General features: G+C 45.3%; 46 protein-coding genes (1 of these 46 running past the window's edge). 15 read left to right on the plus strand and 31 right to left on the minus strand.

What is annotated here, in order from left to right; translation table 11 throughout:
* From pnpS to MH215_RS09380, 3 genes are all read right to left on the minus strand, one after another.
* Positions 1-1,477, minus strand: partial view of a two-component system histidine kinase PnpS gene (gene pnpS / locus MH215_RS09370; RefSeq protein WP_239289814.1) — the 5' portion only. 353 nt of this gene lie to the left of the window's left edge; only the first 1,477 of its 1,830 coding nucleotides appear in the window; it begins with the start codon at positions 1,475-1,477; its stop codon lies beyond the left edge, outside the window.
* 117 nt (positions 1,478-1,594) lie between these two features.
* On the minus strand, positions 1,595-1,936 hold the full coding sequence (locus MH215_RS09375) for a cupin domain-containing protein (protein WP_239289815.1): 342 nt from the start codon (positions 1,934-1,936) through the stop codon (positions 1,595-1,597).
* A 336-nt stretch (positions 1,937-2,272) separates the two neighbouring features.
* Positions 2,273-3,136, minus strand: coding sequence for an SDR family oxidoreductase (locus MH215_RS09380; RefSeq protein ID WP_239289816.1), 864 nt, complete (start codon positions 3,134-3,136; stop codon positions 2,273-2,275).
* A 371-nt stretch (positions 3,137-3,507) separates the two neighbouring features.
* Here MH215_RS09380 and MH215_RS09385 point away from each other — a divergent pair, with 371 nt between their 5' ends.
* Positions 3,508-5,067 carry a histidine kinase N-terminal 7TM domain-containing diguanylate cyclase gene (locus MH215_RS09385; protein ID WP_239289817.1) on the plus strand — a complete coding sequence of 520 codons (1,560 nt, stop codon included), beginning with the start codon at positions 3,508-3,510 and terminating at the stop codon, positions 5,065-5,067.
* 303 nt (positions 5,068-5,370) lie between these two features.
* Here MH215_RS09385 and MH215_RS09390 read toward each other — a convergent pair whose 3' ends face one another.
* From MH215_RS09390 to citZ, 4 genes are all read right to left on the minus strand, one after another.
* A complete protein-coding gene (locus tag MH215_RS09390) occupies positions 5,371-5,799 on the minus strand; it encodes a hypothetical protein (protein WP_156395425.1) in 429 nt (142 codons plus the stop codon).
* 135 nt (positions 5,800-5,934) lie between these two features.
* Positions 5,935-6,876, minus strand: a complete 942-nt coding sequence (gene mdh / locus MH215_RS09395; RefSeq protein WP_239289818.1) for a malate dehydrogenase — start codon at positions 6,874-6,876, stop codon at positions 5,935-5,937.
* A gap of 15 nt (positions 6,877-6,891) precedes the next feature.
* Entirely contained in the window at positions 6,892-8,184 is a 1,293-nt protein-coding gene (gene icd, locus MH215_RS09400) for an NADP-dependent isocitrate dehydrogenase (protein WP_056695462.1), read from the minus strand.
* Between the two features lie 151 nt (positions 8,185-8,335).
* Complete coding sequence (gene citZ / locus MH215_RS09405) at positions 8,336-9,448, minus strand: citrate synthase (RefSeq protein ID WP_145047805.1); 1,113 nt, start codon at positions 9,446-9,448, stop codon at positions 8,336-8,338.
* 607 nt (positions 9,449-10,055) lie between these two features.
* Between citZ and ytvI the strand changes: the two genes are divergently transcribed.
* The gene (gene ytvI / locus MH215_RS09410) at positions 10,056-11,174 is read left to right on the plus strand and encodes a sporulation integral membrane protein YtvI (RefSeq protein WP_056695466.1); all 1,119 of its coding nucleotides are present in this window, start codon (positions 10,056-10,058) and stop codon (positions 11,172-11,174) included.
* Positions 11,175-11,267: 93 nt separating this feature from the next.
* Here ytvI and MH215_RS09415 read toward each other — a convergent pair whose 3' ends face one another.
* The 9 genes from MH215_RS09415 to MH215_RS09455 form a co-directional block, all read right to left on the minus strand.
* Complete coding sequence (locus MH215_RS09415) at positions 11,268-11,663, minus strand: FxsA family protein (RefSeq protein ID WP_056695468.1); 396 nt, start codon at positions 11,661-11,663, stop codon at positions 11,268-11,270.
* A 5-nt stretch (positions 11,664-11,668) separates the two neighbouring features.
* Positions 11,669-12,172: an acyl-CoA thioesterase gene (locus MH215_RS09420; protein WP_239289819.1), complete on the minus strand. Its 504-nt coding sequence runs from the start codon at positions 12,170-12,172 to the stop codon at positions 11,669-11,671.
* Positions 12,173-12,308: 136 nt separating this feature from the next.
* A complete protein-coding gene (gene pyk / locus MH215_RS09425) occupies positions 12,309-13,736 on the minus strand; it encodes a pyruvate kinase (protein WP_056695472.1) in 1,428 nt (475 codons plus the stop codon).
* Positions 13,737-13,843: 107 nt separating this feature from the next.
* Entirely contained in the window at positions 13,844-14,875 is a 1,032-nt protein-coding gene (locus tag MH215_RS09430; protein ID WP_239289821.1) for an acetyl-CoA carboxylase carboxyltransferase subunit alpha, read from the minus strand.
* Entirely contained in the window at positions 14,876-15,769 is an 894-nt protein-coding gene (accD, locus tag MH215_RS09435) for an acetyl-CoA carboxylase, carboxyltransferase subunit beta (protein WP_239289823.1), read from the minus strand.
* Between the two features lie 2 nt (positions 15,770-15,771).
* A complete protein-coding gene (locus MH215_RS09440) occupies positions 15,772-15,948 on the minus strand; it encodes a hypothetical protein (RefSeq protein ID WP_162248944.1) in 177 nt (58 codons plus the stop codon).
* Between the two features lie 227 nt (positions 15,949-16,175).
* Entirely contained in the window at positions 16,176-16,364 is a 189-nt protein-coding gene (locus MH215_RS09445) for a hypothetical protein (RefSeq protein ID WP_017689496.1), read from the minus strand.
* Between the two features lie 288 nt (positions 16,365-16,652).
* Positions 16,653-17,144, minus strand: a complete 492-nt coding sequence (locus MH215_RS09450) for a phosphatidylglycerophosphatase A family protein (protein WP_056695479.1) — start codon at positions 17,142-17,144, stop codon at positions 16,653-16,655.
* Between the two features lie 210 nt (positions 17,145-17,354).
* A complete protein-coding gene (locus MH215_RS09455; protein ID WP_239289824.1) occupies positions 17,355-21,368 on the minus strand; it encodes a DNA polymerase III subunit alpha in 4,014 nt (1,337 codons plus the stop codon).
* Between the two features lie 238 nt (positions 21,369-21,606).
* Between MH215_RS09455 and MH215_RS09460 the strand changes: the two genes are divergently transcribed.
* The 3 genes from MH215_RS09460 (at position 21,607) to MH215_RS09470 (ending at position 22,912) form a co-directional block, all read left to right on the plus strand.
* Entirely contained in the window at positions 21,607-21,936 is a 330-nt protein-coding gene (locus MH215_RS09460; protein ID WP_056698247.1) for a YtrH family sporulation protein, read from the plus strand.
* A gap of 21 nt (positions 21,937-21,957) precedes the next feature.
* A complete protein-coding gene (locus MH215_RS09465; protein WP_239289825.1) occupies positions 21,958-22,446 on the plus strand; it encodes a cytochrome b-c1 complex subunit 9 in 489 nt (162 codons plus the stop codon).
* A 124-nt stretch (positions 22,447-22,570) separates the two neighbouring features.
* The gene (locus tag MH215_RS09470; RefSeq protein WP_239289826.1) at positions 22,571-22,912 is read left to right on the plus strand and encodes a YtpI family protein; all 342 of its coding nucleotides are present in this window, start codon (positions 22,571-22,573) and stop codon (positions 22,910-22,912) included.
* A gap of 159 nt (positions 22,913-23,071) precedes the next feature.
* Here MH215_RS09470 and MH215_RS09475 read toward each other — a convergent pair whose 3' ends face one another.
* The 3 genes from MH215_RS09475 to MH215_RS09485 form a co-directional block, all read right to left on the minus strand.
* On the minus strand, positions 23,072-24,406 hold the full coding sequence (locus MH215_RS09475) for a DRTGG domain-containing protein (protein WP_239289827.1): 1,335 nt from the start codon (positions 24,404-24,406) through the stop codon (positions 23,072-23,074).
* Between the two features lie 260 nt (positions 24,407-24,666).
* The gene (locus tag MH215_RS09480; RefSeq protein ID WP_239289828.1) at positions 24,667-24,951 is read right to left on the minus strand and encodes a hypothetical protein; all 285 of its coding nucleotides are present in this window, start codon (positions 24,949-24,951) and stop codon (positions 24,667-24,669) included.
* Between the two features lie 149 nt (positions 24,952-25,100).
* Entirely contained in the window at positions 25,101-25,448 is a 348-nt protein-coding gene (locus MH215_RS09485) for a YlbF/YmcA family competence regulator (RefSeq protein ID WP_145047816.1), read from the minus strand.
* A 273-nt stretch (positions 25,449-25,721) separates the two neighbouring features.
* Between MH215_RS09485 and MH215_RS09490 the strand changes: the two genes are divergently transcribed.
* The 5 genes from MH215_RS09490 (at position 25,722) to MH215_RS09510 (ending at position 32,117) form a co-directional block, all read left to right on the plus strand.
* On the plus strand, positions 25,722-27,089 hold the full coding sequence (locus MH215_RS09490) for a YheC/YheD family endospore coat-associated protein (RefSeq protein WP_239289829.1): 1,368 nt from the start codon (positions 25,722-25,724) through the stop codon (positions 27,087-27,089).
* A 30-nt stretch (positions 27,090-27,119) separates the two neighbouring features.
* Complete coding sequence (locus tag MH215_RS09495) at positions 27,120-28,310, plus strand: YheC/YheD family endospore coat-associated protein (RefSeq protein WP_239289830.1); 1,191 nt, start codon at positions 27,120-27,122, stop codon at positions 28,308-28,310.
* Positions 28,311-28,370: 60 nt separating this feature from the next.
* Positions 28,371-29,744 (plus strand): YheC/YheD family endospore coat-associated protein, encoded by a 1,374-nt coding sequence (locus MH215_RS09500; protein ID WP_056698268.1) that lies wholly within the window; start codon positions 28,371-28,373, stop codon positions 29,742-29,744.
* Complete coding sequence (locus MH215_RS09505) at positions 29,744-30,850, plus strand: YheC/YheD family endospore coat-associated protein (protein ID WP_239289831.1); 1,107 nt, start codon at positions 29,744-29,746, stop codon at positions 30,848-30,850. The genes MH215_RS09500 and MH215_RS09505 overlap by 1 nt, the downstream gene beginning before the upstream one ends.
* Before the next feature lie 88 nt (positions 30,851-30,938).
* Entirely contained in the window at positions 30,939-32,117 is a 1,179-nt protein-coding gene (locus tag MH215_RS09510) for a YheC/YheD family endospore coat-associated protein (protein WP_239289833.1), read from the plus strand.
* An 82-nt stretch (positions 32,118-32,199) separates the two neighbouring features.
* Here MH215_RS09510 and MH215_RS09515 read toward each other — a convergent pair whose 3' ends face one another.
* The 8 genes from MH215_RS09515 to MH215_RS09550 all read right to left on the minus strand — a co-directional run bounded on the left by MH215_RS09515 (position 32,200) and on the right by MH215_RS09550 (position 42,286).
* Complete coding sequence (locus MH215_RS09515) at positions 32,200-34,143, minus strand: alginate lyase family protein (RefSeq protein ID WP_239289835.1); 1,944 nt, start codon at positions 34,141-34,143, stop codon at positions 32,200-32,202.
* Positions 34,140-34,475, minus strand: coding sequence for a cupin domain-containing protein (locus tag MH215_RS09520; protein ID WP_239289837.1), 336 nt, complete (start codon positions 34,473-34,475; stop codon positions 34,140-34,142). The genes MH215_RS09515 and MH215_RS09520 overlap by 4 nt, the downstream gene beginning before the upstream one ends.
* A 77-nt stretch (positions 34,476-34,552) precedes the next feature.
* Positions 34,553-35,953 carry an ABC transporter substrate-binding protein gene (locus tag MH215_RS09525; protein ID WP_239289839.1) on the minus strand — a complete coding sequence of 467 codons (1,401 nt, stop codon included), beginning with the start codon at positions 35,951-35,953 and terminating at the stop codon, positions 34,553-34,555.
* 132 nt (positions 35,954-36,085) lie between these two features.
* The gene (locus MH215_RS09530) at positions 36,086-37,690 is read right to left on the minus strand and encodes a response regulator (protein WP_239289841.1); all 1,605 of its coding nucleotides are present in this window, start codon (positions 37,688-37,690) and stop codon (positions 36,086-36,088) included.
* An 11-nt stretch (positions 37,691-37,701) separates the two neighbouring features.
* Complete coding sequence (locus MH215_RS09535) at positions 37,702-39,447, minus strand: cache domain-containing sensor histidine kinase (RefSeq protein ID WP_239289899.1); 1,746 nt, start codon at positions 39,445-39,447, stop codon at positions 37,702-37,704.
* A gap of 114 nt (positions 39,448-39,561) precedes the next feature.
* Positions 39,562-40,431, minus strand: a complete 870-nt coding sequence (locus MH215_RS09540) for a carbohydrate ABC transporter permease (protein WP_056698285.1) — start codon at positions 40,429-40,431, stop codon at positions 39,562-39,564.
* A 22-nt stretch (positions 40,432-40,453) separates the two neighbouring features.
* The gene (locus MH215_RS09545) at positions 40,454-41,344 is read right to left on the minus strand and encodes a carbohydrate ABC transporter permease (RefSeq protein WP_056698288.1); all 891 of its coding nucleotides are present in this window, start codon (positions 41,342-41,344) and stop codon (positions 40,454-40,456) included.
* A 255-nt stretch (positions 41,345-41,599) separates the two neighbouring features.
* Entirely contained in the window at positions 41,600-42,286 is a 687-nt protein-coding gene (locus MH215_RS09550; protein WP_056698291.1) for an HAD hydrolase-like protein, read from the minus strand.
* Between the two features lie 285 nt (positions 42,287-42,571).
* Between MH215_RS09550 and MH215_RS09555 the strand changes: the two genes are divergently transcribed.
* The gene (locus tag MH215_RS09555) at positions 42,572-44,290 is read left to right on the plus strand and encodes a methyl-accepting chemotaxis protein (RefSeq protein ID WP_239289843.1); all 1,719 of its coding nucleotides are present in this window, start codon (positions 42,572-42,574) and stop codon (positions 44,288-44,290) included.
* Positions 44,291-44,484: 194 nt separating this feature from the next.
* Here MH215_RS09555 and MH215_RS09560 read toward each other — a convergent pair whose 3' ends face one another.
* A complete protein-coding gene (locus tag MH215_RS09560; protein ID WP_239289844.1) occupies positions 44,485-45,441 on the minus strand; it encodes a Gfo/Idh/MocA family protein in 957 nt (318 codons plus the stop codon).
* Between the two features lie 411 nt (positions 45,442-45,852).
* Here MH215_RS09560 and MH215_RS09565 point away from each other — a divergent pair, with 411 nt between their 5' ends.
* The 4 genes from MH215_RS09565 to MH215_RS09580 all read left to right on the plus strand — a co-directional run bounded on the left by MH215_RS09565 (position 45,853) and on the right by MH215_RS09580 (position 49,460).
* Entirely contained in the window at positions 45,853-47,496 is a 1,644-nt protein-coding gene (locus MH215_RS09565; RefSeq protein ID WP_239289845.1) for a thiamine pyrophosphate-binding protein, read from the plus strand.
* Between the two features lie 11 nt (positions 47,497-47,507).
* On the plus strand, positions 47,508-47,876 hold the full coding sequence (locus MH215_RS09570; RefSeq protein ID WP_239289846.1) for a carboxymuconolactone decarboxylase family protein: 369 nt from the start codon (positions 47,508-47,510) through the stop codon (positions 47,874-47,876).
* Positions 47,877-48,001: 125 nt separating this feature from the next.
* A complete protein-coding gene (locus MH215_RS09575; RefSeq protein ID WP_056698302.1) occupies positions 48,002-48,352 on the plus strand; it encodes a hypothetical protein in 351 nt (116 codons plus the stop codon).
* A 115-nt stretch (positions 48,353-48,467) separates the two neighbouring features.
* Entirely contained in the window at positions 48,468-49,460 is a 993-nt protein-coding gene (locus MH215_RS09580; protein ID WP_239289847.1) for a 3-oxoacyl-[acyl-carrier-protein] synthase III C-terminal domain-containing protein, read from the plus strand.
* A gap of 135 nt (positions 49,461-49,595) precedes the next feature.
* On the opposite strand, the gene MH215_RS09585 is transcribed toward MH215_RS09580, so the two are convergent.
* From MH215_RS09585 to MH215_RS09595, 3 genes are all read right to left on the minus strand, one after another.
* On the minus strand, positions 49,596-49,835 hold the full coding sequence (locus tag MH215_RS09585; RefSeq protein ID WP_239289848.1) for a hypothetical protein: 240 nt from the start codon (positions 49,833-49,835) through the stop codon (positions 49,596-49,598).
* Between the two features lie 217 nt (positions 49,836-50,052).
* Positions 50,053-50,418, minus strand: a complete 366-nt coding sequence (locus MH215_RS09590) for a YybH family protein (protein ID WP_239289849.1) — start codon at positions 50,416-50,418, stop codon at positions 50,053-50,055.
* 245 nt (positions 50,419-50,663) lie between these two features.
* Entirely contained in the window at positions 50,664-51,512 is an 849-nt protein-coding gene (locus tag MH215_RS09595; protein WP_239289850.1) for a hypothetical protein, read from the minus strand.
* Positions 51,513-51,697: the final 185 nt, after the last annotated feature.

The raw sequence follows: 51,697 nt of genomic DNA on the forward strand, positions 1-51,697 counted from the left end.
TATCCTCGTCTGCCTCAATATAGAGTTCCTCTGGCACAACCATCTGCATCCGGATCTGTTTCTTCTCGGCCACGGTGGACAGTGTTCCCAGAACCATTTCGAAGAAGGAATGAACGTGAACAGGTGAACATTGCAAAGGAGCACGCTTGGATTCAATTTTGGACAGTTCCAGGATATCTCCGATTAGTCGGTTCAGTCGATCCCCTTCATCATAAATGATTTTCAGGAATGAACGTTCTGTTTCCTTATCCTGCACACCACCACTTAACAACGTTTCAGCAAAACCTTTAACTGCTGCTACAGGAGTTTTCAGCTCATGGGATACATTGGCTACGAACTCACTTCGCATTGACTCCAGCCTACGAATTGCTGTCACATCCTGAAGAAGAAATAACATCCCGCGGTAACTACCATCGTCTTCCGTCATTGGCACGCCATCAATCCGAATCAATCGTTCCTCTGGATTAAATACGCTTACTTCCTCATGCATTCGTTCTTGTAGTGAGACACTCTCCTCAATGGAGCGTGTTAACTCATAGTGTTTTTTTAATTCTACATAAGGTCTACCTGTAACTCGTGCAGCCTGAATGCCTAGCATACGCTCTGCTTCTCGATTCACCAATGCAATCGACTGCCCTGCGTCAACCATGACAATGCCGCCTGTCATATTGGCAAGGACGCTCTGTAGCAACGCCTCATTATCACGGATCGTTTTGAGCTGGGTCTGAAGACTATCGGCCATCCCGTTAATTGCAAGCCCCAACTGACCAATCTCGTCCCGGCGTGTGACATCCACCCTGGCGTCATATTCTAATTTGGTTATTCGGTGAGCGACCTTGATGATATGCTCAATTGGTGAGGTTAAACTGCGTGCCACACGATAACTTACGAGTGCTACGATGAGAAATAACAATCCAAGTGCGGTGAATGTAATTACCCAGCCACGCTGAAGTCCTTGATCTACAGCCGCTAGGCTCATAGATAGACGTATATAACCGTCGAATTTACCTCCAGGTACTTCAACCATGTCACTCTGATCTGAATTGACAGGAAGTGCAACATAGAGCATGTCCTGTCCTAACGTCTCACTATATCGTATTGCCTGCCCATAGCCATCTCCAATGGCTCCCTTTATTTCTTCACGTTCCAGATGGTTATCCATATTGACAGGATCGCTTTCCGAGTCGCCGATGACTGTCCCGTCTCTATTGATAAAGGTCACTCGCGAATCTGTCAGCCGATCAAGTTCAAGCGCACGCGCAGAGTAATATTGTCTAGTCTCGGGAGATGTCGGATCGCTTGCATCGTGAAACGGAAATGTTGCTTTTAATAGATTAATTTCACGCACCATCGTTTGTTCCAAAGCTGTGGTATGTGTTGTCTTAAACACTCTGCCCATTGTATATCCCGCTACAATAACGGATACACCAATTAGAACCATCATGATGATGGAGAGGCGAACTCGAAATGGTCTCATCAATCTCTTCCTTTATTGTTAATTTATCAAATGCACATCTTCAGGTACGTGTACTCGATTATACTTCCGTTCGTTATCCGTTCAAATTGACCTCTGGGCTCTCAAACGGGTCGCCCTCTAAATTAACTCGATACGATCTCCGCGTGTACCAGGCAGAGAGATGACCAGGAATTCAACATCCGCTGCACTTCGATTCTGCATCTGATGAGGTTCGCCTGGAGGAATCTCTACTCCCTCATGCGTTTCAAGTTCGAATTCCTCCCCTTGGAGCTCCATATAGCCTATGCCACTTAAAATGAAAAAAAATTGTCGGCTAACCGAGTGATAATGTCTAATCTCAGCCGTTCCCGCTGGCATTCGCTCATGGATGATGCTCAATCCTTCGTTCTGTAGCAAGTGCCATCCATCACAATGATTTCCCCATATATAATGTGATGCATTTTGTTTACTAATCTTCACGGTTGGTTCCCCCTGTCGAATATCTGTTTGTCTATCTTATCACAGATTTCTTTCGACAATATGAGCATTAATATAGGTGAACACTCTATAGTTACCTTTATAATCGCCTTCACTCATAGTTATTGGTATCCTGCCATAAATCCAAGGAACAACCTACATGTAGAATTCATATCTAGATAAAATATCATGTGATTATTAGGTCTGATGTTGTTCTATGTAAATTCTCTATCGATTCTCAATCTTTTTGTAAGCCACACCTGATATTAAATAGACGTCCCGACCAGCTAGACTGGTAACGGGACGTCATATCTACATTCATCTTAGGTTGAGATTGCTTTAGCCGTTCACTACTTCGCCGCCATTCACATGCATAACCTGACCGCTTACGTAAGAGGAATCATCTGAAGCCAAATATACATAGGCAGGGGCTAATTCGTCAGGCTGTCCTGGGCGCTTCATCGGCTGAGTTGATCCAAATTCACTTACTTTCTTCTCATCAAATGTTGATGGAATAAGCGGTGTCCAGATCGGGCCAGGAGCTACGGCGTTAACTCGAATTCCCTTCTCCACAACGTTCATAGACAAGGAACGTGTAAACGACGTAATCGCACCTTTCGTCGATGAGTAATCGATCAAGGATGGATTGCCTCGGTAGGCTGTAATCGATGTCGTGTTGATAATGGTACTGCCTTGTTTAAGATGTGGCAATGCCGCCTGAGTGATATAGAACATTCCGAATATATTGGTGCGGAACGTGCGCTCCAATTGCTCCGGTGTAATATCCTCTAATTGTTGCTGTGGGTGCTGCTCAGCAGCGTTGTTCACAATAATATCAAGCTTACCTAGTTGCTCAATCGTCTGTTGCACGGATTTTTTGGCAAATTGATTATCACCGATATCACCCGCGATCAAAATGCATTTTCTTCCTTCTTGCTCAACTTGTCGTTTCGTCTCCTCGGCATCCTGATGTTCGTTCAGATAGACAATCGCGACATCTGCACCTTCTTTTGCATAAGTAACGGCTACAGCTCGTCCAATACCGCTATCTCCACCCGTGATTAATGCCACTTTATCTAACAATTTTCCGGCTGCCTTATACTCAGGTTTCTCAAACTCCGGTCTAGGATTCATCTCTGATTCGATTCCAGGTTGCTGATCCTGATGTTGGGCTGGCATTGTTTTTTGTGTTTGTGCTGACATGAAGCATTCTCCTCTCATTACTGAATTGGATATTGATTCTCGTCTCACTGTGTAGGATGGCATGAACAGGACAGATTATTCTGATCTTGAATCTTCTTCCTGACACCTCCAACAATGTTGTCTCTAAACTTACTTACCACGGCTCTTCTGAATTAAACAAGTAAATGGCATGGAATAAGAACAACTCGAATGTAATTTTATGTATTTCGATTATTTTCATCGTATACCAATCTATTCGGTCATAAAGTTCGATTTATTTTCAAAAAGCACTGTTTCAAATCGTAATATGTATTCCTATGCCGCTTTGGCTGATGTACAATGTACAGTATACAGATAAGTTTTAGATATCTTAACGATTTGGAGACCAGACCATGGGTTCGAATATTGATTCATATATAACGCTTGTAACGACTTCAGCCGTTTTGAATGTCTTTTTATGCATTTATGCCTATTACAGAAGATCTGAAATCCCCAGTTCCAAAATTTTTATATTATATACAGCAGCTCTTGCTGTATACACCTTCGGATACGCAATTCAGTTAGCCAGCAATACACTGGAGCAAATGAAATTCTGGACTGTCGTGCAATACATGGGGATGCCATTCTCCGCTTCGCTTGGCCTAATTCTCATGATGCAGTACACAGGGAAAACGTTATCACGCAAGGCTACTATAGCGATGTTTATCGTCCCTTCAATTACACTGTTCATGGTAGCCACTAATGATTACCATCATCTGTATTATAAAGAGGTTTGGCTAAGAACCGACTCTGCTGTTCCACTTATGGATATTTCCATAGGTCAGTGGTACGTTGTGCACGGAGCATTCACCTTCTCCTGTCTATTATGTGCTTGTCTTATCCTGATTGCACAATGGAGACATACGAAGAAAATGTATCGTAGGCAATTACTCACGCTAATCACTTCCCAACTCATTCCTATGGTTGCTGCCTTTGTTTATCTGCTGGGGTTGACTCCTGGTGGGATGGATCCTGTGCCCGTGTTAATGTGTATCACATCCGCTATGTATATCTGGGCAATTCTCTCATCTCGCCTGCTTAAGATCGTACCAATTGCCAAAGACAGTATTTTCGAAAGCATGCGTGAAGGGGTACTCGTTCTCGATAGTTCCAATCGACTTGTAGACTATAATCGAGCCATGCATCTCTTGTTGCCTGAGCTTGAAGTGAGTATGATCGGGAAAAAGTGGGACGATATCTGGCTTAGACTAGCGGGGGAAACCTTTCCTGTGGAGTACGGTAGAGAAGGACTTCAGACAGACTTGTATTGGCAATTAGAAGGACATACTGTATGTTATCAGGTTAGAACATCCTATGTTTTTAATAAGAATGCTCAGGTGGTTGGGATTTTGATTATGCTCATTGATATCACTGAACAACGTTTTCTCCAAGAGAAGCTTAAACAAATGGCTTATTTTGATGGACTAACCAAAATATATAATCGTACACAGTTTTTGAACAAGGGTAAGGAAATTTTAAATGAGGCCAAGCTTACTTTTCGGCCGGCAGCCTTTATCTTGTTTGATATCGATCATTTCAAACGCATCAATGATACCTACGGACATGATGTCGGTGATAAAGCAATTGTTCATGTTGTCACGGTATGTAACCGTTATCTGAGCTCCGAGATACTATTTGCTAGATATGGTGGGGAAGAATTCGTAATTGCTATGCCCGGCGCATCCCTTCAGGATGGCGAGCAGCTTGCTGAACAGCTACGACTTGCGTTGTTCAATGAGCCACTTGAGGTTGAAGGTGTTCTGATCCCGCTGACGTCAAGCTTTGGGGTCGCACAATACAGCGGGGAAGAAGATTCATTAGAATCGTTACTACGAGATGCAGACCATGCGTTGTATGAGTCGAAGCGTAATGGACGGAATGCAGTTTTTGCCTACAACGTCAGTCTCGTTTAATTCACTTAGCTAAGTTAAACTAACTAGTTTCCACATCAAATAGGCATTACTTACACAGCTCAAATCTGGCGTGCATTCTGTAATTTAGTACATCATAGATGGTAATACATCTGAATTTGTAAATTAGCATAAATAAAAAAAACAGACAGTCTGAGGGCTGTCTGTTTTGGTTGTATCTTGATTTGTATGTGCACCTAACACTATCCCAGCTCAGCTTGTCCCATCGTTATTACTGGCACAATCGATAAAGGCTTAGAATCAGGTTAAAACGCATTACGTATAATAACTCTTGTCGTTCTCAAATTACAAAAACAGACTACTATCTACCATGAGATAAACCATAATGAGTAGGAACACAGCCAGTAGCGTACTAAACATACGAATCTTGCCCTGTTCTGGACTTACATCACGGTTGCTCTTCACACCTTCTGCAGCCAGACGCAGCGGTTTACCCATAATTCCACCGATGGCAGCCATTGCAAGCAACAAGACAACCACTATACCCATCCACAGGTGAGAATACTCCCCTTTTGTCATCAGGTAACCCCCAGTGAGAAGCTGAATAATCAGTCCATACTGAGCGATACGATTCAAGGATCGAAGTGATGTGAATGCGCCCTCTTGCGCCGCTACATTCAGCTTACGGATCCTACCAACTACGAACGGCAGAATCAGATAGAAGCCTAACGACAGTGCTCCAACAATATGAAGCAGATACATAATCATTCCCAAAATTACCATCCTCCTCAATTCATTTCAGTGTGCTATACATCACATACCATTATACTGGGGAACTTATCCAAAAGAAAGAAAACCCCCAGTTTTTCGGGGGTTTTCTCCATGTTCTTGTTCAAAATCTTTTCAAACTTAAATATTCACAACAGAAATGACATTTCGAACGGACTCAGCAGATTTATCCAGCCCTGCTTTTTCCTCACCAGTCAGATCTAATTCAAATATTTTCTCGATCCCGTCGCCACCTAGAATCGTCGGAACGCCTAGGAACAGATCGTTATAGCCGTATTCACCTTCAAGATAAGCAATGACAGGAATGATACGTTTCTTGTCCTTCAAGATGGCTTCCGTCATTTGCACGAGGGAAGCTGCTGGGGCATAATACGCACTACCGTTACCAAGCAGGTTCACGATCTCACCACCGCCAACGCGTGTACGCTGTACGATCGCTTCAATCCGATCTGCTGGAATTAACGTATCTATCGGAATGCCGCCAACGCTCGAATATCGAACAAGAGGTACCATATCATCTCCGTGACCACCAAGAACGAATCCACGCACATCTTCAACAGATACGTTCAATTCTTGAGCGATGAATGTACAATAACGGGCAGTGTCGAGTACGCCCGACTGACCAATTACGCGATTTTTGGGAAAACCAAGAGTTTTATACGCTGCATAAGTCATTGCATCTACCGGGTTGCTCAGAATAATGACGATTGAATCAGGGCAATATTTTTTCACATTTTCACAGACGGACTTCACGATTCCCGCATTCGTATTGACCAGATCATCACGGCTCATTCCCGGTTTACGGGCAATTCCAGCCGTAATAATAACAATCTCCGAACCTGCAGCATCTTCATAGTTGGAAGTTCCGACGATATGACTGTCGAAGCCTTGAACGGGACTTGCCTCCAGCATATCGAGTGCTTTACCTTTTGTCGGGTTCTCCAGTTGAGGAATGTCTACTAGAACGACATCCCCGAGTTCCTTTTGGGCAAGCATCAGTGCAGTCGTAGCACCGGTAAAACCGGCACCGACTACTGTGATTTTTTTGCGCTGAATAGTCACGATTCACATCTCCCCTTACAGGTTTTTAATGATTTGATCAGCGAATTCAGAACATTTCACTTCAGTTGCACCGTCCATCAGACGAGCGAAGTCATACGTTACTGTTTTATTGTTAATGGATGTTTCCATACCTTTGTAGATCAGGTTAGCCGCTTCTTGCCAGCCCAGGTGCTCAAGCAACATTACGCCGGACAGGATTACGGAACCAGGGTTCACGACATCTTTGTCAGCATATTTAGGAGCAGTACCGTGTGTAGCTTCGAAGATAGCATGTCCTGTTACATAGTTAATGTTAGCTCCTGGAGCGATACCGATTCCGCCCACTTGCGCTGCAAGTGCATCGGACAGATAGTCACCGTTCAGGTTCAATGTTGCAATAACATCGAATTCGCCTGGACGAGTCAATACTTGTTGCAGAGCGATATCAGCAATCGCATCTTTTACGATGATTTTGCCAGCATCTTCAGCTGCTTTTTGTGCTGCATTGGCAGCATCTGTACCATCTTTATCTTTGATGATATCGTATTGAGCCCAAGTGAATACTTTGTCACCGAACTCATCTTCAGCCACTTCGTATCCCCAGTTTTTGAAGGCACCTTCAGTAAATTTCATGATATTACCTTTGTGTACCAACGTAACGCTCTTACGGTTGTGATCGATTGCATATTGTACTGCTGCACGAACCAAACGTTTGGAACCTTCGGAAGAAACTGGCTTGATACCAATACCGGAAGTTTCAGGGAAGCGGATTTTGTTAGCGCCCATTTCCTGTTGCAGGAATTGGATAACTTTTTTCACTTCATCGGAACCTTCTGCATACTCGATACCCGCATAAATATCTTCTGTATTTTCACGGAAAATAACCATATCAACCAATTCAGGACGTTTAACCGGGGAAGGTACGCCGTCAAAATAACGTACTGGACGCAGGCATGTGTACAAATCAAGCTCTTGACGAAGTGCTACGTTCAGGGAACGAATACCACCACCGATTGGTGTAGTCAGAGGTCCTTTGATTGCTACGATGTACTCACGAATCGCTTCGAGCGTATCGTTTGGCAACCACTCCCCGTATGTATTAAATGCTTTTTCACCAGCAAATACTTCGTACCAAGCGATTTTTTTGCTGCCATCATATGCTTTTTCAACTGCTGCATCCAATACACGTTTGGAAGCTTTCCAGATATCGCGACCTGTACCGTCACCTTCGATGAACGGAATGATCGGGTTGTTAGGAACCTGCAGTGCACCATTATCGATCTGGATTTTTTCTCCTTCAGTTGGATGAGCGAATTTTTCTAATTTCATAGTTACAATTCCTCCTTGATCGTTGTATGAGTTTGGGTATGATTCATACCGCTTGTCTAATCGAGGGAAGGGTCTTTCGTCTTCAACTGACTCTCGTCAATCGAATCCACCCTTCGCCCCATCCTTCATTATTATACTGGTTTTGACGTAATTAGCGAAGCTCGACTGAAATGTACTTCTGTTCTGTTGGTCCAGTGTACTCAGCACGAGGACGAATAATGCGGTTATCTGCGAGCTGCTCCAGAATGTGAGCAGTCCAACCGGATACCCGGCTAATTGCGAAGATTGGTGTGAACAACTCGTGCTCGATGCCTAGCTGTGTATAGACAGACGCAGAGTAGAAGTCTACGTTTGGCTTCAGACCTTTTTGACCTGTAACCAATTCTTCAATCTTCACAGACATATCATAGAGACGTGTATCATTATTCATGTCGCCCAGTTCTTTGGACATCTTCTGCAGATGTTTCGCACGTGGGTCGCCATTTTTGTACACACGGTGTCCAAAGCCCATGATTTTCTCACGGTTATTCAGTTTCTCCTGAATTGCTGCTTCAAGACGGTCCGGTGTGCCAATCTCATTCAACATCTTCATTACAGCTTCGTTAGCACCGCCATGTAGCGGCCCCTTCAACGCCCCGATAGCGGAAGTGACGCCGGAATAAATATCGGACAACGTTGCAACAGTTACACGCGCTGCAAAAGTAGAAGCATTCAACTCGTGATCCGCATGTAATACGAGCGCTTGATCCAAGGCTTTTACTGCTGTATCCGACGGTTCTTCACCAGTCAACATATATAAAAAGTTTTCGGCAATGGAAGCGCCTTCTTTTGGTGCTACAGGTTCTTTACCCTCACGAATACGAGCGATAGCTGCAACAATCGTTGGCAATTGAGCCTGCAATTTAACCGCTTTGTTCTCGTTCGCTTCAGCCGTCATTTCGTCAGCCTGCTCGTCATATAGTCCTAGGGCAGAAATGGCAGAACGCAGAGCTGCCATCGTGCTCATGTTTTTGGGATACAATTTGATTTGTGCAACCAGATCACTTGGGATCGGCGCGTAATCGCTCAAGCTTTTACGAAGGGATTTCAATTCATCTGCGTTCGGCAATTTACCAAACCACAGCAAATAAGCAACTTCTTCAAAGCTTGCATGCTCTGCCAAATCATCAATATTGTATCCACGGTATGTAAGAACACCGTCTACAATAGAGCTGATCGAGGAGGTTGTTGCAACGATGCCTTCCAGACCTTTGGTAGCTGTCATATTACTCTCTCCTTTATTAAACGAAATCAAAAAACACTAGCATACTGAAGCTTTCCATAAGCATTCCTGGTGTTGTAAACATTTACATTTCATAAAATAGTAAAGAAGTAAAAATTCGGGTTTATTATCTGTCAATCGATAATTACTTATATAATCATACTGGATTTTGTCGTTTATGTGAACATGACGGAAGCTGTTTTGCACATCAAACATATTTATCGACCTGATAAAGCATTTTTGAAAGCCTTTACACAAACAAGGTTGACATTTTATTCTACACGAATCAATTTCATAAATCACTGGAAATGGAGTTTTGTGACTAGATATAGACAAATTGAAACATTTTGATCTATTATCTACCCTTGATTGAAGCGACTAAAGGTATTATGAAATTGATTCACATATATAGTTGTAACGTAGTCCTATATTCAACTTCTTCTTTTTATTGCTATTATCCCCTGCCCTCTGGCATACTCTAGGCTAAAGAATACAAATCTCATGCATTTTCACGAAATCAGCGTTTCAAAATGTCCTATTTGCTCTATATTAATTAGATACCTTCATGGAACTGGAACTGAATGAACTATTAGATAAGGAGACGTGAGGTTTGGACAGAATTATATTGAAGCGCCTACTGCGCGGATTATGGGTAATTATTGCGACGATTCTCATCGCAGTGGCCATTTATCTGCTGTTTCCCCTATTGTACCCTTTTGCAATTGCCTGGATCATCGCTTATGCCATGAACCCTCTTGTGAAACTGCTTCAGCATAAAGCACGATTCCCACGCTGGCTCGCTGTCACTCTATCGTTGATCGTGTATTTCGGAGCTATCGCACTCGTGTTATCCGCTGCTGTAACTCGCATGGTGAAAGAGGTCATTTCATTAACGACAAGTTTCGATCTCCATGTTGATGAAATAAAGGCTGTCTTTATCCGCTGGACGGAGAATGATACGATCCAAAGTCTGATTACACAGATTAATGAATTTTACAAAGAAAATCCGAACTATCAGGAAACGATCAATAGCAACATCAGCAAAACAACGGAGACGGTCGGAACGGCGGTTACGGACCTTGTGACTGGATTCTTCAACGTGATTCTAAATCTACTCACTTCGCTGCCTAATATGGGTGCAGTGCTAATCGTTGTGCTTCTCTCCACATTCTTTATTAGCAAAAGTTGGACCCGTCATAGCATCACCGTATCTGGCTGGGTACCTTCCTCCATCCGCAAACCGATCACTGACATATGGAATGACCTAAAAAAGGCTCTGTTTGGTTATGCAAGAGCACAACTCATCATGATCTCCATTACCGCTGTGTTTGTGATGATTGGATTACTTATTTTGCAGGTTAAGTCTGCCTTCACGATTGCACTTCTTATCGGGCTTGTTGATCTGTTGCCTTATCTCGGTGTTGGATTAGTTATGGTTCCGTGGGCAGCTTATCTCATTATGAATGGGGATCTGTACCTGGGAATTGGGATATCGGTTATCTATCTGATCGTGCTGGTTGCACGGCAGATTATTGAACCCAAAGTATTAGCTAGTAGTGTAGGCCTAGACCCTCTTGCCACACTAGTGGGCATGTTTGTAGGGTTGAAGCTATTCGGCGTGCTTGGTTTGATCATCGGTCCAGTGAGCCTGGTGATTCTCGATGCATTCAATCGAGCCAATGTGCTACGGGATCTGCGAACATACATCATCAACGGAAGAGTCCGATGAAGCGTAAAGAGGGGTTGCTTAGAATAGGAGTAAAGGCTCCACTCGGCAGATGCATCTGCACGAGTGGAGCCTTCTTTGTTTGAATATTTTTTATTACGGACGGCGATAAAATTTGATACTGCCATTCTTCATCTTTTTCTCAAGCCATCCTAAGAAAAACAGACGATACACCGAACGTGTTAATGGAAACACCAATGTAAACCCGATGAGATCCGTAACAAAACCCGGAATCAATAGCAAAAATCCCCCAACGAAAACAAATAGTCCATCGACCATTTTTCGGCCAGGCACTTTACCTCGTTCCATCTCGGTTTTGGCATCCACAAGCACTTTCCGTCCTTCAAATTGCAGCATTGCTATACCGATCAAGGACGTGAGAATCATAAGAAGCAGCGTCTTTCCCGCTCCGATCCAGTCGCTCATAAGAATAAAACCAAACAGTTCAATAACCGGAACGATGAGCAGTACAGCCCACATCCATCTACGCATTCGTATTACTCCTTTCCTGAGAGCCACACTTTCTCAAGTGCACTGTAGAGCTCAGAGGCTACCTTATCCAGCCTTACTACCTTCCAGTCGCCGTTCACCCATACATGTTGGGTAGAGCCTGTGACTAATCGTTCTCCTGGTCTAGATTCATCAGATGACCACACTCGCTGCCCTATGCTGTTCACATCATTGTCTGCAGTTACTCGTCTTACATCATATTCATAATTCAGTCGTAGACCGCTAAAGGCAGCAATTCGGGTGAAAATCACAATTTCATCATCGTACCTTGCAGGTTTATGATATTTCACATCCAGCCCGGTTACGGGAAGCAGTAACCCCTGTTCCTCCATTTTACGATATGTATACCCCATTTGGCGAATCATCTCAGTTCGACCGATCTCAAACCAATTTAAGTAGTTAGCGTGATAAACTACACCCATCTGATCACTCTCTTGATAACGCACGCGGAGGTTCGCCGCGTACCAATTTCCTGCTCCATTTTGCTCCATGAGGTTACTCCCTTCGTTATACGAGTCTGAATGTGTTGTGGTTGCACATCGGTATATAGATGGAAAAAAGCAATGGGACATATCATGCCCCATTGCTTCATTCCTGTTCTTTACATCATTACATCCATTCCAACAATTAAGCTTGGTTTGGAATTTGGCTTACTTTGATCAGGTTCGTGGATCCGGAACGACCCAAAGGTACACCAGCTGTAATAACAACCAGGTCGCCTTCTTTAACAAGTCCGGATTTCACTCCGCCTTCAATTGCATTTTCAAACAATGCATCTGTAGAATCAACCAATCTACCTTTGACAGGTGTAACACCCCATGCCAGTGCGAGACGACGGGAAGTTCTGTCTTCTGTTGTTACAGCGATAATTGGTGATTCTGGACGATATTTCGAGATCATACGTGCTGTATGTCCTGATTCAGTCGAAGTAATGATCGCTTTTGCGTTCAGATCTTGAGCTGACAATGCAACCGATTGGCTGATTGCTTCAGTTACAGTTGTTTGTTGAGCAACACGTTGCTTCAGATACAGCTCTTGGTATGGCAGAGCAGATTCTGCTTTTTCAGCGATACGCGACATTGTCAGAACGGATTCAACTGGGTATTTACCCGCAGCCGTCTCACCAGACAACATGATTGCATCAGTACCGTCAAAGATCGCATTAGCCACGTCACTTGCTTCAGCACGAGTTGGACGTGGGTTACGTTGCATGGAATCCAACATTTGTGTAGCTGTGATAACTGGTTTACCTGCAACGTTACATTTTTCGATCATACGTTTTTGTACCAATGGTACTTCTTCAGCAGGAATTTCAACACCTAGGTCTCCACGAGCAACCATCAGACCGTCAGACACTTCAAGGATTTCGTCCAAGTTGTCCACACCTTGTTGGTTCTCGATTTTGGAGATGATTTGAATATGTCCAGCATTATGTTTTTCAAGCAATTCACGAATCTCAAGTACGTCACTAGCTTTACGCACAAAAGAAGCCGCGATGAAATCGACACCTTGCTCAATACCAAATACGATATCGTTAGCATCTTTTTCAGTGATACCCGGCAGAGAAATAGCAACGCCCGGAACGTTAACACCTTTTTTGCTCTTGATCGAACCACCGTTAACGATACGGCATTTGATCTCGGTGCCTTGCACTTCCACCACAGTCAGTCCGATCAGACCGTCGTCGATCAGAATTGTAGATCCCGGCTCAACATCATTTGGGAGATCTGTATACGTAATGGAAAGACGTTCTTTGGTTCCCAGAATCTCTTCTGTTGTCAAAGTGATGTACTCATCTTGAACCAATTCAATTGGCTCAACTTCGAGTTTACCTGTCCGAATTTCCGGTCCTTTGGTGTCCAGCAGGATCGCTACTGTTTTGTTAAGTTCTTCGCATGCTTGGCGAATCGCTTTGATCCGTCCGCCGTGCTCATCGAAATCACCGTGGGAGAAGTTCAGACGGGCCACATTCATACCGGCCATAATCAATTTTTTCGTGTTTTCCAGTGATTCACTGGATGGGCCAATCGTACATACAATTTTCGTTTTGCGCATTTTGGGTTTCCTCCGATTTTAAAAGGGTCTCTCTGTATAAGTCTTTTTCTTTTTCCAACTATTAAATTTACTATACTTTGGTTCATTTGTATAGGAAATTCGTCACATCATTCAGCATTTCCCGACAAATTATTTACAACATCCACTTCTACAGGTGGTTGAGGAGCTTGATCTAGGACTGGAGGTTCAAATGTGACCGAGCCAATCTTACGGAACTTCTCATAGCGATCCTGCTTCAATTGGTCGCCGCTCCACCCTTTCATCTCATCCAGATGACGGATTAGAGCCTCATGAATGGCTGCCGCAGATGCTTCATAATCCCGGTGAGCCCCGCCACGAGGTTCAGGTATGATATCCTCAATAACGTTCATTTCCAGTAGATCTTTGGCAGTAATCTTCATGGCTTCTGCAGCCTGATCTGCCTTGGTTGCATCCTTCCACAGAATCGAAGCTGCTCCATTCGGAGAGATCGCTGAGTAGATGGCGTGCTCCAGCATGAGCACACGGTTACCTACGGCTAGTGCAAGTGCGCCACCGCTTCCGCCCTCACCAATAACGACAACAATAACTGGCACAGACAGTTTGGCCATCTCCATCAGGTTTCGAGCAATAGCCTCCGATTGACCTCTCTCTTCAGCAGTATTACCCGGATACGCTCCTTTAGTATCAATGAACGTAATAATTGGACGTCCGAATTTGTCAGCTTGCTTCATCAGACGAAGCCCTTTCCGGAAACCTTCCGGATGAGCGCTCCCGAAAAAGCGAGCGATATTGTCTTTCGTATCCTTCCCCCGCTGCTGTCCGATAACGGTAACTGTTTTGCCATCCAGCTTCGCTAATCCACCAACAACAGCCAGATCATCGCCGAACATACGGTCACCGTGCAGCTCAATGAAATCCGTAAAAATCAACTGAATCAGATCGAGGGCTGTTGGACGCTGCTGATGCCGAGCCAGATGCATTTTCTGAGCCGCTGTGATGCCAGAGTATATTTCTTCTTCCAGTCTATGATAACGTTCCTCCAAACGCGCAATCTCGTCTGTGAAGTCGATGCCTTTTTCCTGACCGAACTGTACAAGCTCTTCAATCTTTTTGCGCATCTCAACCAGAGGCGCTTCATATGGCAACTCACCCGCCATTTAGACCCCTCCTTTTTCACTATGCATATCTAGAAGCTTGGCAAGGGTTGTACGAAGTTCTTTCCGGTGAACCACCAAGTCCAGCTGTCCATGCTGCATATTAAATTCTGCTGTTTGGAAATCATCAGGCAGTTTCTGACGAATTGTCTGTTCAATAACAATTCTACCGGCAAAGCCAAATACAGCTCCCGGTTCAGCAATGTTAATATCGCCTAAGCTCGCAAAGCTCGCCGAAACACCGCCGGTAGTCGGATCTGTAATCACTGAAATAAACAGGCCGCCCTGTTCATCTAATCGGGACAACGCTGCACTCGTTTTGGCCATCTGCATCAAGCTAAGAATGCTCTCTTGCATCCGAGCACCACCCGAAGTGGAGAATATAATAATAGGCAGACGCTTCTCTGTAGCATATTCAATAGCACGGGTAATTTTCTCTCCAACCACTGAACCCATACTACCTGTAAAGAAGTCAAAGCTCATAACCGCTACTACAACGGGTAAGCCTTCAATCGTACCTTCACCTGTAATAACAGCTTCCTTCAAACCAGATTTCAGACGTTGCTGTTCCAGCTTGCTGCTATACCCTGGAAAGCCAAGGGGATCAACTGATACCATATCCGCATCATGTTCCACGAATCCTTGCTCATCCAAAATCATCGCGATACGTTCCATTGCGTTAAGGCGCATATGGTAACCACAAGAAGGACAAACCTTCAGGTTCTTCTCTAATTCCTTACTATATTGAATCGTGCCACACTTGCTGCACTTGTTCATTAGCCCTTCAGGTATTTCTCGTTTTGGGCGCTCACTCACTTCCTGACCTTCGCCTTGAAGCGCACGCTCGGAAGGTATGGTGGCGTACTTCCTTTTCTTCTGGAATATATCTTTGAACACAACTACACCTCTCCAGCCGTTGATTTGATTAGCCGCAACTTGCAGTTATCGTCAATGACGACTTCTCCGCGTACGACGGTAAACCGCTTACGTCCCACAAGCTGCCGTGGGTCTTGTCCAGCACTCACAACAAAAAAATCCACCGGCATAAGGCAAGGATCAGCGGCTTCTGTCAGCACGATTGATGTTACCTGCAATTACCGAAAGATTGTTGCGCCGATGCTTAAATCTATCTTGGTAGGGTCTCCGAATGCAACGAGATCGGTTCTTGTCCTAACAAAAAAAGAAGGAAGGACAGCAGCATACAGCACATGCAAGTCGATTCCTCTCTCTCCGCTTACGCGGTCAGCCTTATGTACCAATGGTACTTTCTCATTCGCCAAGGCGTGTGTCTGATGTTGAACGATCAGGAATGCAGAATCGAATTCAGCACTTCCTGGACTTCTTCCAGTTCCCCTGAAGGAACGCGAATCTCAAATTGCTGTTTGGATAAACTGATGGGACGGGTCTGTACCAGAAAACCTTCTTCCGAAAGCTTGGTCTTAATCTTGTCCGCAACCTTTGCCGTCGGTGCAATGTAAATCACCGTCCACATACCATGTCCGCCCCCTAAGCTAATGTTCAGAGCCCGTATATTGGACTAATGATAACATACCTCACTTTTTTTCTGCAAGAAAGGGTTCGGGATCTATCGGCAGAAAACAGGATTATATGGGATGTTTGCTCCCCAAAGACACCTGATACGGTCAACGGAATGTTTGCAATTTGAAGCGTTGAGTACGCATATGCAGGTCTTCCAAGCAACCATTACCACATGGAAGACCTGCACATCTACCTCTATAAAGGACGTTTCTAACATCACAACCTATACGTAGATGCTTGTTTATACATCACCGGGATATTTCTTGGCTTTAATATTTTTGTGTGCAATACGAGCGGAAGCAGCAGCTGCAAGCCCTGCAACAAGATCGTCCAGAAACACATGAATGGCTGATCCATGCTCATTCAGGTCATGAATAACGCCTATTTTTTCTTTGTCCAGATAACCAAAGCTAGTTAAACCAATCATTCCAAATACATGTGTAATACCAAGAGCTAGAGTCTCGTCCACTCCGTACAAGGATTCGTCTGCTTCCATAATAGCCTGTAGCGGCTGAGGCAATAAACGTTTCTCTGCAAGCTCATCAAGGGCTATGCCTGTGTACAACGTATACTGCACCTCACGTTTTTGCAGTACAGATTTAACACTGACGACACAATCATCCATGGTCAGTTCCGGGTGGTACCCTTTTTGCAGATGATATACAATCTCCGCGATCGCTTCAATCTGTACACCCCGCCGGGCCAGCATAGCTTCTACGATTTCATATGACATATCTCGACCTCCCGCCTCACTCCCCCGGAGAACCCCAGGTTCTTCGGTGTTCTCAAGTGTATGCAGTACACTCACAAAATGTTCATAAAAAAAAGCCTCACAATGTCAATTCAGCCGGTAATAATTAATAAATAAAACACAAAAACCTGTCCGGTTGTCACCGAACAGGTCCTACTTATCTTATGAAGACAGACAAGTTGTCTGCTGAACCTATTTAATTTTGACGGTTCCTTCACCAAGCATGTTCTCCATTTGGGCAAAGAGGGTTGGAGAAGGCTTGATCCGATAGCCGTCACTCAGTGCAAGCAGCTTCTGCTGCTGCTCATAGAAGAGCACAGTGGCTACAGGCCCCGGATGCTGCTCTAGAAGCTGCTTCAACCGCGCAAGCAGCTCGGGCGTCTCCGCCTGAGGGCTAATCTTCACAAATACTCGCTGCTCCACCGCCTGAGGCCGACGAGTCGGCTCCGCACTGCCTGCACCGGGGCGTTCAATCGGAGCGCTTCTCGCCCCGGCTGTATCACCCCTTGCAGCATCGCTACCGCGCACTGCTGCAGAGCCTACGCTGCTAGGTTGCGCTCCGGCTCCAACACCCGCACCAGCCGGCTGCTTCGGCGCAGCCGCTGAGCGTGAAGCGCTGCCGGGCTTCGCGCGCCGTTCGCGACTGCGTAGCTGCTGTTCCAGTGCCGTCGGTGTAAGCGACGCCACCTCCTCAGCCAGCAGCTTAAACCCTTCGTCCTGCTGCTGCACCTTGGCGCGCACGACGAGCAGTTCACCTTTCCCGATCACCTGCTGGCTTCGCCGCCATACTTCGGGAAAGAGAACCACTTCACAGCGTTCAATCTGGTCTTCGAGCTCCATGAACGCCATCGCTTTCCCCTGTTTCGTCGTAATCGACTTCACAGAGACAACCATGCCCGCCGCAACCGCCATCGTATCATCGGCCGCCTCGGTCAGTTCCATAATCCGATCTGCACCGCTGGATTCAAGTATTTTTTCAAAATCATCCAGCGGATGTCCAGAGAGATACAGACCGAGCAATTCGCGCTCTAGCTCCAACTGCTGACTTGCAGAAAACGGTGGAATTTCCGGATATTCAATCTCCCAATTCGGTGTCTCCACAAAATCAAACAATTGAATCTGTAAGTCCTCACGTTCCTTACGCCATTTCAGCGCCGCCTCCACCGTTTCGTCCAGCATTGCAAGTAACTGTGCTCGATGACCAGGCAATGAATCAAAAGCTCCCGCTTGAATCAGCGATTCAATTACCCGTTTATTACACACCCGCAGATCAACACGTCGACAAAAATCGAGCAAGCTGTCAAAAGGGCGTTCCTTACGCACAATCATGATACTTTCCATCGCTTGGGTACCTACGTTTTTGACTGCAGCAAGGCCAAAGCGAATGGCACCTGACGTTGTAGGCGTCTGTGCTTCCTCGTCCAGTTCCGCTGCTGTTCCTGCGGCTGTGAAGGAAGCTGCTGGTTGTGAAGCTGAGTTCTCTTCATCGCTCGAATACCCTGCTGTAGCAGCTGTGACAATGCCCATACCTTCGGGCTTCGCAGAAGGTTCGGTTATGGCAGTCGATGTCTGCCACTCATAACCAGCACCCTCTTCTCCGAGCTCAGGCCCAGGATCATCTGGCAGAGGCGCATCACCGTAGTGTGCATGGTCATAGCCATCATCATGACCGTTTGTAGCTTTTTCTTGCGTGTTCTCATCAGTTTGAGTTGTAGCATGACTTTCCTGCTGATTAGAAGATGTAGTAGCAGTAAACACCGGTGTAAACAAAATACCACTCTCGTTCACATCCGGCGCTAATACCTCAATCTCCATCCGGCGACACTCCACGACATACTCTGCAACTTTCCGGTGGCTACCCATTACAGCCGTCAGCATGGATGCCATAAAATGAACGGGATAATGGGCTTTGAGATACGCCGTTTGGAAAGCCAGTACACCATAAGCGGCGGCATGGGCACGAGGGAAACCGTAGTTTGCAAATTTGACAATCATATCGTAGACCAAATCTGCCTCTGCTTCACTATATCCCTGTTTCAGGCTACCCTGAACAAAGTGTCCACGCTCCAGATCCAGCACTTCCCGTTTTTTCTTCGAAACAGCTCTGCGTAGCAAGTCGGCTTCACCCAGTGAGAAACCTGCCATCCGCGAAGCAATCTGCATGATTTGCTCCTGATAGACGATAATACCGTAAGTATCTTTCAGGATGGGCTCTAGGTCGGTATGCGGATAATCCACCTCAATTTGACCGTGCTTACCCTGAATATATTTGGATATAAACTCCATTGGGCCTGGACGATACAGAGCCAGCACGGAGATGATATCCTCGAATACGCTTGGTTTCATGTCTTTCATGACACGCCGAATTCCCGCAGACTCTAATTGGAATATACCCATCGTATCGCCGCGCCCCAGCATCTCATACGTCTGTGCATCATCGTCTGGGATATGGCGGAAATCTGGCACCTCTCCATGCTCCCCAATCCAACGAAGACAACGCTCAATAATAGAAAGGGTACGTAATCCGAGAAAGTCCATTTTGAGCAATCCGATGGCCTCTAAATTCTCCATAGAATATTGCGTCAGAGCAGTGCCCTCACTGCCTTCTTGCAGCGGAACAGCGTCTGTCAGCGGATCACGAGAGATGACCACTCCGGCTGCGTGTGTGGAGGCATGACGAGGCATTCCTTCTACCTTCATCGCCATATCCAATAGCTCTCGTGTTTTCGGTTTAGTCTCATACAACGTCATCAATTCAGGCGTCGTTTCCATCGCCCGCTGAATGTTGATGCCTAGCTGAGCCGGAATCAACTTCGCGGCTTTATCTACTTCGCCATATGGCACGTTGAGTGCACGTCCAACATCACGTACTGCTGCACGAGCAGCCATTGTACCAAAGGTAATAATCTGCGCTACATGTGCTTTTCCATACTTGTCCGCAACATAATCAATGACTTCATCCCGACGTTCATCACTGAAGTCAATATCGATATCGGGCATGGAGATCCGTTCAGGATTCAGAAACCGCTCGAAGAGCAGGTTGTACTTCATAGGATCAACATCCGTAATTTTCAGCGTGTAGGCCACGATACTGCCTGCGGACGAACCCCGACCGGGCCCGGTCACGATGTTCTGACTGTGAGCATAAGCGATAAAGTCCCATACGATAAGGAAATAATCAGAGAATCCCATGCTATCAATCACCCGAAGCTCATACTCCAATCGCTGCTCCAGCTCTGAACGCTGCTCCTTGTCCGTCCACCGCACTGTGTTGCTATACCGTTCTTCCATACCTACCTCGCACAATTGACGCAGATACGTAGATGGGCTCTGTCCTTCTGGGAGTGGTCTATATTCAGGCAAAATCGATTTGCCAAACTCCAGCTCCAATTCACAAGAATCCGCAATGCGAACGGTATTGGCTATAGCTTCAGGCACATGAGGGAACAAACGCGCCATGTCTTCCCCACTTTTCAGGTACAACTGGTTCGTTCCAATCCGCAGCCGGGTTTCATCATCAACAGTTTTACCTGTCCCGATGCAGATTAGCACATCCTGAAGCTCCGCATCCTCTTCTAACAGATAGTGAGCATCATTCGTCACAACGAGCGGAATTTCCAGCTCAGCAGCTAATTTCATCAGCTGTGGATTGACACGTTTTTGCTCTGAGAGGCCATGATCCTGAAGTTCAAGATAGAAGTCTTCTCCGAAAATGTTCTTGTAACGTAGCGCCGCGCGCCGTGCTTCCTCTTCTCGTCCGTGCAGCAAATGCTGTGGAACCTCTCCACCCAGACACGCACTTAAACAGATGATGCCCTCGTGGTGTTCTTGCAAGCTCTCCATATCAATACGTGGCTTATAATGAAAACCTTCCAAATGACCGATCGAACATAGCTTCATCAGATTACGGTAACCAGTCATATTCTTCGCCAGCAAAATTAAATGATGAATCGGCTGATCCTTACGACTTCCCCGCTCTTTGCGAGAGCCCGCAGTCATATACGCCTCACATCCGATAATCGGCTTAATACCCCGTGCTACGCACGCTTTATAAAAAGGAATAGCGCCATACATCACGCCGTGATCGGTTAGCGCAAGTGATGTCATTCCGAGATCTGCAGCTCTGTCCACGAGATCCGAAATACGCGCAGCGCCGTCCAGCAGACTATACTCACTGTGAACATGCAAATGCACAAAAGAACTCATGTTTTTTCTTCCTTTCGCCTCTATTATTGCAGTAGGCAATAACTTATATAATGAAACAGTTATTTCTGTCCTCTACCTTTTCTATGAATTGTTAATTATTCGATATGGACTAAATACTTTATTATTCTATTTTATCATAACGTCTGGGGGCACGCCCATACAATAGAAGTACAAGCCGCCCTCCTATTCGAACTCGGATTTGGGGACGTGTACTGGGTCTGAGAAGGAGTGTTGCTAGATGAGCACATTTTTGTCCAAAGCTATTCTTGATTTTTTTATCGCATTTGGGATCGTACTTGGCGGTGCCATGATTGGAGGGATTGGAGCTGTCATTTCTCTTCAGCCGCCTACACAGACGATGCTAGATATTTCAGGCAAAATAAAAATATGGGCGCTTGCAGCGGCAGTCGGAGGTACGATTGATCCCATGCGTGTCATCGAAAGTAATTTCTTTGACGGTAATCTATCCCCAGCAGTCAAACAAATCTTGTATCTCATCTCAGCCTTCATGGGCGCTCATATGGGAACCGAACTTGTGAAATGGGTCTGCGGCGGCGGACGTGGCTGATATGGTCACAGGTCAAGGTTCATGAGAATTCCGCCGTTCTCCAACTACCGTCCATTAATGCGCATGACCGCTGTATTTGTCCTTGGTATGATTGCAGGAGCCATTGTTTACAATGGGATATTCCACCTGAGTTACAACACCTTGTGGCTGAACAATCAGGAATTACAGCTGCAACTTCATCAGAATGAAAAAGATATCAAAACGCTGAAGAAATATAGTAAACGCCAAACGGTCATCAAAGAAATTAAAGTCCGAGCAGAGGATTCTGACAAGGGGCCAGACGAGGCTTCATTAAAAATATTACTGCAAAAGCTCGGCGATGAACTGGAGGCGCTTCGCGGACGAGATGTTTTCAACATCGACGAATATAGTAAAATGACCCGGATTATGTTAAATCAAAAGGTTTATACGGTTCGAGAGAAGGATTATACCGTTCAAGTAAAAACGATGCTAGTGATGGAAGGTGTGCTACAAGTCTGGGTGCAGATTCGTCAACATGTCCCAACGTAACCCACACATTCTAGTTTCACGAATGTAGTTTCAAGAATACCACAGCAAAAAAACTGCCCTTGTCTGCAAATGACATGGTACAATAAGGGCAGTAAATGCTTTCCAGAAAAGGAGCCTGGTATTCGTGTTTATTGAAGTACTCAAGTACAGCCTTATCGCCATCTTCACATTGACCCTGGTCTGTGCCGCCGTAAATAGTATTCGTTCCCATCGAAGTACACATCCTGCTACCACAGGTGTGTATCGTTCCTGGACAAACATCTGGATGGGTGCAATGCTCATTGTACTGGCTCTAATCCTCATGTTTGTCTTTAGTGGCTCAACATTATCCATCGTTGTGGAAGCGTTTTTTTTGCTAGTGGGTGCATACAATCTGTTTGCTGGTTTACGTAACCGTAGTCATTATGCTCGACTGCAGCAACAGGCAGAAGGCAGATCACCTCATCCATCCAGCCCATCCGTTTAATTGTAACTTACCCTGTCTTTCCATGTGTTAGGTTAACAAAAAGAGGATCTCTGCCTACATCGAATACATGTTTGCCCGCGCACTCCATAACGGTTGACGTAAACGATGAGGAGGTATCCTCTTTTGGAATTACACCCAATAATAGTGACCACGACGCTACTACGCATGATCAATGGATTGTAAGGTCATGACCGCTTTGCATACTACACTTCCTTCACGTGTAATTACAATGTCCATTTTGCAGGTACGGCGGCTTGTCTCCAAAATAATCGGACGAACCAGAATCTGATCTTCGATCTGCACGGGTCTGACGAAATAGGTAGTCACATTATCCACAACATGGTCATTACCCGTCACGTCCCATGCAGCACGGCGTCCGGCTTGTGTCATGATGTTAAGGAGAACCCCTTCTGAGATCGTTCCAAGATCTGTCGCCATCTGCGGAATAATAAATCCATGAAACATCAGTTCATTCTGCTCTCCGCGTTCTTCGGCGAATCCGTTCCAGATCAGATGATCAAAGGTCTCTCCGAGCTGGGGTTGCTTCTGAGCATCCCGCATCGCCTGAAGGACTTCTTTGCGTGTCACGGAAGCAATTAATTTACGGTTCCGATCCACGATGGGCAGGAAATCAATTCCCTCCCAGGTCATAATCTGAGCAGCCGAAGCGAGAGAGGTCTGCAGTGAGGCTGTAACTGGCCGGCGTACTACACATTTCTCTATGCTCTGATCTTCTTTCAATTCACTCACATCTTTGAGACTCACAATCCCAATAACACGGTTCCATTCATCCACCACAGGAAAGCGATGTTCTCCTGTCTCTGCGACCAGCTTGTGGAAATCAGACGCAAAACTGGTCACCTTAAGCACCTGAAGTCGTGGTTTCTGACCGATGATATCCTCAACCAGCATGATTTTTTTCTTAATCAGTCGGTCAAAGATCGCTCGGTTGATCATAGAGGCCACAGTGAATGTATCATGTCTGGAAGAGATAATGGGTAGCCCAAGTTCATCAGCCAGCAAACGCACCTCTCGACTTGTTCCAAAGCCCCCAGTAATCAATACACCAGCTCCCTGCTCAAGGGCAAGCGAGTGTGCATTATCACGGTTACCAACAATCAACAAACTTCCTGCATCAATATAACGAGCCATCGCTTGCTCTTTCATCGCACCGATCACGTATTTATGGAGCGGTTTGGCAAGTCCGTCACTGCCGCCGAGCACATGTCCTTCTACAATCGTGACCACATCGGCAAAAGTAAGCTGCTCTGTCATGCCCCGAGGTCTCTTCTCAATTCGAACCGTTCCGATTCTTTCCTTTGTCACGACCATCCCAAAGTTCTCTGCCTCTTTAACCGCACGGTATGCTGTACCTTCACTTACCCCAAGTTCTCGTGCTAATCCACGAACGGATATTTTACTGCCAACCTTCAACTGTTCGATATGCTGTAGTAGTTGTTCATGCTTCGTTACATTCTCTTCTTGTCCGTCCAAACTGTACCACCCCCGAAGATGCATCTGTACTATTCTGTATCTATTATAACACGAGCAAAGGAAAATAACCCCATCGTGTCTCCGTATGTAACCAACCGCTTTAATAGATCATGAACACCTTCATTTATCTCAAAAAAAGATCGCCAAAAAAGACCGCATCTCCTCACGTCAGAAGAGAATACGGTCTTTCTACAATAGCTCCAACTCGTCCACTACGCACCTAACCATGCTTGATCCATTACGGGCTTTTTGAACAATCTCTACACCGATTTACTCTGTTCCTGCTTGTCCAACAGCTTCATTTCCCATTGCCGCAACTTGGCGCGTCTAATCGCTTCAAGAGCACGCTTCTTCTCTTCATCTACACCAAGAATGAAATGTAAGTGAGCACCGATGATTAACATGGAGAATAGCACCCACACGATACCAAAAATGTTCACCCAGTCCATTCCACCTGCGAAGGAAATTCGCGGTAATGCAATAATTAGCATAGACAAGGCAACTAAGAGATAGATCACATGTTTTGCTTTTTTCAATCTTTTCACTATTCACAGCTCCTTCGTTCTTGATCGACTCTATATGTCTAGTCTATGAACCGGATTGCTGTAATATGAAAGGTTTGGACAAATCGTTAGGATACATTCGTATAGTCATAACTTGACGTGTATACGCGCGTGTGGAGCGGCTAGATCACTTATGCTTCTGAGCCACCATACAAGTGACCAAGACTATCAGCGATAATTTTGTTCACATCTTCAATGATGACACTCAGACGACGCTCAGCATCAAATAGACGACGGATGTTCAGGTTAAGGCTTAGCACCTCAAACAGCTTTTCCATTTTCTCCATCTCTTCTGGTGCAGGCATATCCCCGCTCATCATACGTTGTTGCAGCTCCATTTGTTGGTCACGGAAGCCATCTAACATACGTTTTGCTTCTGGGTCAGCTTCGATCAATTTCATTGCAGAGGTAATTTCCTCTACCTCGTTACTTTCTCTCAGGGCTTTCGCCAAATCATTGGCTTTGTCATAAATGTTCACTATAATTCCTCCTCGGATATGAGTTGTTGTTCATTTGTTCATCACATTCTCATCGCAACGTTCATCCGTGTTAATACACGTAAATAACTACTGTCAAACAAGGCAAGTCAAAACAAGCCCTCCATCACCTGGCCCGAAGGAAATGTATTTAATCCAAATGGGTCAATCACCAAGGGATATATGTCCTCATATGATGAAGCACATGCCATGTTTTCAGATGCCGCTTTAATTTCGAGATCAGACATCAAGTTGCCGCCCGGAAGGAGATCCGTGATGTCCAAAAAAAAAGTAACGATTCAGGTTACCGGCTCGGGCATCCTGCAGGACGACGTCATCATGCTGGGCGAAGGGGTACTCAAAGCATTAAAGATCCCTTCGGGAAGGCCGCTTCAGTTACAATTTGGCTCTTTCCACCGTGAAGTTACCGTCATCCCGGTTCCTCGCTATGACGGTCTACGCATCAATCAGACGGTAGCCAGCCAAACTGGCCTTGTACCCCGCTCTGTGCTTAGCGTATCTTATCGTTCCGCCAGTCGCACGCTGCGCCTTGGTCCCTTCATCAGTGTGTTGGTTAGCCAGGATTACCCCGATCAGCCTGATCGACCCTTCGGCTCCATCACGATGTTCTGTCATGAACTGGTGAACGCCTGCCGGAAGCAAGGCGCCTATGTATCCTTCTTTACGCCAGAGGATATTGGAACGATCAAGGGTCAAATGCGAGGCTGGGTGTACGATGACGGCTGGAAAAAGACCGTTCTGCCTGTAGCAGATGTCGTCAATAACCGGCTGACGTCCCGTAAGCTTGAGAACAAACCTAGCGTACAGCATTTCATGAAAGAAGTAAAATCGCTCTACGGTACACAAACCTTTAATGAAAAATTTCTGGACAAAAATGAAGTGTTCGATGCTTTGAAGTCCATCACAACGCTCAAAAAAGTGATGCCGGAATCTCATCTGCTCAAAACTTCTTCCATGCTTAAAGCGATGTGCAACCGATATCCCGTCGTTTTCCTTAAGCCTGTTCGCGGCTCTCTGGGCAAAGGGATCATTCGAGTATCCCGCCAGAACGATGGCAGCTTCCTCACTCTAGCTACAAGCGTTGGAGGCACTCGTAAGCAAACCTATACTTCATTGGATAAACTGTATGCCAGTCTGTCTGGAAAAATGAAAACAACTCGTTACCAGATTCAGCAGGGGCTGACCTTGATCGATAATAGCGGCAGACCTGTAGACTTCCGTGCTCTGGTGCAGAAAAACAAAGTTGGCAAATGGAGTGTCACTTCCATCGTTGCCCGCATTGCTGGTGGAAGTCACTATGTCTCCAATCTCGCAAGAGGCGGAAGTCTAAGCACCGTCAAGGAAGCTGTCGCCAAAACGGCATTGTCCAGTGCAGCCAAAGCTTCAGCTTACGCTGGGCTGCACACGGCTGCACTTGATATTGCAAAAGGCATTGAGCAAGCGATTCCCGCTCATTTTGGTGAACTCGGGATTGACCTAGCCCTCGACACCACAGGACGTGTGTGGCTACTGGAAGTCAATTCAAAGCCATCCAAAAATGATAATACACCGCTAAGCGAGAGCAAAATCCGACCTTCGGTCAAAGCGATGTTGGAATATTCAAGCTATCTCGCTGGATTCTGAAGAGTCATCTAGAACAGGAGGTGTAGAGCAATGTTCCCATGGCATCCGCCCAAAACCATGGCGATACTGGTTCGTGGCGAGGAAGCAACCTCTCCCTTCGCAGATGAACTCTTCTGCCGGCGTCTTAGTTTGGAAAGCCCGAAGTTTAATCTCAATATATTCGTTCTCGTCATATCGAGCGAGGTGACACGCACACTGCCTAAACATGGATATGTGTACCGGCACGGAGTATGGAAGAAAGCTCCTATTCCCGAGGTCCATCTGCTGATGGATCGCTGCTTGCGACCTATCCCCAAACAAATACGACAACAGCTTCACCATTTTGTGTGGTCAACTAGTGGACATCGACCGCGTTACTGGTCAACTTCGCTACCTGGCAAATGGAAGGTGCATCGGGCGTTATCCCACGAACCGGCGCTGCGTTCCTTACTCACGCCCACGCTCCTCCTACAACCCGGTGTGAAGTGGAAGCCTTGGTTAGAGCGCTGGCCATCAGGACTGTTCTTTAAGCCGGTGGCTGGAACTCACGGACGGGATACCTTCCGACTCGTTTCAGAAGCAGACCATTCTTGGATCGTAGATGGTCGAGACTCCCACAATGAGAGGTTTAGCTATTCACTGTATACGTATCAATCGGTACATGACTGGGTCGAATCATCTATGACCCGCCACAGCATGATTATGCAGCCTTACCTTAATCTAAGCCATCACGGGCATCCATTCGATATTCGAGCCCTAGTACAAAAAAGCAGTCAAGGGCAATGGTCCCTGACCGGATGTATGGTGCGAGAAGGTATCGAAGGATCACTCACTTCTAATTTACATGGTGGAGGTACAGCACATCCTGTGCATTCTTATCTGATGGATCGATATGGTTCATCTCATACCGCTATTTTGCTGGAGAGGATCAAGCAGGCGGCTACTCTAATTCCTCCCCTGCTGGAGAGCCGATTTGGTCGGCTGGCTGAACTTGGCATTGATTTCGGAGCAGACACTGACGGCCGTCTCTGGCTGCTCGAAGTGAATTCCAAACCAGGTCGATCCGCATTCGCAATGGCGGATAATCCGCAGATGCATACACTGACGTATACCGAACCACTTGCCTATGCTCGTTATTTGCTGCAACAACATGTTCTCACGGACGTCTACCGTCCAACAATGAAAATGCCGAATACATCCAGCAAAGCTGGCCTGAAACCCATCCCGATTCACGGCGGCTAAGGCCTGCAGCGCCCGCTTGCCATGGAGCCGAAGGATCTTTTCAGGATAGGAGGATAAATCATGAGTTTGACCTTTTGCAATCTGCATTTCACTCAACAGCCGGATAAGGTGGTATATGTGTCCAACGCATTAATGAAGAGCCTCAATCTGTCTGGTAAAAAAACGATACATCTGCGATTCGGTCGAGACCGCGTACCTGCTACGATCAAACCTATTAAGAAGGCGGGTAAACACCTCTATCTCGCCTCAGGCATCCGCAATCTGATGAATGTCCCCAAACGTGGGAGCATCTACTTGCGCAACCTGCAGAACGATGAGGTTCAGCTCGGACCACTGATCGGTGTATTGTCTGACGGCCCAGCGACCAGTACGAATCCGTTCGGTTCTCGTACCGGCTTTATCAAGCAATTGCTTCGTGAAGGAAGTCGTAAATCTTATATTTTTGCTTTTACACCACGAGATATCAATTGGACAAATGAGACGGTATCCGGGTACTTTCTGAATGAAAATGGTAGCTTTGTACGCAAAACTGTACCCTTGCCGGATGTTGTATATAATCGATTACCGAGCCGACGTTCCGATTTTTCGCCTGCGATTAACCAGTTGCGTGAACGGTTCATCCGCCGGAAAATCCCTTTCTTCAACTGGAGCTTTTTCAACAAATCGGATATCTATAAATTGCTGGAGAATGATCCGTCCGCAGGGCGTTATATTCCTGAATCCATTACGAATCCGTCAGTGGAGCAAATGAAAGAAATGCTCGAACGCCATCAATTTGTCTACTATAAGCCAACGGCTGGAAGTCTCGGCAATGGGATTTATCGTTTGACCTACTCGCCCAAACGGGGATATTTCGCACGTTATCGCAAAAAAAGCGGCAATGCACTATTGCGTTTTGGCTCGTTCAACAGTTTGATGCGGATGTTGCAAGGCAGACATGGCAAGCAGCTCCGTGGTTACGTCGTTCAGCAGGGAATCCGTCTTATTGAAATCGATGAATGCCCGATTGATTTTCGTTTTCACATGCACAAAAACGGCAGCAATCAGTGGGTCGTCGTCGGGATCGGCGCCAAGAAGGCAGGTCGGGGTAGCGTAACAACACATATCAAAAACGGCGGCTCTCTAATGACCCCTGAGCAGGCGCTCAGCCGTAACTTCGGTGACCGCGCGGGAGAAGTTCTAGGGCAGGCCAAATCCGTCGCTATTACACTGGCCCAGGCGATTGAAACCCAGCACCAGCATTTGATTGGTGAGATTGGCTTTGATCTGGGCATTGATCAGGAGGAACATGTATGGATGTTCGAAGCGAACGCCAAACCCGGACGCTCCATTTTCCGTCACCCTTCACTCCGAGTGGAGGGAAAATCATCAGTGGAGCACATCTTGGAACATTGCCTATACTTGAGCAAATTCCGGAAGAAGGACGACATTTGATGAGCCTTCACGATGATTTTAAACCTGTCATTGCCGTGTTGACGATGCATGATGATCAACGGATGTTCAGGGGAAATCATCAAAATTTTCAAGACATTATTCAAACCGGAGAAAGTATGGGGTATGTAGTCTACATCGTGACTGTCCGCGATCTAAATGTGGCTGGCTCCACCGTCAAGGGCTACATCTACAACAAAGGAAGTGGAAAATGGGCTTCTCAGTCCTTCCCACTTCCCCATGTCCTGTATAATCGCATACCGAACCGGGAAGACGAGCGCAAACCGTCAGTTCAACGTAAAATCGCTGAATGTATGGAATCCGGGATCGAGTTATATAATCCTTTTTTCTTCAACAAGTGGAATCTATTTGAATGGCTCAAGAAGTCGAAATCGACTCAAAACCTAATACCTTATACTCGCCGTATGCGCAGTGCATCCGCACTCGCTACAGTGCTCAAATCCTATCCTTATCTATACTTGAAACCCGAGAGCGGCAAAGCGGGAAAAGGCATCATGATGCTCAAGTTTCAAGAGAAGGATCGGCTCCCTTATCGGCTCAAAGTCCAAAGTTCTAGAAAAAGCACCACATACAAAACAGCTACACTCGCCAAGTTGTGGGCTCGCATCCGTAGAGAGACGGGTCATACCCCGTACATTATGCAGCAAGGCATTGAACTCGCTTCTTCTCGCAAACGCCCTTTCGATCTACGGGTACTTGTGCAGAAGAATAGTAAAGGTCAATGGAGTGTTACGGGCGTCGGTGCAAGGTTGGCCGGTTCCCGCAGCATCACGACACATGTCCCTCGCGGAGGCAGTGTGGAGGATCCCGAAAAACTGCTGACTGAGCTCTTCGGTGAGGAATTAAGCACCACGCTAATGAAGAGGGTGAAATCAACCTCGTTGATGATTGCTAGGCAAGTCGAACGTGGATCGGGGCACACCCTTGGCGAGATGTCCATGGATCTTGGGGTGGATGATCTCGGCGAGATCTGGTTTTTTGAAGCCAATGCAAAGCCTATGAAATTCGATGAACCACAGATCAGACGCAGGTCGCTGGAACGCATTTTCCACTACAGTGCTTACCTTGCCCGTCAGTCCAAACGTTAATGGAAGAGGTTGTTCAAAAAGTACACTTTTGAACATCTATTCGAAAGACATACTGGAAAGGAATAAAAGCTAAAGAAGGTGATTGTTTGTGTCCTCACCTGTTCTAGGCATCATGACGTTGTACCTAAACGAACACCGAGCCTTAGAAGAACGGAGCATATATCGCAGGATGATCCTCGAAGGACGCAAGCGGGGACTCGACATATATGTGTTCACACCTGCGGATGTACATCCGGGAGGGAAGCAGATTGAAGCGATGGTCTTTCATTCGGAGAAGGGTTGGTCTAGAGAGTGGCGTCCTTTCCCCGATATGATCTTCGATCGTTGTCGGATACAACGTAATCGTAGATTTCAGCAGCTCCTTGCTTTTCGTGAAAAATACGGGCATCTCCTCTTTCTGAATCGGCCACTACGCAACAAGTGGACGATTCATCAGACACTGTCTGGGAAACCCGCCTTTCGCGAGCATCTGCCAGAAACGATCTTGTTCCAGGATATGTCCGACGTGAATCGCATGTTGAAAAGTGCTGCTCTCATCTATCTCAAACCGATTAATGGCACCGGTGGACGTGGCATTCTGCGTATTGAACGAATCAAAAGTGAATCCAATATGGTCTTGGTACAGGGACGAGATCAAAAAAGGCGAATTATTACACCGCGTAAAGTGCACTTGTCTCGGCTGGGGTCCTTGCTCCAACACTGGAATATGAAAGATAAATATCTGGTTCAGGAAGGCATCCAGCTTCAGCTTCCCAACGGGCGTGTACATGATTACCGCATGCTTGTTCAAAAGAACGGCGAGGGGCAGTGGGAACTGACTGGTTGTGCTGGACGAATGGGAGCCGAGAAAAGTGTAACGTCCAATCTGCATGGCGGGGGGCAGGCGGTAGCGATGAACCGCTTGATGAAGCAATGGATATCGGATGAAGATCAGCGAATTGAGATCCATACAACTGCCGAGAAATTCGGCATTGATGTAGCTTCCTTTCTAGAAGATACGTATGGGGATCTGTGCGAGCTTGCATTAGACTTAGCGATTGATAAGAGTGGTCGGATCTATCTGCTTGAGGTGAATCCCAAGCCAGCGCGTGAAGTGTTTGCTCGTATTGGTGAACGTGAAATCTATCTAAAAGCCATCACTCAACCTCTGGCTTACGCATTGTGGGTGTATCGCAATAAGAAACCAGGCATCCCTCGAAAAGAACGCAGCATCATAACAACGGTGAAGAAAAGTACCCGGATGAGAAAAGTCCGGAAAACCAGATAAATGTTAGATCGCAGCAGAAGGAGTGAATGTCACTTACGTGAACATCCACTCCTTCTCACCGTTCTATCTCCACTCGTTTCAATCATGGGGATTGAATGGAATCCTCTTCAGCCGTCCATTGCACAGTGTCGTTATCAATAACGATAACCCCACCTTCGTCACCATGCCTGTATGCTACTTCCATTCGCATCCGCTCAGGTTCAAGTTTACACGCGGTTACCTGTGTTACCTGATCGGTCTTCTGATCCGCTGGCAAACATAGCGTAAGAATGCCGATTGAACCTGTAAAGGTAGCTTTGCCTTGAATGACGGTAGTTTCAAGTTTAGAGCCGTATATTTCGGATACCCAGCCTGTGTCCTCAGTCAGCTGTAATGCATGTTCTTCTGCTATACCTGCTGTGATCCACTGCATAGAGAGCGTGGTATTCGTTTCTGAATACGTCATTTGAGCTACTCGCTCGTCAGCTGCTTCCCCTTGCCATGTGAGACGAGCATCTGGATGCAAGTGAAAATGTTGCTCTAGCACATGCTCTTCTGCCGAATCCAGCCAATCCACGATGAAGAGAAGAGGAACGTCTACACCTGACATAATCCAGCGGCGATGTGTAACCGGATCAGCTAGGCGGGTATACCCGTCATGCGACGCATCTACAAAATGATAGCAGTCATTACTCTCCCAACGGAATGTTGTAGCTACCGCTTCAGGCTCCCCCCATTGCTGTGTGGATACGTAAGGTGTCTGATCTAGCCCATCCACTGTAATCGTATTATGGGCTCGCGTGCTTTTGAAATAGTGTCGCCATTCCCCTTCTTCGTACGTATAACGTCCAGTGTCTGTGAACATTAGCTGCTTGCCCCACATCCACTCCATGTTCAGCGCATCTGCATGCCCGTGTGCTCCGCCCATTGAAGCAGCATCCAAGAAGAGATATTGATGATGGTCTCTCATCACATAGTACCCTGTCTGTGGGAATGCACAGCTCGACAACGAAGGCGTACTAGCTACCTGAAGTTGAGTGCAACGTTCATACTGATCTGCACCGAGAAGCCAGAGACATTCGGAGCTTTCTGCCCCTCGACCGATCCAATGATCGTCCTCCAGAATGGCACCAAGCAGGGTTAAGCGCTGCCTTCCATCACTGATCCAATCGGAGTCACCGATCCCGGTTGATTGATGGTCTGGCCGAATTAAAGCTTCGGTAAACGCACCCATTTTGCGTAGACTTTCACCATACCATGCCGAGAAAGGATGACCCGCTATTTTCCCTAGTAAATACGGTGTTCCAAACATTTCAATGCTCGCATTATGATAATGAGTCGTCAGTTCAATTTGTATTCCTTCTAAGTTGATCTGGTGAAGCATACACAGCTCCAGTCGTTCCATCGCTACCTGCCGCCAATATGCAGCTCTTGGGTGGGTGTGATGAAAGATCGCGATCATGAATAATCCCTGCATGTGCATGATGGCATGATTAATCTCTGTGCTTCCTAAGTAACGTGTCAAATATTCGGCGTGCTCCTCTAAACCTTGCCTGTATTCTGCCTGAAAGTCGGCGTCCAGCAGTGGACTATCCTCCATGTATTTGTAGGCAGATATCCACGACTGTACCCGCAGTCCAGTCTCCAGCAGACGCCAAGGGCCTGGCTTTTGGAAAAAGACGGCCTCTTCATACGGCGATTGGTTAGGTACTGGGTTCTGCTCTCTCCAGCTTCGAAAGTGAGCCATAAAGGTGGACACATATAGGGGGTTGCCTTTCATCAAATACGCTTTGCCCAAATCAATCATATGCCAATGCCGGTTCATGCCCCAGGTGAATTCCAGATCATTTGTTGGATTATGAAGCCAATCTACAGGGGTCCCCATCGGAATCCATCTACTGAGATCATTCGTATAAGGAACGATAAATTCATTCATTATTGCACGATTAGCAATGGTCACCGAATGGCGTGCTTCCTCTGGAAAATGTCGCTCATAATAGTCCGCCGCCTGATGCAGTTCAACAGTCGAAAGGAAGAAATCACTCATTGGGGCTCCTCAATGAAATCCTCACGAAAAGGGGTAAACACATCTAGAATGATGGAATCTTCCAGTGCTTTAACCCCATGCGGAACGTTATAGCCAGCATAGAAACTATCCCCTGCCCTCAGGATGCGTATCTCCTCACCAACTTGAACCTCAAAACTGCCCTTAACGATATAGCTTACCTGCTCATGCTGATCGTGAGAGTGAACTTCACCGATTCCACCTTTCGCAAAGCTCACCTCGACCATCATCAATGTTCCACCCATACCCAAAATTTTACGAGAGCTCGTTGCGTTAATCACTTGTGCAGGTATCGCTGCATTTTCCAATATCATTGTTCTTACCCCTCTCCTTAGGAATTAGCGACCAGAGTCTTGGAACCCCAGCCGCCTAATTTAAAGCGTCACTACTGCTATTCTTCTGTTGATAATTTGCCTTGAAGTTTGGAGGAATCAAAAGAAGGATCAGCGCTTATATTGGTCAAGCCTGCCGCTTTGGTCTTCTCCAGTGCAGCATTGTATCTGCTATCCAGATCTTTGATTACATTATCGATATCGCCGCCGGTAAAGACAAAGATGGAAAATGCATCTGTCCATTTCGTTCCTTCCAGCGAGCTCTCTGTTACTACCCCTGGATTCGCGGGAAAAATCGCATCATAGCGCTTCGGCAAGAAGCCTTCAATGCCAGGAATGTTTGGTTTCTTACCTGAGCTTAATACCGCTGGAATAAGGGAGATACCATAGCCTTTTTCGTAATACTCACTCTGAAGGTCTTTGCTGTATACATACGCCATAAACTTCCATGCTGCTTCTTTTTGAGTTGAATCTGCACTGATCCCGATATATGAACCACCTATAACTTGCGAAGCCCCCTTGATCGTTCCATCACTGGTAGGCACAGGAGCAGCAGCCCAGTTCTCTTCGGTAGGAAATTGATCTTTGTAGACCCCTGGTTCGCCGGAATGGTTGATGTACATCCCGATTTTGCCTTGTGCAAACTGCGCTCTCAGCGGATCAATATCCAGACTTTCAACCCCTGGCAGCATACTTCCATCCTCACTCATTTGGCGAAGCGCAAGTGCAACATCCTTGTACATGCCAAAATCGAATTGACCTGTTCGGTAGTTATAGCCATCGATGCCGTAATTGTTACTGGCTCCTGCGATCGTGTTCGCCGCCCTCCAGAAACCGCTTCCACTTTTGAACGGACTAGCAAAGCCATAGATTCCTTCACTTTTCCCAGCGTCCGTAATTTTCTTCGCATCCTCCACCATTTCGGTCAACGTTTTAGGCGGACTGGTGATTCCGGCTTTTTGAAAAATATCTTTGTTATACACGAGTCTCCACACTTGTCCGGTATTCGGAAGAGTATATATTTTTCCATCTATTGTATTTTTGTTGTCGATTAGGCTGTCTTTGAACGTAGTCTTCATGTCCTCGCTCATATAGCCGTCAATTGGAGCTAGATACCCCTTTTGATAATAGGTCTGAAAATCATTGACTTGTAGCACATCTGGTGCTTGTTTACTTGCAAAAGCAATATCTACCGCCTGAGGGTAATTGTCACCCATCACGGTCATTTCCACTTCAATATTATCCTTATTGGTTTTATTAAATTCATCAATTTTTGTTTTCATAAAATCAGCATCATGGCGATCGGGCGTCCAGTAGATGACCTTGGTTTTCCCTTCCGTACTTTTGCCATCACTACCACCCGTTCCGGTGCTTGCTGTCGTTCCATTGTTGGTAGAACAACCAGCCAAACTCAATGCGAGCAATGCACTCAGTGTAGTCATCATCCATTTTTTAGCCATTGAAAAGCCCCCTATGCTTGTCTGGACAACCTGTCAGGTTACCCGATAACGTAATGATAATCGCTCTACCGTTGATGAAGTGAGGGACATTATAACTATGAATGGGGGGACAAATGATGTTCCCTGCATTCATTAATTCAGATACATTTGACGGAAATGCGTAGGTGTCATACCACAGTACTTTTTGAACAATCCGCTGAAATAAGGGCGATCCTCGTAACCCAGCATCTGACAGATTTCCTGTACTTGTATGCCTGCGACCAACAGTTCCTTGGCCTTCTCCATCCTCATTTTTGTGATGTATTGAATCAAGGTCATGCCGGTCTCTTTCTTGAATGCATTGGCAAAATAACTTGGACTTAAATGAACCGATTGAGCGCAAAGGTTCAACGTCAGGTTCTCTTCCAGGTTCATACTTATAAATTCCTGAGCTTTATGAATGGCCTGCTTCACATCCGTAAGCCGCTTCTTATCCATAATGTCGCAGCCCATGCTGCTGAAGTGCTTGATATACCCTTTCCAACCGTCAAATGTCAAAGAGCGCATCTCCTCCAGCACCATCAAGTCAGCTTCTAAACGCATACGTTCTTCCTCCGTAATTTCATCGCAAAAGGCACGATAGATGGCAAAAGCGAGTCCAGACAACAATCGGATCATCGTAAGTGGCTCGGGATATCCCTCCGAAAACTGCCATTCCTCCAAAATATCATCAATGATCCGGTGACAGGTACTTTCATTACCACACTTAAGCGCATAAAAAAGTTCCTTCTCCTTCTCCAAAGGGTAAGCAGGGGCTACCCACTCCTGACGTTCGACGATTGCATATTGGAAGATGCAGTTACCCTCACTATAAAATCGGTAGCCAATGGCTTTATCGGCATGTGCATATGCATTCCACACTTCCTGCGGTCTTCGGGCAATCGTGCCCAAACCAATGGAAATCGTCTTTTTGCTGAACTGTTGCACATTGAGCCGACATTCCTCCAGCAGCTCTGGAGCTGTCATGGATGCTGGTGTATTAAACATCGCCACAAGCCGGTATCTGCTTTCGCGTAATACAACCCCTCTGGTGTGACGATTCAGCGTCTCTTCCACAATATTTTGAACCGCAAAAGGCACGATCTCGGCATCCAGATGTATCGTATTTTCACACCGGGTGTACCCGTCCACTTCAATCACCATAAGCTGAAGATTCGTAGAATCGAGATCGATCTGCAGTTCATCCCAACGATTCTCATTCATAAAACCACCAACCTCTTGACGAAGCAGTCCCAGAAGGTAGCTATGACGAATATGAACGCTGCTGCTCTCCACCTTTTGTTCCAATTGTTCAAGCTGCCTCGACTGTGCCTGCTCACCTTCAATCACTTCTCTTACCTTGAGCACTGCGCCTAATATTTCATCAGGGGTAAACGGTTTGAGCAAATAATCGGAAGCACCTAGTTTAATCGCCTCTTGGGCATAACGGAAATCAGAATACCCACTAATGAATATAAACTTGGTGCGCAGCCCTGCATCGGATGCCCGTTTCATCAATTCAAGACCGCTGAGGCGAGGCATTTTGATATCGGTAATGACAAGATCCGGCTCTTGTTCGTTGAGTAGGGACCATCCTTGTTCGCCATTGTTGGCTGTACCTACAATTTTCACCTGATGCTCTTCCCAAGCAATGGTCGAAGATATGCCTTTTACAACCGCCTGAATATCATCCATGACACATACCGTCAAATGATCCATACTACCCCTCCTCAGATGATTGGAATCGTGATGGTGACCGTTGTTCCGACGTCTATGTTGCTCTCAAATTCAACTGAAGCGGCATCTCCGTAATATAAGCTTAGTCTGCCATGGAGATTCCCAAGTGCATATCCCTGACGTCTGCCTTCGACTCCTTCTCTGATCTGCCCCTCAGCCGTATCCATACCACATCCGTTATCAGTGACCTCTAGTGTCAGCATCTCTTCATCTCGATTAATTCTGATTACAATGACGCCGAGCTCATCCTTATCACGGAATCCGTGCAGTATAGAGTTTTCGACTAAAGGCTGCAGTAATATTTTCAATATTTCTACGGAATAACAGGATGGATCACCTACCTCAATGTGGTAAATGAATAGATCCTCATAACATTGTTGTTGAAGTTGAAGGTACTGCTCTACATGTTTAATCTCTTGTTCTACATTGGTCATGTCCTTCCCATCATTCAACCCGAGTCGGAACAACAGTGACAATGATACGATCATTTCACTAACGTCTTTTTTCTCACCGCTCTCACTTTTCCAGAACATTGTATTTAATGTATTGTAGAGAAAGTGAGGATCAACCTGCGCTTGAAGCGCTTTCACTTCGAAACGTCGTTTATCCCGCTCGGTTACCCGTACCTCCTCAAACAAAACCTGGATCTGATCCAGCATTCGATTAAAACGATACCCCACCGCACTGACCTCATCATCGTACTTGCTGCGGAAGCGCACATCTAGATCGTTCGATTGTACTTCAACCATTAAACGACGCAGCTTATTCAGTGGCTTGAGCAGAGCAGATGCCAGCAAGTTCGACAGGCCTAGGGCGAGCACGATGCAAAAACCCATAATCCCAATAACTAACCAACGAATCTTCCGCAGTGGAGACAATAAATCTGATTTGGATTGCACACTGACCATCACCCAGTCCTCATTCATGGATAATGCAGAATAGTTGATGAGCATGTCCTCTCCTTGACTATTCGTATATCTAAAATCCCCGCCTGTACCAAGACTGATCTCGCGGCTAAATTCAGGGTCGGTGAGGTAACTCACATCCTGGGAGGTTGACCGGATAACCTGTGACCCATTTTTGTTCAGCAAAAACAATTCAATTGAATTATTCATCAAATCCTGAACCAGAATATCCCTCATCGCCTCTTCCTTCATATTGACCACCATATACACGTTAGACAATGAGTGATTATCGACCACAATTGGTTTGAGTAACAGTGACAACACATGTTCCTTCGCCTGGAATAACTGACTTTGATGCGAACCAAACCACATTGTATTCCAGCCCTGTTGCTTCACAAGCTGCCCATATTCTTTAGCAAATCCATCATCCCGGTTCGGTACATCTTTGGTTGAGTAATAATCACCAATTGGTGTTGTTAAAAAGGTCGTATCAATTAAGGGCTCTACAAGCTTCAATTGCGTAAATGACGTTTGCAGAAGTGAAAGATTCTGATAATAGTGGGAGGCATTATTGTTGCGAACATCTCGCATCACCTGAGTAAAGGTGTCATTCAGCATAAACGAATAGGAAGATACCACGATGTGCCTTAAGTGTTCATCCATTACCTGGACTGACTTATTCAGGATGCCCTGCTTCAACTCAAGCGCGTTTCGTTCAATGCTTCGTGCAGCGAAGAGATACGAGCTAATTCCTGTTACACTGATGCATAATACAACAAGGAAAATGTACAACAGTTGTATCCTTTTTTTCAGAGTCATCTTATAGAAGTTCATGTTCAACGCCGTTCACTCCTCGGATACGGATTAGCTCTGCCACTGGAGATTTTAACAAGAGTATAGCACAGCAGAATATCCCATAATACCGTTCCCATTTTAAGGAGATTACGCCTAGCCTTTGACCGCACCTAATGTCACCTGCATAAAGGATTTGTTCGCAAAAATATACACAACGAGCAATGGCAATATGGATAGACACGCCCCAGCCATCATGAGCTGAACCTCAGCAGCAGCCCCGATGCCATAACGCAGATTAGCCAAGCCCACAGGCAAGGTCTGCAAATTTGGATTGTTCATCGTGAACACAAAAGGCAAGATATACTCATTCCACGAGCTCTGAAATGCTCCGAGTCCTGCAACCGCCAAACCGGGGCGAAGTAGTGGAAGAATGATGCGCCAATACACGGTGTAGAAGTTACAGCCATCAATCATGGCTGCCTCATCTAGATCACGCGGGATGCTTTTGAAGAAGCCCACTAAAATGAAGTACGTAGCTGCATGAGCGCTAATTAAAATAATGATGACACCCCATAGGGTATGATTCAGGCCTAATTTGACCATCAGATCAAATTGCGGACGCAGAACCACAGCTCCGATGGATATAAACAAGGTAGATGCCATCAAAATGGAGTATGCCTTCTTCCCTCTAAAGTTCACTCGATCCACGGCATAGGCAGACATGGATGAAACTAAGAGCATTCCTGTTGTTGCAGTGACACTAACAAAGACACTATTGAGCGTAAATCCCGAGAAATTGGCTGTCTGCCATGCCTGAGCATAGTTAGAGAACTGCCAAACCTTAGGTAATATCGTTGCACCTCCCGTTAATTCCTGATTTGTTTTGAACGAGCCTAGCAGTACTAATAGAATCGGAAACAACGACAGGACAGCGATGATAAGCAGAAAAATAGTGAGTAGTGTTCGCTTTATTCCTTGAACCCACTTGGGTGAAATACTCGGATTTATGACGGTCTGTGACATGTTCGGTTCCTCCTGTCTGCTGTTAATAAACATCATTAAGCTTCTTGGATATCCAGAAATAAATGAGTGTGACGGCACCTACAATGATGGCTGTAGTGAAGCCTACTGCACTGCCGTAACCCAGTTGCTGGAGCGATTGTGTATCAGCGGATATCGGAAATAACAACTTAAACAGATACAAGTACATCACTTCCGTTTTGCCATACGGCCCCCCTTCGGTTAATACCATAATGCTCTCGTATCCTTTGAGTGCGGTTGTAATCGCCAGCATAATAATCATCTGCAGCACAGGACCGAGTAGTGGAATCGTCACATTTCTAAGCTTCTGGAACTCATTCGCTCCGTCCAGCGATGCCGCCTCGTACAGTTCTTCAGGAATACTCTGCAGACCGGCAATAAACAGCAGCATATAGTTCCCCACAGCTCCCCAGATCGCAATAATTATGGTTGTCATCATGGCATGATCCGCATCTAACCAGCCAATCGGGGCAGAGATCACATGATACTTCACCAGGAGTTGATTCAATATTCCGTTGTACGAATTAAAAATAATAAAGAATACAATCGCCATAACCGAAGCACTGAAAATGGTTGGAAGATAGTACACAGCTCTTAGCAGTGAACGCCCTCTCCATTTGCGATTCAAGATGATGGCGAGTGTCAGAGCTAGCGGAATCGTGACCACAAGCTTACCTAATGCATAAACTCCTGTATTGCCAACAGCTGACCAGAACTGTGTATCCCGCATAATGCGGGCAAAGTTGCCAAGTCCAATAAATACGGGCGTACCAATGCCTTGATAATCGTAGAACATATAACGTAGAGCCCATATGAGGGGATACACCCCAAACACGAGAGTTAGAAATAAACTGGGAAAGATGAACAGGTACGCATGCACTTTTTTTGGCTTCATCAACATTGACCCCCTTACTTGCTTTTGCAAGAAGTATAGAGCGATCACCGTGTGAAGCGGGATGGGGAAATCCACTTTTTACAGGGGAGAATGTAACTGAGTGAATGTGGATGGGTGAATGGTAAATGTGAAGCGTGTGAATGAGTAATTGCGAATGAGTGACAAACAAAATAGCCTGCATTTCCAATGAAACTCCACTGGAAATACAGGCTATACCTTGTTAACAAGAATAAATATGTGAAATGTTTAATATGGTTATTCTGCTTCCTTATACAGACGAAGTAGTTCTGTGAAATCAGAGATCAATACATCCGATCCCGCCAGTTCTTCATCCCTACCAAAACCAGCATAAGCGCAGCCAATAACGGTCTGTCCATTCATTTTCCCTGCCTCTACATCCGATGAACGGTCACCCACCATCCACGCATCTTGAATCCGATGTTTCTCAAGCAGGATCTGAACGAGATTAATTTTGGAAGGAGTTTTGTATTGACCAGCGCTGTACACTCCTTCAAACAAAGGCATGATCTCGTGGGCAAACGCTACACCTTTGACGTAATCCTCAAGTCCATTACTCGCAACAAATAACCGCACCCCCTGCTCTTTGAGCGCTGTTAAAGTCTCCTTCACGTGAGGATAGAGTGTAGAACCCCCTTGATCCAGACCTTCAATCTCCAATTGAAGCAACAATTCGTCCGCGCGGCGATGTGCCGCCTCCGATGCTTCAGGCATAACTACTTTCCATATATCTTCAAGTAACATACCAAGACTTCCAATCATCCGTTCCTCTGGAGGGGTCTCACCTTCAAAGTGTCCTTCTGCTCTCAGCGTATCAAACAACTGGTGGTAAGCAGGCAACAACAGCGTCTCTGTCTGAAATAGTGTGCCATCCATATCAAATATCATTGCTTCCGGTTTAAGCAATACTTTTTCTTTTGTCATATCAAAGCGTCCTTTCGGATTGGGATATTTATTCGGAATCGTTCCCTCCCCATGATAAACATAAACGTTTGCAGGTGTAAACCGAACATTGTAAAACACACTAAGCAAACATTATACAACTCAGCAGATAACATTATACATAAAGTAAACAAACTATATACAAAATGATTTAGTTTAAGTATAATACTGAAAATAGTCATCTAGACTCTACATCTAAAGTCCTAATTTAGTGTTTTTCCTGTTTTTTCGACAAATATATATACCCGACAGAGAGGAATAACAAACATGGTAAAGCGCAGAACCTTTAAAATTTTCTACAAGATTGGTTTGGGCTATTTGCTCGTGCTGGCTGTTCTAGCCGGTTCTATTGTATTGATCCAAAATAGTATTAGCCAACTCCAACGCGAGCTGGATTTTCTGGTCGATCACGATATGAAAGTACATGATTTAACGTATGAGTTAGAAAAAACGATGGTGGACATGGAGACAGGTCAACGAGGATATGTCATTACAGGACAAGACAGTTATCTTGCCCCTTACACCGAAGGTTTAGAACAGAAGGAAACAATCATCTCACAGCTCGCATCACTCATTGCTGATAATCCAGCACAGCTCGCCCTACTTGAGAACATACATAATGTAATAAACAATTGGGTACAGGTTGCGGGTGAACCAGTTATTGAATCACGACGAGCTAACGACACGTCCACCGTGCAAGCGTTCTTCGTGAATGATCCTGGTAAGCAAGATATGGATCAAATTCGTGATTCACTAACGACTTTCCGCACCAATGAACTAGCGCTAACCGAACAGCGCACCGAAGCACTCAAACAAAAAAACGAGCTACTCAACATCGAACTATACGGTGCGCTCATACTGGTTGCCTTGATTTCGATAATTGCCGCTCTGACACTGTCCCGCTCTATTGTCAAAAACATTCGTAGCGTCACCAGCGCACTGAACGACATTGGCTCATCTAACGGAGATCTAACCCTCCGGATTGCGACCCATATGAAGGATGAGACGCGCGAATTGGCAGATGCGGCTAATGCAATGCTGCTCGGATTGCAACAAATGATGCTTGAGATTCAGAACAATGCCAGCATCCTGAGCACCGCTTCAGATCGATTGGATAAAGGTGTGTCGGATAACCTGTCCGCAGGTAAGGAAGTTGCCACCGCCATGGAACGAGTCGCCGAAGGTGCAGATGAACAAGTCGTTCTGACGCAAACGATGGTCGCTGCCATGGGGCAATCGCTGACTGGACTAAACCGAGTATCCGCTTCTACAGCTGATGTTGCTGAACGTGCTGTAAGAACCGAATCAATCGCACTGGATGGACAAGGACGCATTAATAATGCAGTGGGTAAAATGGGAACCATTGAACAATCATTCCGCGCGGTTCAAGAGTCCATTACGGATATCTCTAAAATGTCCGATCAGGTCATCTCTATTGCGGAATCTATCTCGGGAACGGCTAGACAGACCAATCTCCTGGCTCTTAACGCTGGAATTGAAGCTGCACGCGCCGGAGAACATGGCAAAGGATTCGCTGTTGTCGCCACCGAAATTCGCAACCTGGCAGATCAAAGTGCTACCTCAGCCAAACATATTACAAGCATTCTTGAAACTGTACTTGCAGGTGTGCATAACACCGTTCAGATCGTAGACTCCAATACTGTTCATGTCACAGAAGGGTTACAAACGATAGAGGATGCTGGGCAAGCCTTTGCTAATATTACAGAGCACATTCATGATCTAAGTGGGGAAATGGTGGATATATCCGCGGTGGTGGAAGAGCTCACGGCAGGCAGCCAAGCTGTTATGTCTTCTATTCATGCTGTATCCGCGGTCGTGGAAGACACTGCATCAGCAACCGAAGAAGTATCTGCTATGACCGAGGAACAATTAGCTTCCTTGCAAGAAATGACTGACACATCCAAACAGTTGAACCAAATGTCCGATGCACTGGATCAGCTCGTGAACCGATTCAAACTTGCATAATGAGGAAATGAGGAACATCTTTTAGTGAAACTTAATACAAAGAAGCAGTAGCCTGAGTTAGGCAACTGCTTCTTTTTTTGTGATTTTAGATCACATTGACACTGTGTAGGGAAGAAATGCCATCTGTAACGTTCATTTTTTGATTCAGTAGATCCAGAAAGTATCCTGTCGGTTATTTATTCTTATCGCTTAGGTTACTTACTTCGAAGTGCCTCCAGGATCCGTTGTGCTTCAAGCCCAGCTCTGAAATCATATATTCTGCCCGGCTTGTCTTGAATACGTGCAATTACATGTTTCAGTACAGGTAATTCACTCAACGATTCATCAACGGTTACAGGTGTTAGTGACTCTCCAATCCCTCCACTCATCAGTTGATCCCAGTTCTCCAGCGCGATTGTTCCTTCCGTCCCATACACCACCATAGATACACGTTCTTCACCCGCAAAGCGTGAGATCCCGTTGATCTCTACCCGAGTGCCATCTTGAAGCTGCATTTCTGCATGAATTTCCGTCTCGCAACCGTTCGAATGATCGGGATATTGTACCTGACTGTTTATGACATTCAGTCCACCGAACACCGTCTGGATCACATGAATCCAGTGAATACCCACTTCTAAAATAAATCCACCCTGATCCCGGGTCGTAATCCATGGATTCTGTTGCCAAGCTCGCGGCCATTGCGGGAAGCGGAGAATCAGTTCAATTTTACGAATAGTGCCAAGTGTACTTCCTTCCTGTACTAACTTTTGCAATTGAAGCACCGCTGGTTCATGAGGCATGGAGAAATGGATCGCATGGAGCACACCCGACTGCTCAGCTGCAGCTAGCATAGCTTCGGCTTCCTCCACACTGTTAGCTAGAGGCTTCTCACAGAAGATATGGATTCCACGCTGAAGCACTTCCATCACTACTCCATAATGATACTTGGGTGGCACCGCAACGTATACCAGATCAGTCTCATGTTCATCTAACAAACGGCGATAATCCGTATATGTACTTGTCTCAGGGTTCGAGGCTACATAATCCGCAAGAGATTGCTCATTGCTATCACATACTGCCACTACCTCTACGTGCTGCTCACTCTTGGCTTGATGAATCATATGTAAGCCCATTTTACCTAATCCAATGACAGCCATTTTAATCTTTTTCATTGAATTCACTCCAATCGAATTCTAGTATAACAGAATGTGTTACAGCGCTACTCCTTTTTGCATAGATACGAAAAGTGAATCCTCACTCTTGTTTTTATGTTTAATTCAGTTGAAAACCATCATTTTTAGTCATTGTTTTACATTAAATGTAATTATAAAATAATAGGCATTTTGTGCCAGTTATATTTTACTAGATTTTTTTATGAGTTGCAGTAAGACTTTAAGCGCTACCACCCTAAGAATCAAAAATTAATAATCTTAAAAATCTATTGACAAAAAACCACAAAAAAAGATACTCTTCCTAGTATCAAGCATTTATTTCCTATTACAACCTAATACCGTAATTTGCTCTCAAAAAAAGGAATCAGACCTTTGGGTCTAAAAACCTATTTCATGAAGCGAGGTGCCCAAATGAGAACCGTTGCAGATTATTTAGCGGAAGCTCTGCGTAATCTAGGCGTCACCCATGTCTTTGGAATTATCGGAAAATCCATTTGCCCTGCTGCGTTGAAGATGGTCGATTATGGCCTGGAATTCATCCCCGGACGCCATGAATCTAGTTCAGGATTCGCCGCATCGGGTTATGCACTTCAGACTGGAAGATTGGGTGTAGCATTTGCAACTTCGGGTCCAGGTGGAACCAATCTACTAACAGCTGCTGCCCATGCGAAGGCGAACAACCTTCCTGTACTATTTATTACCGGACATCAGTCCATTCAAGAATTGGGACTTCCTCAGTGTCAGGATTCCTCGTCTTATTTGGCCGATCTAGCTGAGATGTTCAGACCCGCCACATTATTTAGTAAGTTAGTCGAGCGTGGAGACCACTTCGCTACCCTTTTTAATCATGCGATCTCCATCGCACTAGGTCCAAACAAAGGCCCCGTTCATCTTTGTCTTCCGTTTGATGTACAGACCGAACTTTTGGAACAATGCCGAATCATCCTTCCCGAGCCTGAGCCTATGATCAGTGTTACCAATCTAAACCGAGTGCTCCCCTTAATTCAACAGTCCAAACATCCATTAATTATCGCTGGCAAAGGCATCGGCCGTGCACATGCTCATGATGAACTGTTACAGCTTGCCGAACTTCTTCATATTCCCGTCATCACTTCACCTGGTGGAAAAGGCGCTATTGCCTGGAATCATCCGTTATATCATGGCCCTTGCGGAGTCGGCGGCTTCCCACATGCGGATGATCTGATGAATCAGAGTGATCTATATATTGTGCTAGGTTCTCGTTTGAGTGATATGACGATTTGTAACCTTAAGCCGGAGAATCATCCGGCACACCTAATCCAGTTTGATAGCGATCCTACTTTCGTTGGTAAAATTCTAAACTCACAAACCTTACATATCTCCGGCGATCTTAAAGATAATATGAACCATCTTCTTGGGCACCTCACAGAACATACAGATCAACTTCAAGCGGTGAACAGAGAGCTACCACCTGCGGATTACTTCCTTCCGCTTCCAGAATTATCTCAGTTATCGTTGGCAGCTGTACTAGAGAACATGAGCGATATCCTTCCGTATGACCACACCTTGTTCGTAGATGATGGTAGCCACGGATTTCATGCGGTTCAGCGATACAAAGTTAAGAAACCAGGAAGTTTCGTATTCGATGCCTACTTCGCTTGCATGGGTAATGCCATCGGTATGGCGATTGGAGCCAAAGCAGCAGCACCTGAAGAAACAATCGTATGTATTACAGGGGATGGCTGCTTCATGATGTTAGGAACTGAGATTAACACTGCTGTCTGCAACCAACTCCCCGTGATTTTCATCGTGGTGAACAACAAACAATTGGACATGGCACTCAAAGGTATGCAAAAAACAACAGGCCGGATCGATGGCACATTATTCGAGGTTCCAATGGATGCAGCGAAGTTTGCAGAGTCTCTAGGCGCAGTGGCCTTCCGAGCAGAGACGCACGCCGAATTCACCATTGCTCTCAAGGAAGCCCAACAATTAAATCAAGTTACGGTCATTGAACTGCTTACAGATCGTGATGAGATTCCACCAACAGCCCATCGTACACTTAATTTGAACTAGGAGGAACAGCGATGAGTGAACAAGTAAATCAGGGATTAGAACGTTTTGCCAAGTTATCTGGAGAATATGGTGCACGTGCGCTTAATCCGATCAAGGAACAGTTTCCTGAATTGGCTGAATTCATTATGGGGACAGCCTACGGGGATATTTTTCAGCGTACTACGATAACCGATCAGTGGAAAGAAGTCGCGATCATCTCTTCATTAATTACACAGGGACAATATGAGCAGTTGGGTGTGCATTATACTATGGCTCTGAGTGTTGGAATAACCGTCGAGCAACTCAAAGGAATTCTGCTACATTTGGCTCCATGTGTTGGCGCACCGCGCATCATTAGCGCATTTAATATCTTGCTCGCGACAATTAAAGAAATCCAATAATTAACTTTTCTACATTTTTATACATGATTCGACTTTTTTATTGATCTTCTTACATCAACCCCTTTATAATATGGTTAAATTATCCTTCGGGATAGCCTTAACTCATTTAAAGGGAGAGAACAATCATGGGAAGTTTTATTCTTAAAACGGATGCAGCAAACAAGGTGTTAAACATCGAGCTAGAAGGTTCATTTTCACAGGAAGACGGATTGCGTTCGATCTCTGCGTATCAAGATACCATTGCTCCGATTAACACCCAAGAGTATAACTTGAATATTGATTGCAAAAAACTGAACGTCACTGCTCCAGAGATTGTGCCATTGCTTGAAGGCTGCCTGGCGTTGTTCAAAAAAGACGGGTACAAAAAAATTGTTCTGACCCTTGAGAATAATTCTATTCTTAAAATGCAGTTATCCCGACTCGGCCGTGCGGTTGGTCTGGACAACCTCGAAATCATATCTACTGTGACAACTTAAAGCGCATGCTCAAAAAGGACGGTTTTCAATATTAAAGCTGACTTTTTGAACAACTTCTTAAAATACCAGGCGGACAAGCTCTGGATACACCGTCCCGCACAGGAGGAGAACGAAGATGGCCGGAATTCGTATTGTAGACATCGATATCTATCATCCGTCAAACAAGGTGGGCAATGACTTTTATATTGAACATTTTGATGCGAGAGGTGTAGATATCCGTGGTTTGTTAAAAGCACTTGGACGCGATCAGCGTTATAAGATTGACAATGAGGATGAAAACTCACTTAGTATGGCGTTCGAAGCGGCCAGCAATGTTCTTGAGAAAGCTGGACTGACGGGTGCAGACATTGATCTCATTGCTTATGCAAGCCAAACACCAGAGTACATCTTCCCTACGAATTCCTTAATGATTCATCGCCTGATTAACGGAGCTTCTCATACCATCTGTATCGATAGCAATGCCAACTGTGCTGGAATGACCGCAGCCTTCGAACAGGTTAGCCGCCAGATGTTAGGCAATCCGAGAATCCGCCGCGCTCTAATTATCGGTTCTGATTATGTTGCTCCTCATGCGAACCCTGATGATCCGGTATACTTTGCTAACTTCGGAGATGCTGCAGCAGCCGTAATCGTGGAGCGCGAAGAGCAGAGTGTCGGTTTCATTGACTCCATCTATCAGACAGATACGTGTGTGTATGGTAACTCTCTCTTTCCTGCTGAAGGATTAGCGAAGCTGGGTAAAACCGGAGTAGATGCACGTGCTTTTCACGTGAAATTCACACCCTTCGATGATTCCATCTGTGTAGATGCCGCTTCCGAGTCTATTCGAACGTTGCTCGCGCGTAATGAAATAGCACCGAGTGAGATCAAAGCCGCTTGCTTCTCTCAACTGTCTATCGCTAATATCCGCGCGGTATCGGCGAACATTGGGATTGCAGATGAAATTGCAGTGTACATCGGAGATGAGTTCGGGTATACATCCACTAGCAGTCCATTCATTGCATTACATCGAGCTATTGCCTCCGGACAGATTGAACGTGGTGATAAAGTGCTGTTCTGGACTGTCGGTGCTGGGTGGCAAAATGTTGCCATGGTCGTTGAATATTAAACAGTTGAATATTCATTAAAATGAAGGCAACCGTTCATTGGTGGACTACAATGGCGGTTGTTTTTTTATTATGCGTAAAAAAAGATCGTCCAAAGTGGACGACCAGATTTTATTTGTAGTGCTCATTGAGAGATTTCAATTCAATAAATACTTGATGAGGTACAATCCACAAACAAGACCCACTATTAACAATACGATAGCCATACTCCGTTCAGCCTTCCACAATCGAATGGCGTTGGCAACATTCAAGATGGTTAATGCAATCATATTAACCGCAGTATTCAAGTAAAAGAAATTGACTGTAAGGAGAACAAACACTGCAATTGCTACGAGTATAAACCATATCGGCATATTCCTAAATACACTTCTTGTCATCCGATCAACTCCTAAAGTATGTATGATGTATGGCGCTAGAGTGGTACAGGCATCCTTTAAGTGATTGAGAGTGATTCTTGATTTAACTTAATAAGTATTATTATAGCAATAATACATATAAAATGTAAGACAGAATCAGATGATATCCATACGTTTTAAAGGTAGCCAGTTCGTTTCTATTTGATCATGTTCTCTGTGACTATGTGTTAAGGATGCGCTAAAGACTGCTGAGGTGTTCGTGAATGATTTTCCACTCTTCTTCGTTTACTTTAACAAAAACATTTGTTGCCCTACCACTGCCAGATACAAACTTTCCGTTAAGCACTCCCTCATAATGATATGTATAGATACATGTTGCTGTATTCTCTTCAGTCACTAGCCAATGTACATCTGAAATGGAGTAGACTTCATCCTTAATCGTATCCCACGAGTTCTCAAAATAACTTTGAATCTCAAGCGTCGTCTTGCACGTTTGATCTGAAAACCAGTAAACCGCATTAGGGTGTAGTAACTGTTTAACATTCTCAAACTGATGTGTGTTTGTTGCATGGATATAACGTTGCAGTGCATTTTCATAGCTCATTGATTAGCTCTCTCCTCTGCTCATTTGTTGGTGTTTCTATTTAACTCATTTTCTGAATTTCATGTCAAGATTCTATAAAGTGATTCTGCTTGGTTAAATCAAACGATGTGATGGATAGTTGTTTAGTCGTAAGTTCTATATATGTATGTGTCCCGCGTTAACGCCTACCATCAGATTGCCTCTAGCTTAAATGTACTCAACATAAAAAGCTCCATCAGTATATAACCGATGAAGCATTACTATTTTTAGTATTCACTTACTTCAAATGTCAGTACCCGGTCAAACAGGATGTAATCCTTCCGGCTTTTGAATGAGCCTTTGTTTTTGTCATGCTTGTCGATCGCATAGGATGCTCTTCCGCTTCCCGCTTGCTTCGCTTCATACCAGTCAATGAAACTGTTAACTTCTTGCATGCTCAAGTCAAATTCCTTTTCAAGACCAGTTGTCATAGTTACTACAAGAATAGCTCGGTCTCCAGAGGGTTCTGGTTGTGGTTCAGGGTTGCTTGGTTTTTCTGGCTCTATTGTTGCTGGTGGCGGTTCTTCTGTTACTGGCGGAACTTCAATTGGTTCTTTATTTGTTAATTCACCGATGACATCTATACTATATAATCGATAGTCATATCTTAAGGTATTTTTCGAAGGCTCGACGGTCCAAATTTTGACTTCATGTACTCCCATTTGTAAATCTTTCTTCTCATACATTAAAACGTTATAGTTGTAATCTCTTACTGATTGATTATGGGGAATAAAGTACTCAACGTTTCCATCAATGCTGATTGCTACTTTCTTGGAATACGAATAGTTCACAGAAGTAAGTAGACGTAGACCAGTCCCTTCAAAATTAAAGGTTAGATCTCCAGTACCGCCTGTTTTTGAACCTGCATATGGGATCTTTGCTTTTTCATCTGTCCTGTGTTCCCATATTGTCCCGTAGTTAAATAGTTTGTTGTCAGCTAAGTATCTGGTCCATCCTTCTTCAGGCGATTTTAGTTGTTCACCTACTGCGGCAGCATACGTACTAGTTTGCGAAAAACCTATGTATAGAAAAAAAGTACACAAAAAAATCAAACCAAATCTAAACAACTTATTCATTAAAACTTTCCTCCTATTAATTTAATAAGTTAATGATAAATCATAATAAAAATACTGTCTAAACATAAACTTGCTTATATATAAATAAAAGTAATATTATTGAAAATTTATTTTTTTTTGGATATTAATATTCACATTTTATATAATTTACTTCGAATCTTTACGTCAATTATAGTTAACTGAAT

This window comes from Paenibacillus sp. ACRSA (genome assembly GCF_022346845.1).
In the GTDB taxonomy this organism is placed as follows: Bacteria; Bacillota; Bacilli; order Paenibacillales; family Paenibacillaceae; genus Paenibacillus.

Excerpts from the sequence above, each read along its gene's own strand:
- MH215_RS09380 (WP_239289816.1), bottom strand. The coding sequence starts at position 3,136 with ATGTCAGCACAAACACAAAAAACAATGCCAGCCCAACATCAGGATCAG.
- MH215_RS09385 (WP_239289817.1), top strand. The coding sequence starts at position 3,508 with ATGGGTTCGAATATTGATTCATATATAACGCTTGTAACGACTTCAGCC.
- icd (WP_056695462.1), bottom strand. The coding sequence starts at position 8,184 with ATGAAATTAGAAAAATTCGCTCATCCAACTGAAGGAGAAAAAATCCAG.
- citZ (WP_145047805.1), bottom strand. The coding sequence starts at position 9,448 with ATGACAGCTACCAAAGGTCTGGAAGGCATCGTTGCAACAACCTCCTCG.
- MH215_RS09415 (WP_056695468.1), bottom strand. The coding sequence starts at position 11,663 with ATGCGTAGATGGATGTGGGCTGTACTGCTCATCGTTCCGGTTATTGAA.
- MH215_RS09420 (WP_239289819.1), bottom strand. The coding sequence starts at position 12,172 with ATGGAGCAAAATGGAGCAGGAAATTGGTACGCGGCGAACCTCCGCGTG.
- pyk (WP_056695472.1), bottom strand. The coding sequence starts at position 13,736 with ATGCGCAAAACGAAAATTGTATGTACGATTGGCCCATCCAGTGAATCA.
- MH215_RS09430 (WP_239289821.1), bottom strand. The coding sequence starts at position 14,875 with ATGGCGGGTGAGTTGCCATATGAAGCGCCTCTGGTTGAGATGCGCAAA.
- MH215_RS09445 (WP_017689496.1), bottom strand. The coding sequence starts at position 16,364 with ATGTGGACGGTGATTTACATTGCACCGACGGCAAAGGTTGCGGACAAG.
- MH215_RS09450 (WP_056695479.1), bottom strand. The coding sequence starts at position 17,144 with ATGTCATATGAAATCGTAGAAGCTATGCTGGCCCGGCGGGGTGTACAG.
- MH215_RS09455 (WP_239289824.1), bottom strand. The coding sequence starts at position 21,368 with ATGAGTTCTTTTGTGCATTTGCATGTTCACAGTGAGTATAGTCTGCTG.
- MH215_RS09460 (WP_056698247.1), top strand. The coding sequence starts at position 21,607 with ATGAGCACATTTTTGTCCAAAGCTATTCTTGATTTTTTTATCGCATTT.
- MH215_RS09465 (WP_239289825.1), top strand. The coding sequence starts at position 21,958 with ATGAGAATTCCGCCGTTCTCCAACTACCGTCCATTAATGCGCATGACC.
- MH215_RS09490 (WP_239289829.1), top strand. The coding sequence starts at position 25,722 with ATGTCCAAAAAAAAAGTAACGATTCAGGTTACCGGCTCGGGCATCCTG.
- MH215_RS09495 (WP_239289830.1), top strand. The coding sequence starts at position 27,120 with ATGTTCCCATGGCATCCGCCCAAAACCATGGCGATACTGGTTCGTGGC.
- MH215_RS09500 (WP_056698268.1), top strand. The coding sequence starts at position 28,371 with ATGAGTTTGACCTTTTGCAATCTGCATTTCACTCAACAGCCGGATAAG.
- MH215_RS09505 (WP_239289831.1), top strand. The coding sequence starts at position 29,744 with ATGAGCCTTCACGATGATTTTAAACCTGTCATTGCCGTGTTGACGATG.
- MH215_RS09515 (WP_239289835.1), bottom strand. The coding sequence starts at position 34,143 with ATGAGTGATTTCTTCCTTTCGACTGTTGAACTGCATCAGGCGGCGGAC.
- MH215_RS09520 (WP_239289837.1), bottom strand. The coding sequence starts at position 34,475 with ATGATATTGGAAAATGCAGCGATACCTGCACAAGTGATTAACGCAACG.
- MH215_RS09525 (WP_239289839.1), bottom strand. The coding sequence starts at position 35,953 with ATGGCTAAAAAATGGATGATGACTACACTGAGTGCATTGCTCGCATTG.
- MH215_RS09530 (WP_239289841.1), bottom strand. The coding sequence starts at position 37,690 with ATGGATCATTTGACGGTATGTGTCATGGATGATATTCAGGCGGTTGTA.
- MH215_RS09535 (WP_239289899.1), bottom strand. The coding sequence starts at position 39,447 with ATGAACTTCTATAAGATGACTCTGAAAAAAAGGATACAACTGTTGTAC.
- MH215_RS09540 (WP_056698285.1), bottom strand. The coding sequence starts at position 40,431 with ATGTCACAGACCGTCATAAATCCGAGTATTTCACCCAAGTGGGTTCAA.
- MH215_RS09545 (WP_056698288.1), bottom strand. The coding sequence starts at position 41,344 with ATGAAGCCAAAAAAAGTGCATGCGTACCTGTTCATCTTTCCCAGTTTA.
- MH215_RS09550 (WP_056698291.1), bottom strand. The coding sequence starts at position 42,286 with ATGACAAAAGAAAAAGTATTGCTTAAACCGGAAGCAATGATATTTGAT.
- MH215_RS09555 (WP_239289843.1), top strand. The coding sequence starts at position 42,572 with ATGGTAAAGCGCAGAACCTTTAAAATTTTCTACAAGATTGGTTTGGGC.
- MH215_RS09560 (WP_239289844.1), bottom strand. The coding sequence starts at position 45,441 with ATGAAAAAGATTAAAATGGCTGTCATTGGATTAGGTAAAATGGGCTTA.
- MH215_RS09565 (WP_239289845.1), top strand. The coding sequence starts at position 45,853 with ATGAGAACCGTTGCAGATTATTTAGCGGAAGCTCTGCGTAATCTAGGC.
- MH215_RS09570 (WP_239289846.1), top strand. The coding sequence starts at position 47,508 with ATGAGTGAACAAGTAAATCAGGGATTAGAACGTTTTGCCAAGTTATCT.
- MH215_RS09575 (WP_056698302.1), top strand. The coding sequence starts at position 48,002 with ATGGGAAGTTTTATTCTTAAAACGGATGCAGCAAACAAGGTGTTAAAC.
- MH215_RS09580 (WP_239289847.1), top strand. The coding sequence starts at position 48,468 with ATGGCCGGAATTCGTATTGTAGACATCGATATCTATCATCCGTCAAAC.
- MH215_RS09585 (WP_239289848.1), bottom strand. The coding sequence starts at position 49,835 with ATGACAAGAAGTGTATTTAGGAATATGCCGATATGGTTTATACTCGTA.
- MH215_RS09590 (WP_239289849.1), bottom strand. The coding sequence starts at position 50,418 with ATGAGCTATGAAAATGCACTGCAACGTTATATCCATGCAACAAACACA.
- MH215_RS09595 (WP_239289850.1), bottom strand. The coding sequence starts at position 51,512 with ATGAATAAGTTGTTTAGATTTGGTTTGATTTTTTTGTGTACTTTTTTT.